Annotated in this window: 37 protein-coding genes (1 of these 37 cut by a window edge); 21 read left to right on the plus strand and 16 right to left on the minus strand. The window is 42.0% G+C overall.

Going from position 1 to position 43,001, the window contains the following annotated elements; translation table 11 throughout:
* Window positions 1-104 carry the 3' portion of a polysaccharide pyruvyl transferase family protein gene (locus tag CSV70_RS01555; RefSeq protein WP_099629134.1) on the plus strand. The gene continues 1,045 nt to the left of window position 1, outside the view, so only the last 104 of its 1,149 coding nucleotides appear in the window; its start codon lies beyond the left edge, outside the window; the stop codon is at window positions 102-104.
* Between the two features lie 81 nt (window positions 105-185).
* Here the strand turns inward: CSV70_RS01555 and CSV70_RS01560 are convergent, their stop codons facing one another.
* Window positions 186-860: a LytR/AlgR family response regulator transcription factor gene (locus tag CSV70_RS01560; RefSeq protein ID WP_233191736.1), complete on the minus strand. Its 675-nt coding sequence runs from the start codon at window positions 858-860 to the stop codon at window positions 186-188.
* Window positions 861-1,061: 201 nt separating this feature from the next.
* Between CSV70_RS01560 and aceA the strand changes: the two genes are divergently transcribed.
* Both aceA and CSV70_RS01570 read left to right on the plus strand, forming a co-directional pair.
* Window positions 1,062-2,342 (plus strand): isocitrate lyase, encoded by a 1,281-nt coding sequence (aceA, locus tag CSV70_RS01565; protein ID WP_085132936.1) that lies wholly within the window; start codon window positions 1,062-1,064, stop codon window positions 2,340-2,342.
* Between the two features lie 225 nt (window positions 2,343-2,567).
* Window positions 2,568-3,737, plus strand: coding sequence for a pyridoxal-phosphate-dependent aminotransferase family protein (locus CSV70_RS01570; protein WP_099629133.1), 1,170 nt, complete (start codon window positions 2,568-2,570; stop codon window positions 3,735-3,737).
* A gap of 1,340 nt (window positions 3,738-5,077) precedes the next feature.
* On the opposite strand, the gene CSV70_RS01575 is transcribed toward CSV70_RS01570, so the two are convergent.
* The gene (locus CSV70_RS01575) at window positions 5,078-6,748 is read right to left on the minus strand and encodes an N-acetylmuramoyl-L-alanine amidase (RefSeq protein ID WP_099629132.1); all 1,671 of its coding nucleotides are present in this window, start codon (window positions 6,746-6,748) and stop codon (window positions 5,078-5,080) included.
* Between the two features lie 216 nt (window positions 6,749-6,964).
* Complete coding sequence (locus CSV70_RS01580; protein WP_099629131.1) at window positions 6,965-7,876, minus strand: C40 family peptidase; 912 nt, start codon at window positions 7,874-7,876, stop codon at window positions 6,965-6,967.
* Between the two features lie 292 nt (window positions 7,877-8,168).
* Here CSV70_RS01580 and CSV70_RS01585 point away from each other — a divergent pair, with 292 nt between their 5' ends.
* On the plus strand, window positions 8,169-9,266 hold the full coding sequence (locus CSV70_RS01585) for a glycosyltransferase (RefSeq protein ID WP_099629130.1): 1,098 nt from the start codon (window positions 8,169-8,171) through the stop codon (window positions 9,264-9,266).
* A complete protein-coding gene (gene murJ, locus CSV70_RS01590; protein WP_085132942.1) occupies window positions 9,263-10,546 on the plus strand; it encodes a murein biosynthesis integral membrane protein MurJ in 1,284 nt (427 codons plus the stop codon). The genes CSV70_RS01585 and murJ overlap by 4 nt, the downstream gene beginning before the upstream one ends.
* A 469-nt stretch (window positions 10,547-11,015) precedes the next feature.
* Here murJ and CSV70_RS01595 read toward each other — a convergent pair whose 3' ends face one another.
* Complete coding sequence (locus tag CSV70_RS01595; RefSeq protein WP_099629129.1) at window positions 11,016-12,608, minus strand: SulP family inorganic anion transporter; 1,593 nt, start codon at window positions 12,606-12,608, stop codon at window positions 11,016-11,018.
* Between the two features lie 203 nt (window positions 12,609-12,811).
* Here CSV70_RS01595 and CSV70_RS01600 point away from each other — a divergent pair, with 203 nt between their 5' ends.
* Window positions 12,812-13,549 (plus strand): SDR family NAD(P)-dependent oxidoreductase, encoded by a 738-nt coding sequence (locus tag CSV70_RS01600; RefSeq protein WP_085132944.1) that lies wholly within the window; start codon window positions 12,812-12,814, stop codon window positions 13,547-13,549.
* Window positions 13,550-13,617: 68 nt separating this feature from the next.
* Here CSV70_RS01600 and CSV70_RS01605 read toward each other — a convergent pair whose 3' ends face one another.
* From CSV70_RS01605 to CSV70_RS16665, 4 genes are all read right to left on the minus strand, one after another.
* Complete coding sequence (locus CSV70_RS01605; protein ID WP_099629128.1) at window positions 13,618-14,307, minus strand: C40 family peptidase; 690 nt, start codon at window positions 14,305-14,307, stop codon at window positions 13,618-13,620.
* 351 nt (window positions 14,308-14,658) lie between these two features.
* The gene (locus tag CSV70_RS01610) at window positions 14,659-16,311 is read right to left on the minus strand and encodes a b(o/a)3-type cytochrome-c oxidase subunit 1 (protein WP_099629127.1); all 1,653 of its coding nucleotides are present in this window, start codon (window positions 16,309-16,311) and stop codon (window positions 14,659-14,661) included.
* 3 nt (window positions 16,312-16,314) lie between these two features.
* Window positions 16,315-16,815: a cytochrome c oxidase subunit II gene (locus tag CSV70_RS01615; protein ID WP_099629126.1), complete on the minus strand. Its 501-nt coding sequence runs from the start codon at window positions 16,813-16,815 to the stop codon at window positions 16,315-16,317.
* Between the two features lie 26 nt (window positions 16,816-16,841).
* Window positions 16,842-16,979: a cytochrome c oxidase subunit 2A gene (locus tag CSV70_RS16665; RefSeq protein WP_232319161.1), complete on the minus strand. Its 138-nt coding sequence runs from the start codon at window positions 16,977-16,979 to the stop codon at window positions 16,842-16,844.
* Between the two features lie 336 nt (window positions 16,980-17,315).
* Here CSV70_RS16665 and CSV70_RS01625 point away from each other — a divergent pair, with 336 nt between their 5' ends.
* On the plus strand, window positions 17,316-18,020 hold the full coding sequence (locus CSV70_RS01625) for a glucosamine-6-phosphate deaminase (protein WP_099629125.1): 705 nt from the start codon (window positions 17,316-17,318) through the stop codon (window positions 18,018-18,020).
* 1,570 nt (window positions 18,021-19,590) lie between these two features.
* Window positions 19,591-20,049, plus strand: coding sequence for a C40 family peptidase (locus tag CSV70_RS01645; RefSeq protein WP_085132950.1), 459 nt, complete (start codon window positions 19,591-19,593; stop codon window positions 20,047-20,049).
* Window positions 20,050-20,143: 94 nt separating this feature from the next.
* Here CSV70_RS01645 and CSV70_RS01650 read toward each other — a convergent pair whose 3' ends face one another.
* The gene (locus tag CSV70_RS01650) at window positions 20,144-21,052 is read right to left on the minus strand and encodes an accessory Sec system S-layer assembly protein (RefSeq protein ID WP_099629520.1); all 909 of its coding nucleotides are present in this window, start codon (window positions 21,050-21,052) and stop codon (window positions 20,144-20,146) included.
* Entirely contained in the window at window positions 21,049-23,412 is a 2,364-nt protein-coding gene (gene secA2 / locus CSV70_RS01655; RefSeq protein ID WP_099629519.1) for an accessory Sec system translocase SecA2, read from the minus strand. The genes CSV70_RS01650 and secA2 overlap by 4 nt, the downstream gene beginning before the upstream one ends.
* 288 nt (window positions 23,413-23,700) lie before the next feature.
* Between secA2 and CSV70_RS01660 the strand changes: the two genes are divergently transcribed.
* The gene (locus CSV70_RS01660; RefSeq protein WP_085132953.1) at window positions 23,701-24,744 is read left to right on the plus strand and encodes a glycosyltransferase family 4 protein; all 1,044 of its coding nucleotides are present in this window, start codon (window positions 23,701-23,703) and stop codon (window positions 24,742-24,744) included.
* A gap of 470 nt (window positions 24,745-25,214) precedes the next feature.
* Here the strand turns inward: CSV70_RS01660 and CSV70_RS01665 are convergent, their stop codons facing one another.
* Together CSV70_RS01665 and CSV70_RS01670 are read right to left on the minus strand one after the other, a co-directional pair.
* Entirely contained in the window at window positions 25,215-26,246 is a 1,032-nt protein-coding gene (locus CSV70_RS01665) for an LCP family protein (RefSeq protein WP_099629518.1), read from the minus strand.
* A 179-nt stretch (window positions 26,247-26,425) separates the two neighbouring features.
* The gene (locus tag CSV70_RS01670; protein WP_085132955.1) at window positions 26,426-27,058 is read right to left on the minus strand and encodes a YigZ family protein; all 633 of its coding nucleotides are present in this window, start codon (window positions 27,056-27,058) and stop codon (window positions 26,426-26,428) included.
* 150 nt (window positions 27,059-27,208) lie between these two features.
* Here CSV70_RS01670 and CSV70_RS01675 point away from each other — a divergent pair, with 150 nt between their 5' ends.
* The 4 genes from CSV70_RS01675 (at window position 27,209) to CSV70_RS01690 (ending at window position 30,226) form a co-directional block, all read left to right on the plus strand.
* A complete protein-coding gene (locus CSV70_RS01675; RefSeq protein WP_199171583.1) occupies window positions 27,209-28,357 on the plus strand; it encodes a sensor histidine kinase in 1,149 nt (382 codons plus the stop codon).
* A 28-nt stretch (window positions 28,358-28,385) separates the two neighbouring features.
* The gene (locus tag CSV70_RS01680) at window positions 28,386-29,066 is read left to right on the plus strand and encodes a response regulator (RefSeq protein WP_085132956.1); all 681 of its coding nucleotides are present in this window, start codon (window positions 28,386-28,388) and stop codon (window positions 29,064-29,066) included.
* A gap of 60 nt (window positions 29,067-29,126) precedes the next feature.
* On the plus strand, window positions 29,127-29,693 hold the full coding sequence (locus tag CSV70_RS01685; RefSeq protein ID WP_099629517.1) for a nuclear transport factor 2 family protein: 567 nt from the start codon (window positions 29,127-29,129) through the stop codon (window positions 29,691-29,693).
* A gap of 155 nt (window positions 29,694-29,848) precedes the next feature.
* Complete coding sequence (locus CSV70_RS01690; protein WP_085132959.1) at window positions 29,849-30,226, plus strand: YhjD family protein; 378 nt, start codon at window positions 29,849-29,851, stop codon at window positions 30,224-30,226.
* Here CSV70_RS01690 and CSV70_RS01695 read toward each other — a convergent pair.
* The 3 genes from CSV70_RS01695 to CSV70_RS01705 form a co-directional block, all read right to left on the minus strand.
* Entirely contained in the window at window positions 30,189-30,725 is a 537-nt protein-coding gene (locus CSV70_RS01695; protein WP_085132960.1) for a competence protein ComK, read from the minus strand. The two genes, CSV70_RS01690 and CSV70_RS01695, sit on opposite strands and share 38 nt — an antisense overlap.
* Window positions 30,726-30,996: 271 nt before the next feature.
* Window positions 30,997-32,160, minus strand: a complete 1,164-nt coding sequence (locus CSV70_RS01700) for a M20 metallopeptidase family protein (RefSeq protein WP_099629516.1) — start codon at window positions 32,158-32,160, stop codon at window positions 30,997-30,999.
* Window positions 32,161-32,335: 175 nt separating this feature from the next.
* On the minus strand, window positions 32,336-32,845 hold the full coding sequence (locus CSV70_RS01705) for an antibiotic biosynthesis monooxygenase family protein (protein ID WP_099629515.1): 510 nt from the start codon (window positions 32,843-32,845) through the stop codon (window positions 32,336-32,338).
* A gap of 292 nt (window positions 32,846-33,137) precedes the next feature.
* Between CSV70_RS01705 and hemE the strand changes: the two genes are divergently transcribed.
* From hemE to hemY, 3 genes are read left to right on the plus strand one after another with little or no spacing between them, the layout of a single operon-like run.
* Window positions 33,138-34,181, plus strand: a complete 1,044-nt coding sequence (hemE, locus tag CSV70_RS01710) for a uroporphyrinogen decarboxylase (RefSeq protein WP_085132963.1) — start codon at window positions 33,138-33,140, stop codon at window positions 34,179-34,181.
* Window positions 34,182-34,205: 24 nt separating this feature from the next.
* Window positions 34,206-35,141, plus strand: coding sequence for a ferrochelatase (gene hemH, locus CSV70_RS01715; RefSeq protein ID WP_099629514.1), 936 nt, complete (start codon window positions 34,206-34,208; stop codon window positions 35,139-35,141).
* A 28-nt stretch (window positions 35,142-35,169) separates the two neighbouring features.
* A complete protein-coding gene (gene hemY / locus CSV70_RS01720) occupies window positions 35,170-36,585 on the plus strand; it encodes a protoporphyrinogen oxidase (protein ID WP_099661171.1) in 1,416 nt (471 codons plus the stop codon).
* Window positions 36,586-36,759: 174 nt separating this feature from the next.
* Here hemY and yhfH read toward each other — a convergent pair whose 3' ends face one another.
* Window positions 36,760-36,885, minus strand: a complete 126-nt coding sequence (yhfH, locus tag CSV70_RS01725) for a protein YhfH (RefSeq protein WP_083035173.1) — start codon at window positions 36,883-36,885, stop codon at window positions 36,760-36,762.
* 208 nt (window positions 36,886-37,093) lie between these two features.
* On the opposite strand from yhfH, the gene lplA reads away from it, so the two are divergent.
* From lplA to CSV70_RS01750, 5 genes are all read left to right on the plus strand, one after another.
* Window positions 37,094-38,086 carry a lipoate--protein ligase gene (gene lplA, locus CSV70_RS01730; protein WP_085132966.1) on the plus strand — a complete coding sequence of 331 codons (993 nt, stop codon included), beginning with the start codon at window positions 37,094-37,096 and terminating at the stop codon, window positions 38,084-38,086.
* A 107-nt stretch (window positions 38,087-38,193) separates the two neighbouring features.
* Window positions 38,194-38,895: a response regulator transcription factor gene (locus CSV70_RS01735; RefSeq protein ID WP_085132967.1), complete on the plus strand. Its 702-nt coding sequence runs from the start codon at window positions 38,194-38,196 to the stop codon at window positions 38,893-38,895.
* Window positions 38,892-39,914: a sensor histidine kinase gene (locus CSV70_RS01740; protein WP_099629512.1), complete on the plus strand. Its 1,023-nt coding sequence runs from the start codon at window positions 38,892-38,894 to the stop codon at window positions 39,912-39,914. The genes CSV70_RS01735 and CSV70_RS01740 overlap by 4 nt, the downstream gene beginning before the upstream one ends.
* Window positions 39,895-40,674 (plus strand): ABC transporter ATP-binding protein, encoded by a 780-nt coding sequence (locus CSV70_RS01745; RefSeq protein WP_085132969.1) that lies wholly within the window; start codon window positions 39,895-39,897, stop codon window positions 40,672-40,674. The genes CSV70_RS01740 and CSV70_RS01745 overlap by 20 nt, the downstream gene beginning before the upstream one ends.
* Window positions 40,646-42,580, plus strand: coding sequence for an FtsX-like permease family protein (locus tag CSV70_RS01750; protein WP_085132970.1), 1,935 nt, complete (start codon window positions 40,646-40,648; stop codon window positions 42,578-42,580). The genes CSV70_RS01745 and CSV70_RS01750 overlap by 29 nt, the downstream gene beginning before the upstream one ends.
* The last annotated feature ends 421 nt before the right edge of the window (window positions 42,581-43,001 follow it).

Here is a 43,001-nt window from a genome sequence, read left to right on the forward strand (position 1 = left end):
GGCAAGGTACATGTGCAAAAACCGCAGAACTTTCCGCTTCATTATATGAAGAAGCGATGAAAGGGACAAAACAATTTACGGCCGCAATTAAAAAGAACAAATAAAAAAAGCATATGAAATGAGTCATATGCTCCGACTGAAGACCAACCGAGAATTACTTGGAATGGTGTTCAGTCTTTTTTATATTAAAAACCTAAAAGCGACCGCACTTCATTCACATACGTTTGACTAACTGGCAATTCCGTACCGTCTTTTAGTTTAATTACAAGATTCGAAGAAAAGTCTCGCGAAATCTTTTCAATACAATTCATATTAATAATGTATGAGCGATGAATACGTAGGAAATACCGCGGCAAACGAAGGTGTAAATCTTTCAGCGTGAAACTAATATTATAATTCTCACTCGCTGTGTAAAACCACGTTTTCTTATGTAAACTTTCTACATAACTGACTTGGTCTAAAGGGATGGGGAACCACTCATCATCTTTCTTCCCGGTTAGGAACTGTAACTGAGCTTTTTTGAGTACGTGGAAGTTAGGCGGAAGGATAATGATTAACGCGCCATTTTCTCCCTGCACGTCAATAGGATAGCCAATACCGAAGTAAGACGTACCATAAAGGGAATTATCCATGACAACTTCCACTTTGCGCTGATCTTTGATCGTAACTTCCGCGATACTGCCCGTCTGGATATGCTGGCCTTCCTTCAAATGAATATCATGCATGCCTGGAACATAATAAATATACTGCTCAGATACTGCGATAGCTATAGACGCGTCTTTTGGAACCCAGTCTTCTAATACAGAAGCGTATTGATTCAGAATTTTCTTTGGAATATCGATATTTTCCATAATCTTCATAAAATCCCCTTTTTATATAATTTTATTCCAATGTATGCCCTTTCATCCATTCTACCATTCTTTCATCCGCTAAAAAAGCCTTTTTGTCGAAATGGACTGACAATTCTGAAGCGCTGTTATATAGTAATACATAACGAAGATAGCTGTTATGAAACAGATTGTAACAGTTAGCCGTTGAAAAATTGGGAAGGTGTGAAGATAATGTCAACTAGACAAGAACAAATTGCACAACTGGAGAAAAGCTGGGCCGAGGATAGCCGTTGGAAAGGAATCAAACGTAACTACACTGCTGAGGATGTAGTTAAACTAAGAGGTTCACTTCTAATTCAAAATACACTAGCTGAAAAGGGTGCTGCTCGCCTTTGGGAATCTCTTCATGAAGAGGATTTCATTAATGCACTAGGTGCACTAACGGGTAACCAAGCAGTTCAACAAGTTAAAGCTGGTCTACAAGCTATTTATCTAAGCGGATGGCAAGTTGCTGCTGATGCAAACCTTGCAGGACAAATGTATCCTGACCAAAGTTTATATCCAGCAAACTCTGTACCTGCAGTTGTTAAGCGCATCAACCAAGCACTTCAACGTGCTGACCAAATCGACCATGCTGAAGGCCGTGAAGACGGATTTAATTGGTTCGCTCCAATCGTAGCTGACATGGAAGCTGGTTTCGGTGGTCCATTGAACGTGTTTGAATTGATGAAAGGCATGATCGAAGCTGGAGCTGCTGGTGTTCACTTGGAAGACCAATTGGCATCAGAAAAGAAATGTGGACACTTGGGTGGTAAAGTACTTCTTCCAACTCAAAACGCAGTTCGTAACCTTACAGCTGCACGTCTAGCTGCTGACGTACTAGGTGTTGATACAGTCATCATCGCTCGTACTGACGCTGACGCTGCGGATATGGTAACTAGCGACATCGATCCAATCGACGCTCCATTCATCACGGGAGAGCGCACGAACGAAGGATTCTTCAAAACTACACCAGGTATCAAACAAGCAATCGCACGTGGACTTGCTTATGCTGAATATGCTGATCTAGTATGGTGTGAAACTTCTCACCCATCACTTGAAGAAGCGCAAGAATTCGCTGATGCAATTCACGCGAAATTCCCTGAAAAAATGCTTGCTTATAACTGTTCACCATCATTCAACTGGAAAGCGAATCTTGATCAAGAAACAATCGCGAAGTACCAAGTGGAGCTTGGTAAGATGGGCTACAAGTTCCAGTTCGTAACACTTGCTGGTTTCCACTCATTAAACCACAGCATGTTCGAATTGGCACACGGTTACAAAACTCGCGGAATGGCTGCTTACTCAGAGCTTCAGCAAGCTGAGTTTGAAAACGAATCAAAAGGATACACTGCTACTCGTCACCAACGTGAAGTTGGAACAGGTTACTTTGACGAAGTTACACAAGTTATCTCTGAAGGTCAATCTTCAACAACTGCTATGTCTGGTTCAACTGAAACAGCACAGTTCTAATAGTATAATTGCTTTACCGAATGTGACCTTTGGGAGAAAGTTTCATTCGTTGCAACAAAGGGGTATTCATATGATAACGGGGTCACACCATCTTCAATTAGATGGTGTGAAGTGTGGAGGGAATTGGATATATACATCCAATCCCTCCTTTTCTTTTGATTGAAAAATTAAAATAGTTTGTATAGTATAGAAGATATGTACTTCATTAAGAGGAGGAATTAAATAATGAGAAATAAAGAAATGCTGTTAATCCCTGGACCCACACCAGTAGTCGATTCTATCTATGATGCAATGGCCAGTGAGACATGGTCACATACTGATCCGCGTTTTGTGAAAATCTATAAACATACTATTGATCAAACGAGAGAGATCTTTAATACAGACGGTGAAGTATTTGTAGTCGCCGGTTCAGGAACAATCGGAATGGAAATGGCGATTGTCAATACAGTTGTAGAAGGAGAAAAACTTCTCGTCGTTAGCCAAGGGTACTTCGGAGACCGTTTCATTAAATTGGGACAAGCATTCGGTATTCAAGTAGACGTATTACAATCCGAATGGGGTCAGCAAGTATCACCTAAGGAAATCGACCAGAAATTGTCTGAAGGGAATTATAAGGCAGTTACTGTGACGCACGCAGATACTTCCACTGGAGTAAGGATTGATTTGGAAGCAGTTGTGCCCGTTATTAAGAAGCATGGTGCTCTTGTTATTGTAGACGGCGTTTGTGCAACTACTGCAATGGATGAGGATATGAGTAAAGAATACGGTGGGGTAGGCAACACGATTGATATCGTCTTGACTGGATCCCAGAAAGCGATTGGAGTTCCACCAGGCATTGCGCTCGTAGCGTTTAATCAGAAAGCTTTGGAAGCTCGTGCCGCCATGGAGCGAGTGCAAGCTTACTATTGTGATATTTATAATTGGATTCCGATCATGCATGATCCTTCAAAATATTTCGCAACGCCTGCTGTCAACTTAGTGTATGCGTTAGAAGAGGGATTACGTATCGTATTGGAAGAAGGGCTAGACGCGAGAATTCAACGTCATCAAGCATTCGGTCGCGCTGTCCGACAGAGTCTAGCGGTCTATGGTATGAATGCGATTGCAACAGAAGAAGTGGCGGCACCAACATTGAGCTGTATTTTGTATCCTGAAGGTATTGATGACGGAAAGTTCCGTGCGGCTATGGCGGAGAAAGGGACAGTCCTATCCGGTTCACTCGCCCATTTAGCAGGCAAGGCGTTCCGTATCGGACATATGGGGAATACTACAGCGGATATGCTGGAGAAGGCAGTTATGCAAATTGGTGAAACGTTGAACGAGATGGGGCATGAAGTAGATATTTCTAAAGCGCAAAGTGTATTTGCGAAAGAAGTTAATCAGCTGATTGTCTAATAAAATGATCCGTTGTGAGAAGCTTGCTTCTTATAACGGTTTTTTAGTTTGGTAAGCGGCTAGTGATTGGATCCACTATCTTGCTGAGTCTACGACGGCAGATGTCATTGTTGGATTGCTATTCTGTTAGGAGCTTGTGGTTTCGCTAGCAATGTAAGTGTAATGCTCATTGTCCCCACTACGGCGCTGGTGGATGGCTTTCGCTAGATAGTGTGGGGCAGTTTGGATAGTTGTTTTAAATGGAAGTAGTGCTGTTGGATTACGTTTCTGTTAGGAGTATGTGGTTTTGCTAGCGATGTAAGTGTAATGCTCATTGTCCCCACTACGGCGCTGGTGGATGGCTTCGTTAGATTGTGTGGGGCAGTTTGGATAGTTGTTTTAAATGGAAGTAGTGCTGTTGGATTACGTTTCTGTTAGGAGTATGTGGTTTTGCTAGCAATGTAAGTGTAATGCTCATTGCCCCCACTGCAGCGCTGGAGGATGGCTTTCGCAAGGAGCCACAGACAGGAAGTGCGCCTGTCTCTGTCTCCTTACTTCGCCTACCACAGCAGGCGCCTTCGTTAGATAGTGTGTAGGACAGTTCATACACTTCACTCGCAAGAAACAAGTGATAGCTATCACCATGTCACTGGTTTTCTTTTTACTAGAAACACAAACTAATTCATTACCCTACAGTAGCGCAGGCACAACTGCGGGGTAGGCCGTGGCCATGAGACAACTGGCAGCTCTATCGCCAGCTGGCTCATGGCTGTAGGCAATCCCCCACGTGCCTGCGCGGGTCGAGAAAGCATACACTCACTAATTTTAGTACCCAACAATAAGTCGAGCGACGTCCCCAACAAAAGTGAGAAAGAAACACTTGAACAGTATCACCATGTTGCTAGTTTTTCTTTGTTAGAAACACAAACTAATTCATTTCCCTACAGTAGCACAGGCACAACTGCGGGGTAGGCCGTGGCCATGAGACAACTGGCAGCTCTATCGCCAGCTGGCTCATGGCTGTAGGCAATCCCCCACATGCCTGCGCGGGTCCAGAAAGTGAACACTCGCTAACTTCAGTATCCAAAAATAAGTCGAGCGACGTACCCAACAAAAAGTGAGCAAGAAATACATGATAGCTATCACAATGCCGCTGGTTTTCTTTTTGTTAGAAACACAAACTAATTCATTTCCCCACGTGCCTGCGTGGATCGAGAAAGCATACACACACTAATTTTAGTATCCAACAATCAATCGAGCGACGCTATTAACCGTGCATTCCACAAAAACACACTATGTTTACACAACTGCGCTCGTACAATAAAAAAACCTCCTAGATACAACCTAGGAGGCGGATGACATTATTGCTTACTGTAATATTGATACAGACCTGTGTAGATCGCATCAGCATAAATATTCAAATACTGTTCACTTGTCAACTTCGCATAGTCCTGTGCATTTGTAATGAAGCCTAACTCCACAAGAACGGCAGCTACGTTATTATTTTTGATTACATAAAAACCTTTATTCTTTACACCACGATCAGACATATTCGCCTTTTGCACAATATTGCGCTGGATGAAAGAAGCTAAATCGCGACTTTCTGTTGCGTTTATGTTGGAAGAAGAGTCATAGAAGACTTCTGCTCCTTTTGCAGCAAAACCTGCTGCGTTCACATGAATGGAAACGAATGTTTCTGCAAAATTCTTCTTGGAGAAATCCGTACGAGCTTGAAGTGTGTAATACGTATCATTGGAACGCGTCATTAACACTTTAGCGCCAGCATTTTTTAACTTCGCTTCGACTTTCTTTGCAACTTTCAGTGTAATGGATTTTTCAGATGTGCCATTCTTACCAGTGCCTGGATCATGTCCGCCATGACCTGCATCGACAACAATAATACGATCTTTCAATGGATTACCCGTTTGATTCAACAACTTCAAATAGGTCTTGTGCACATAACCAGTTGTGCTACCAGCGCGAATCTTTGCCCAATATCCCGAAACGGACAAAATTTCTACTTTTTGGCCTGATTGAAGCTTCCCAACAGTAGGGGCACTCGAATTACCTGCAGAACGCATATTCAAATTATTAACCGTTACTTTACCCATTGTTTTCGCAACAGGCGTCGGTTTTGGTGTAGTGACAGGTGGTTTAGGTGTTGGTGTATCCGGTTTGACATCATTTACATTAGGAGTCGTGAAGTATTCATGGATATAGCCTTCTAAACCATTGATATTGACTTTCAACCAAATGCCTTGCTTGCCTATTACTTCTACCACTGTACCGTTAGGCAACACATGGATAATAGCAGAAGACTCGGAAGGTGCGCTGCGTACGTTCAATGGATCTGAATCATCACCAGTTGCTACGCGCACATACTTCACGCTGGATTGTTGATCTGGAGTTTTAACAGTCAACGCAAACTGCTTGTCCATCGCACGTGCAACGAATAATGCGAATTGTTTACGTGTTAATAAATTATTCGGTAAGAATTTCTTGTTGTCACCTTGTGTAATACCTGCATAATACAAGCCGTTGATCCGATCAACGTATTTGTGATTTTTCACATCATCCATACCTAAAGGTTTTTGGCTCGTTACTTTTTCAGATAAGTTAAATGCTACTGACATCGCGTACGCCATTTCATCCCGTTTAATTTCTTCATTCGGTTTGAAGTTGTTTGCGTCAGTATTAGGGAAGTATCCTTTTTGAAGAGCAATGTTAGCAAACTTGTATTGTTCGCTAGTTGGCTTCAGTCCGTTAATTTCCATGTTTTTCAACGGTGTATCTTGTGTTTCAGTTGCAATAACGAGCATTTTCGCAACATGTGAACGTCGTAAGTTATCTTGAGGATTGAATTTAGGTGTTTGATTAATAATACCTTTTTCCGCTATGTAATGGACTTCTTTGTAATATTCACTGTTGGCGGGGACGTCGGAAAACTTGAAGCTTGCAAATGACTGGAGAGGTGAGATAGCTAAGATGGTTAGCAGCAACAGACCAACTGTTGCCCATTTAATTTGTTTCATGAGATCCTCCTTAATATATAATGTATTACTAGACTCATAGGTTCATTTTACCAGTTATGAAAACTAATTACTAGATATTTTCGTCATGGTTCGTAAATTAGCAATATGACTATAATGATTCTTCATTACTATTTAAAGGATTGTGGTACAGAAGGGGGAGATAGAGCTGAATTCGGAGAAAACCGAATGTTCAAGTTTGAACATTCGGTAGGATAATTATTTATTAATACGATCGATGAATTTATTTAATTGCCCAATTGATACTTTATCTGACAAACCATATCTACCATCTAGGTAACCAGTCGTAATTTCATGGTAGAATAAAATGTTAATATATTCAGTCGCCCAGTGACCAGGAGGAACATCAGAGAATTTCGCAATAGCGGAACCTCTTAGTTCAAATGCTTGTACTAAAACTTTTGCCATTTGAGCACGAGTTAATTCTTTCTTTGGATTGAAGTTACCTGCGTCACCAGAGAAAATATTTGCTTCTGCGACTGCGGATATTGCGTTGTAGTGAGGATTGGATTTATCTACGTCTTTAAAAGTAACATTAGCCGTTGTCATATCCAGATCTAATTTTTCTGCAAGTACTTGTGCTATTTCACCGCGAGTTGCATACACAACTTCTTTAACAGGAGCAGACGCGGCTACCTTATCTTCTTCTTTACTTACATTATCAGTGAATTTCGCTACGCGTCGAGCACCGATATAACGGCTCTTCCAGTAGTATGGATCATCCAATGAGGAGATCATGACGCCTTTGCTCACAGAAGCGTGGATAAAGTTATTAGACCCTACATAGATGCCAACGTGTGATACGCCGCGACCTGATGTATTAAAGAATACTAAATCTCCAACTTCTAGATTGCTTTTAGAAATAGAAGTCCCGGTCGCCATTTGCTGCCCAGTCGTTCTTGGAATAGAAAGACCTTCTTCATTGAACACGTATTGAGTGAATCCTGAACAATCAAAAGCCGTTGGGGTTGCTCCACCTAAACGATAAGGTGTTCCCATATATTTTTTTGCAGTGCTTACTAATGATGTTGGTGAGTTTGCGGAAGCAAATTCTGGTACGAATGAAAAGAATAGTAGACTTGCCATGACCAGAGTTATTAGACGTTTCATGCTGTGCTCAAATTCCCCTTTCGCGCAATCACTGTTGCGCTTTGTAATCTAGGAACATGTTAGCACGAATAAACATGGGAATTATTACAATTATATTACAAGAAAATTACACGCTGACATATGATTGAAATGTTTATATAAATAACTACCGATATTTCTACTATATAGAAGAAATAAAATAGTGAGTTAATTGCTGTTGCGCCTTTATATGCGCGTAGTATGTGGTATAATCATTCAACGTAGAAAAGAGTGTATTAGTTTATGTCAGTAAGTAATAAAGGATGAGTTATAAGTGTCTAAAGTAGTAGTATTTAGTAATATGTATCCTTCCGCTGAGCATCCTACCTATGGAATCTTTGTCAAGAACCAAGTGGAGCAATTAAAAAAAGATGGCGTAGATATTAAAGTCATCGCCATACAGGATCCGGGTAAAGGAAAGATCGGAAAAATAGTCAAATATCTATCATGGGGAATAGAGTCCCTTCTATATGTTTTACAGCATAAAAAGAATATTAGTATTACACATGCGCATTACGCGTTTCCAACTGGACTGGTGTCATTGCTAGCGAAGAAATTATGGAAGATACCGTACGTAGTGACAATACATGGTGGAGATTTAGATAAAATGGCTAAGAAAAGTCCACGTATTGCGAAACTCACTCATCGTATTTTACAAGAGGCCTCAGAGGTTATCACGGTCGGTGAAAAGTTGCGAAATGATGTCATCCATGATTATGATATAGCTCCTAGCAAAGTAGAAGTCATGAGTATGGGTGTAGATACGCGTATCTTTAAGCCAATGGCTCAGGAGGAAGTTCGACTTTTATTGGACGTGCCTTTAAATGAACGTGTAGTACTCTTTGTGGGGAATGTGATCGAAGCAAAAGGCATTATGGAATTGATTGACGCATTTGAACAATTACAAGTGACGCATGAAGATCTTCTTCTATATATAGTAGGTTCACAAAAGGACCAGCGTTTTACGCAGGAAGTGAAGGACAAAGTCGGCAACAATTCGGGCATTCGCTTTAAAGGGCCTGTCAGCCAGACTGAACTCGCGAAATGGATGTCGGCAGCAGATCTTCTCGCGCTACCTTCTTATCATGAAGGTTTTGGCTTAGTAGCACTCGAAGCCCTTGCCTCAGGAGCCAAAGTCGTAGCGACGAATGTCGGAGGATTACCGTATTTATTGAAAGACGATGTCGGAACATTAGTTGAGCCACGGAATGCGCAAGCCTTGGCTATGGGACTCGAGGAAGCACTTTCGAATGAAGTGACCAGAGAGCAACATGAAGTGACGCAACAAGTGATTCAGCAACATTCTTCAACAGAGATCGTCAAAAGGTTGAACGATATCTATGAACAGAATGGAAAGGGATCTTCCAAATGAGTAAATTATTCAAGATCATTGGCACTGTCGCCATCATTAATATTGTCGCCAGATTGTTTGGCTTCGGGCGCGAAGTCGTAATTGGCATACAATATGGTACTTCGACAGTGGCGGATGCCATCGCGACAGCGTATACGATTCCGAACTTCATTTATCTAGTGCTTGGTGGAGCGTTGACGACTGCCTTTATATCGATCTACCATTCGTCGAGTATGGATCGGCCATTATTTGTACGCAAAGCATTCACGACAGTCGTCATGACCGCCACACTTGTTACATTAGTAATTATCGTCTTGACGAATCCGATTCTGAATCTATTCTTTAAAGAGTTAAGTGATGAAGACTACACAGTAGTAAGAAATCTCTTCCTTTGGATGATGCCTTCTTCTATCGTATTGGTCATGTCGACATGGATGAGTGGATTATTGAATATCAACGACCGTTTTCAGTTATCAAGTCTTGCCATCTTACTGTATAACGTAGCGTTTGTTGGAGTGGGCTTTGCGCTAACAAAATGGCTTGGACCTGAATCGTATGGTGTTGGTGCCATGGTCAGTGCCATCCTAATGGGGCTATTCCTGTATTGGGGTATCAAACGTGCAGATCTTTCCTCGCTGAAACCTTCATTTGGTATGCCTACGGATATTAAGAGAATGTGGTGGCTCGCCTTGCCGATTTTATTCGGTGGCGCTTCATTACAGTTCTACTTCATTATTCACCGTATTGCAGCGGGTGGGTTAGGGGAAGGTGCGATTTCTTCTATTAACTACGCATCGAAACTAACGGGCTTTCCACAAGCGATTCTAATGACAGCCGTAACGACGGTGATCTATCCAATGCTCGCGAAGAAAGAAGGCGAAGGGGATACGGGTACGGTCAAGGCGCTTTACAAGAAAGGAATGCTCTACATGGTCGCGTTACTATTGCCAGCGACGGTGTTCTGCTATTTCCTAGCTGAGCCGCTCATCCGTTTAGTATTTGGTTATGGGAATTTCGATGAGAAGTCCATTATGTTGACCGTGCCGGTGTTCAAAGTATTCGCTCTGTCGATGTTTTTCTTAGCGGCTAATACTTATATCACTCGATTCTATTATGCAAAAGGTAATTCGATCACACCTATTATCTTTAGTTTAATCAGCGTATTTGGAATTAATATCGGTATTATTTTTGCGTTTGTTGATCAGATTGGTGCGCAAGCCATTGCGTACGGTACTGTCGTCAGTGCGGCAGTGAACTTCCTTTTACTCGCCGGGTATGCTCGGTTTAAATGGAAGTTGTAATGATATGAAAAAAGCTTTCACTCAGTAAGTTGAGTGGAAGCTTTTTTGTGGTTTTTTGGATTGTGTTTCCGTGAAATTTGCGCAAAAATCGGCATAGGATTGTGGTTCTTGCACGTACTCTTACTCTTACTGTTTCGTGTTTGATCACAGGATTGTCGTTTAGCTGGCAATGTAAGTGGCGAGATCATTGCATCCACTACGGCGCTGGTGGATGGCTTTCGCAATGAGCCACAGACAGGAAGTTCGCCTGTCTCAGATCTTCTTATTAGAACCACAAATTGAATAAATATTACTCAGTAGCACAGGCACAACTGCGGGGTAGGCCGTGGCCATGAGACATCTGGCAGCCCTACCGCCAGCTGGCTCATGGCTGGAGGCAATCCCCCACGTGCCTGTGCGAGTCCAGAAAGCAGATACGCACTATTTTCGATGCCAAACCTGACTCGAGCGACGATCCCAATGAAATGATTTACAGCATAAAGAAATTTTCTTCACCGATTTTGTCATATAAACCACTACGTTTGAACAAGCTCACTTTCTCAGGAGGGACTCGTTTAAAGATGAGTCGCTTGTTTTGGCGATCTGCTTCGTCGAGCATGGCGGAAAGAGCTGCTTCACCCGTTGCATCGATAGCTGTTAAATTTTTCATGTCTAAAATGATTGTGGTTTGTTCAAGATTCAATAATTCAGGGTATCGATCCTCGAAGTATTTCGCGGTACCGAAGAACAGTGGACCGGAGATTTTGAATTTGATCAGCTCAGATTCATTTCCCATAGACAACTTGAATGTTTCAACGTCAGACAGTTTACTCTTTTTAATATCCAATGAGCCACTCATTTTGCGTAAGAACGACAGGGCGGCGAGCAAGATTCCGACTTCGACTGCGATTGTCAAATTCACGAATATGGTCAAAAGGAAAGTTGTCAGTAACACAAGTGAATCACTTGAGCGTAACGAAGCGATTTGGGCAAAGGCTTTTCGTGAGCTCATATTCCAAGCGACAAACATCAGAATGGGTGCCATTGCGGCCAACGGTATATAGGAAGCATAAGGTGCGAATAGTAATAAAAAAGCCAATACAAATAAACTTTGTATGATGCCAGAAATGGGACTGACCGCGCCTGAACCGATATTTGTGGCGGTACGTGCGATGGCGCCTGTGGCGGGGATTCCCCCGAATAATGGTGTAATGATATTAGCGATACCTTGACCAAATAATTCTTTCTTGGAATTATGCTTACGTACATTACTTTTCATTCCGTCAGCCACAACTGCGGAAAGCAGAGATTCGATCGCACCAAGTGCAGCAATGATTAAAGCGGGCTGCCATAGATTCACCAGTTTGGCGAGCGTGATTTCTGGAAAATGAAAACTAGGTAAATGTTGTGGAATGCCACCATATGCTGTGCCGATTGTTTCCACTTTACCTGGGAAGAACAAAATCGAGCAGATAGTAGGAACTAACAGTGCAATAAGTAGTAATGGAACCTTTGGAGAGATTTTGGGTAAAAGAAAGATGACACCAAGACCGATTGTGGCAGTTAGGATACTAAATGTATTGACAGTATGAAAATGACGAGCGATTTCTACCATGCTTTCATGGAAGAACTCTTTTTTCTCCACTCCCGTCAAGCCAAAGAAGTTTTGGAACTGTCCAGTAAAGATAATGACTGCAATCCCCGCAGTGAATCCGATTGTCACCGATCGCGGGACGAAGTGAATGAGATTACTGACACCGAGAAAACTCATAATGACAAGAAGAATACCCGCGAGAAATCCGGCAAGTAGAAGATCTTCGTAACCGTATTGCAGTACGATAGCCAGTAATATGGGAATGAAAGCGCCAGTAGGGCCGGCGATCTGGTAACGTGAACCACCAAGCAAGGCGACTAAAAGACCTGCGATGATCGTAGTATACAGCCCGTATTCCGGTTTGACGCCAGAAGCAATGGCAAAAGCCATCCCAAGTGGAATGGCCACAATTCCAACAGTAATCCCTGCTATCAAATCCTGCCGGAAGCCCGCTGCATTATAATTAAGATAACGTGGATCTTTGAACATATTTGTTCACTTCTTCCATTTTTAGTGTATATATACAACACTTATTATACGGTATGCATACGGCCTATACAAGGTGTGTATAAAGGGGGGAGATGTATAAAAGTTCAATAATTGAAGAAGATAGTGTCGAACCGAATAATTGATTCGAATATACTTTAGTGTTAAAGTATATGGCAGTAACAACAATAAAGGAGAGATATTTTATGGGCAGATTACAAGACAAAGTAGCGTTCATTACAGGTGGGGCATCTGGTATGGGTGAAATGATGGTAAAGCAATTCACAGCAGAAGGCGCGAAAGTAATTGCAGCTGACATTAATACAGCAGCACTTGAAGAAAAGTGGGGCGGTCAGGATAATATCTTCACTATCAAATTGAATGTAATGGAAGATGCAGAGTGGGAAGAGGCTATGAAAAAAGCTGTCGATCACTTCGGGAAAATGGATATTCTTGTGAATAATGCTGGTATCTCAACTGAAAAAACTGTAGATCAAATCACGATTGAAGATTGGCGCAGACTTTCAGATATCAATAGCTTTGGTACATTTCTAGGTATGAAACATGCTTCAAAATATATGAAGGAAGCGAAAAAAGGTGCAATCGTCAATATTTCTTCTTATACTGCTTTGATTGGTATGGGCTTGAATCCGTATTCTGCATCTAAAGGTGCAGTACGTGCTATTTCTAAAGCGGCAGCAGCGGAATATGGACAAGCGGGTATCCGTGTAAACACCGTATTCCCAGGAGTTATTGAAACGCCGATGGTGGCAAATCTTGAAGAGTCTAAGGCTCAACTGGATATGTTGATTAAAATGACTCCGCTACAACGTTTGGGTCAGCCGGAAGATGTAGGGAATGCCGTACTCTTCTTGGCATCAGATGAAGCGGCTTATATTACAGGCGCAGAGCTTGTAATTGATGGCGGTTATTCTGCACGATAATAAAATATAAACAAAACGGGTTGTCCTACAAGTCATGATGACTTACAGGACAACCCGTTTTTCATTGATTATTTTACATCTACAAAGCGTTTGAAGCCCATGAAACGTGAGTTCCAATATGAAGAGTCTAGAGAAGCGATTTCAATTGCTTTCGTCCCCGCGTGAATGAACTTATTGTCTCCGAGATAAATACCGATATGCGAGATGCCGGGACGATATGTATTTTGGAAGAATAATAAATCTCCTACTACTGGATCTTTTATAAATAATGAACGGTTGAAGAAACCGATTGTATCTAATCGAGGAACTTTAACATCAGCTTGGTTGAATGCATAATAAATGAAACCGCTACAATCAAATCCTGATGGAGTAGAACCTGCCCATACATAAGGAGTTCCTAGTAATGGCTGTGTAATGTCCACTAATTTTTGACCTAGCGCCTGGCTAGTGGTCGTAACATTTGGCTTCGTCACAGGTTTGTTTGATGATAACGAGCCCAATGAATTAGTAGAAGAGACAGTTTGTGAAGAGTTCACTTTATTTTCTACTATAAGTTTCTGTTTAACTTTGATATTATTAGAAGTAAGAGAATTCAGACGCTTTAGTTCAGTTACCGTAATCTTGTACTGATTGGAAATCTTGTAAAGAGTATCTCCTGCTTGCACGATATGCGTTTTTGATGCAGCGGCAACACTACCAACTGAGATGCTTGTTGCAAGCAAAAGAGAGGCGATCGCGGCTAGGGCAATTTTCTTCATTTCGACGTATCTCCTTTAAGTATACTAGATTTGGTACTTTGTACTGCAGAGTGTTAACTAGTTATTAAACCTATAAACCTATCATACAATACAGTAATGGATATTAAACGTATCTTAAGACTTATTTTTAAACAATAGTTTACTAGTTGTTTAGGTTTAACATATGAGTAAATACTATAAAAGGGTATTTTTAAAAAATGAAAGTGGTTCTTGGGACTCAGCTTTTGTGTAACCAGTATGTATGTTATGGGTAAACATAAAGTCGTGTTTTATCGTACTACTTCAAACTATAGTAAAAGCCCGTGAACAATCCGAAGTAATGCTACGGATTGTTCAGGGCTTTTCTGCTGTTTAAGAACGTCCGATAGGCCAGTCAAATGGAATCGATCCAGGAGGCGAGTGCTTAATGATATCGATCATTGGTATCGTATACGCGAATAGAATCAATGCGATGGTAATACCAATCCATATATACCAGTTCTCCAAAATTTTCGGTGATTTCTCAGCATCTACTTCTTCTTCAGCGATTGGATATTCTTCATAACCGCGTGGAGCGAAGAATGCCAATTGAATGAAAATGTAGAACATCAATAGAATACCAACGAATAAGATGATTCCGCCGACAGCTTGCCACATTTGGTAGCTGATCCAAGAAGAAACTTGATCTCCACCTGCGTACTCAGAGAATGCTGAACGACGTGGTCCACCGATGAGTCCTTGAATATGCATGGAAGTTGACATGATTGTCATGCCAATTGCCCAAATGAACGTCTGAATGATGCCTAGTTTATTCAATGAAGGGGTCAAACGACGGCCAGTCAAGTGTGGAATCAACCAATACGCAATACCGAAAAACGTTAAAATGACTGTTGTTGCAACTGTTAAATGAAAGTGACCTGTTATCCAAATCGTGTTGTGAATAAGAGAGTTTACTTGGTGAGAAGCGTTAATGATCCCGCCTGCTCCACCTGGGATAAATGCTACCATACCAACGAATGGTGCCAAGAATCGAACATCTTTCCAAGGAAGTTTTTTGAACCAGCCGAATAAAGATTTATAGCCTTTTCTTCTACCTGTAATTTCAAATGTAGCGAATAAAGAGAACGCCGTCATCAATGAAGGGATGACCACCATGAATGTTAAGACGACTTGGATGAACTTCCAAGTGGGATCAATACCTGGCTCAGTCAATTGATGGTGGAATCCAACTGGAATCGAGAACATCAACAACAGAATGAAAGCCAGTCTTGCTAACGGATCACTGAATAGTTTTCCGCCGATAATTTTCGGGATGATTGCGTACCAAGCCATGTAAGCAGGTAACAACCAGAAGTATACAAGCGGGTGACCGAAGTACCAGAATAATGTACGCGTCAATAATACGTTGACTGTTGCGACATAACCAAGTGACCAAGGCAAGATCAATACGATGACCGAGTACGCTACACCAAGTGTGGCGACGAACCACATAATCATATTGATGACTACCATAAATGCTAGTAAAGGAGACTTTTCACCTTTATGCGCTTTCTTCCATACATATAGTTGACGGAAGTTAGTGAAAGCAGCAATCCAGCTTCCTACAATGACTAATGTCAGTCCGATGTAGAAAATAGGATGCGCGCGAAGTGGCGTATAGAATGTATACAATACAGAAGCTTCACCTGTTAAAATCATCCATGCAGATAATACCGTACCGACCAACATGACCCAGAATGAAATCCAACCCCACATTAATTGTTTGTCTGAAATGCCAACGGTTTTCCCCATAAGTGAGAATTGGAAACCGACGATGAAGAACGTAGTCAATACTAAACCGAGTATGACGCCGTGCGTTGTTAAAATCGTATAGTAATCAATATTGAATGGTAATGTGTATTTGCCGGAACGGACTAATGTCTGAAGCAGTCCCATCAAGCCACCGACTAAAAGAGAGATGAACGTGACGTGCATAAAAGCCATATACAATCTGGATTCTTTTTTTGAGAAATTAAATAATTCCATGTGTTAGTACACCTCCACTGTGCCGAACATTAAATGGTGACCGATGCCGCAATATTCGTTGCAGACCACTGTGAATTCTCCATCGTTTTTCATGACGGATTCGAAGCGGCTGATATGTCCAGGTTCGACCATCATGTTGACATTTGTACCTGCCACTTGGAATCCGTGGACGACATCTTTACTTGTTACTTGGAAAAGAACTGTGGAACCTTTTGGTACGCGAATCGTCTTAGTAGCGGTTCCATCTTCTTCTTTACCGAAGTCATAATTAAAAGCGGAAGCGACCATATTGACAACGTATTTCCCGTCAGCAACTTCTGTCAGACCAAGATTGTCAGGTTGGAAAGATTCGTTTGCTTCGACGTTTTGAGGATCGATAGTTTCGATATGACTTTGTGGATGTGTTCCTTTCCAGAATGCCGCAAAGCCAATAATAAGTAAGAATAAAACCAATGATGCTAAACCGAATACAATCCATACTTTTTCATACTTATGCAAATGCATAATGTTTCCTCCTTTAATGCTAGTTATTATCTAGATAAGAATAATCCGTAAGCGCCGAACCACATGACAAGAATGACGATTCCGACGATCATCACCATGATCAGGGTACCTTTTAAATTCGTTTCTTCTTTTGGTTGATTGGGAGAAGATATCTTCTTGCTCAATACGGCCACCTCCTTGTCTAAATGGAATTCGTACTTTTATCATAATCCTAGCGGGGGAATAAAGAATTAGGGAATTCCCTATGAATTGAAGAAAAAACGTAAATTTCACAATATGTTCAATCACTTTACATGCTTTTGTCATACACATTCCGCTGTAATTGTGATTCGAGCTAGGTTGAAGGTGCTAATGGTATAGTTCGTCAGGTGCATAAAAAAATAGGTGTAACAGTGAGTGAAATAGGGAATACAGAGTGAGACAACATGTATTCAATGTTGACCGTATGTTGAATTGAAATTATAATATAATAAGGTAAAACCTAGGAAGCCGGTGTGTAAATGGAAAATGTCAAATGGATTACAGTGAAAAGCCCTGAAGAAGGTGCGAAGGAAGTATTTAATCTGATTTCTGAAGAACTTCAAAATAATAGATTGCATGTACTTGGATTGGCTACAGGCAGCACGATGATTCCGATTTATGATGAATGGACTCATTCGTCGTTAGACTTTTCCAACGTTACAGCATTCAACTTAGATGAATATGTAGGTATTGACGCGGATAACCCAAATAGTTATGCATACTTTATGAAGCAGCATTTATTCAGTAAAAAGCCATTCAAAGAAACGTTTATTCCAAACGGTATGGCTGAAAATTTAGATCAAGAGTGTGAAGAATACGAGAATCAGTTGAACTCTCACCCGTTGGATATTCAACTTCTGGGAGTGGGAGAGAATGGTCATATCGCTTTCAACGAGCCTGGAACACCATTTGATTCTGTAACACATGTTGCGACACTGACAGACTCTACACTAGGAGTTAACAGTCAATATTTCGAAAATGATGATAAGATTCCGAATATCGCCTTGACGATGGGGATCTCTTCCATTGTAAAGTCAAAGAAGTTAATCATGGTTGCATTTGGCGAGAAGAAACGTGCGGCGATGGAGAAATTGAAAGCTGGAGAGATCACAACGGAGTGGCCGATTACAAAGTTATTGCGTCATGAAGATGTAATTGTGATTACGGATTTACAGCTTGATTGAGTAGAATAGATGATTATCAGGGGCTATCCTGGAAGTGTAACTTGACTTCTAGGGTAGCCTTTTTTGTGTGAAGTGAGTATTAGGTTGACTATGAACATGTGCTGTACGTTGGTCCTGCTTCGCCTCCCACAGCAGGTGTCTTCTTTAGATTGTGTGTGGGGCAGTTTGGATCGTTGTTTTAAATGGAAGTAGTGCTGTTGGATTACATTTCTGTTAAAAGTATGTGGTTTTGCTAGCAATGTAAGTGTAAAGCTCATTGGCTCCACTTCGGCGCTGGTGGATGGCTTTCGCAAGGAGCCACAGACAGGAAGTGCGCCTGTCTCTGTCTCCTTACTTCGCCTACCACAGCAGGCGCCTTCGTTAGATAGTGTGTAGGACACTTCACCCGCAAGAAACAAGTGATAGCTATCACAATGTCATTGTTTTTCTCTTTGCTAGAACCACAAACTAATTCATTTCCCCACAGTAGCACAGGCACAACTGCGGGGTAGGCCGTGGCAATGAGACAACTGGCAGCCCCATCGCCAGCTGGCTCATGGCTGTAGGCAATCCTCCACGTGCCTGCGCGGGTCCAGAAAGTGAACACTTGCTAACTTCAGTCTCCGAAAATAAGTCGAGCGACGTACCCAACAAAAGTGAGCAAGAAATGCATGATAGCTATCATAATGCCGCTGTTTTTCTCTTTGCTAGAAACACAAACTAATTCATTTCCCCAAAGTAGCACAGGCACAACTGCGGGGTAGGCCGTGGCCCTGAGACAACTGGCAGCCCCATCGCCAGCTGGCTCATGGCTGGAGGCAATCCCCCACGTGCCTGCGCGGGTCGAGAAAGTGAACACTTGCTAACTTCAGTCTCCAAAAATAAGTCGAGCGACGTACCCAACAAAAGTGAGCAAGAAACACTTGATCGTTATCACCATGTCGCTGGTTTTCTCTTTGCTAGAAACACAAACTAATTCATTTCCCCACAGTAGCGCAGGCACAACTGCGGGGTAGGCCGTGGCCATGAGACAACTGGCAGCCCCATCGCCAGCTGGCTCATGGCTGTAGGCAATCCCCCACGTGCCTGCGCGGGTCCAGAAAGTGAACACTTGCTAACTTCAGTACCCAAAAATAAGTCGAGCGACGTACCCAACAAAAAGTGAGCAAAAAATGCATGATAGCTATCACAATGTCACTGTTTTTCTCTTTGCTAGAAACACGAACTAATTCATTACCCCACAGTAGCACAGGCACAACTGCGGGGTAGGCCGTGGCCCTGAGACAACTGGCGGCAGCCCTACCGCCAGCTGGCTCATGGCTGTAGGCAATCCCCCACGTGCCTGCGCGGGTCCAGAAAGTGAACACTTGCTAACTTCAGAATCCAAAAATAAGTCGAGCGACGTCCTCAACAAAATGGGTACTTACTTTTGTCAATTTTAGACACAAATATTTCAAGTGTAATATACCATTCGACTTTGAAACACCCTTGTTACATTACTGTAATAAATCATGAGTTTGTACAATGCTAAGATGAGATACATAAACAGACAAGCAAACTACTAAAAATACATACTGTTGCGGAGGAACTTATGAATCTATTACAAAAGGCTATCTCAGTCCTAGCACTTACTACACTTTTGATCGTCTCACCATTTGCTGGACAAGCAGATGCAGCCGGTAAAACAACGAATATCACAAAAACAGCAACTAGCTTAACGGGTATCAAATATCGCTATGGTGGTACAACAAGAGCAGGATTTGATTGCTCAGGTTATGTTGGTTATGTATTCAAGCAAAATGGTTTAAAAGTAGCGAGAACTTCTAGTGCAATGTATGCATCAGGGCGTGCTGTGAAGAAATCGAGTCTACGCAATGGTGATCTAGTATTCTTTAACACAACAGGACGCGGTGTTTCACACGTGGGAATCTATGTTGGAAATGGCAAGTTCGCACATGCTTCTACATCAAAAGGTGTGCGTGTGGATAGAGTAAATGATACGTACTGGGGCAAGCGCTATATAGGTGCGAAGCGTGTTGCAGGTATTTAATAGAAGAAACATCGATCTTCCTATGTGGAAGATCGATTTTTTTACGAAAAAATACCGGATAGGAGAGGGGATTCCCAATCTTATCCGGCAAGTATTAATTAGTTGCGTCTTGTGGAACGCGGATTGTCCAACGAGAGAAATCCGGTTCATCTTTCTTCACTAATTCCTTAGGGTAGATGAATGTCCAAGGAGTTGTGCTGTTTGCTTTCACGGAAAGTGGAGGATTGAGGTCGAATGTTCCTCGTGCTACCAATTCTCCTGTTGCATCAATTAATTCAAGCGGTAACTTTTCAATATTGATTTGTTTGGAGTGACCGTTACGAACGAAAACGGAAGCTGCAATCGTACCTTCATCTTGTGATTGGATTTGGAAACCTGCGATATTCACTTCGCGCGGCTTCAATTTTGGAAGATCGCTTACAATTTTAGATAACGCTTCTTTTTGCTCAGCAGGGAGTTGTTCTTCCCATGTTGGTGCAAGTTCCAATTGGTGTGGCATCATCGAATGAACGTTGAATGCAAGCTTCCAGTTCGTTGCAGGGATTTCTTCTACCAATTGATCTTTCTTTTCGAAAACGAATACCCATGGTCGTGCACTGCGCGCTGGAATTTCACCTAACTCGTTCAAATCGAACTCTGCAGATGCTGCTGTATTGCCTTCTTCATCAAGTAATAATAACTCGATTTCGCCTACAGTGATCGCTTGATCCAGTGAAGAACGGAAAAATGCTTTAACTAACCAGCTACCGTTTGCTGGCTCCAAATCGATATCGATACCTGACAAGGAGATTTGATTTGGTTTTAAAGGCTCTTGCTCATTTGCAAGAAAACGGAAAACATATTCTTGCTCCTGTGTTAGGCTCCATTGCTCATGAAGAGATAGTTCTGTTTCGATATCTTCGTCGCCTGAACCTGCTTGGCCATTTTCTAAAATTTCCTCGGATTCGACTGTACTGTCCAATCCGGTTTTTTCGGTTTTTTTGAATAAATTGAAGAGTTTCATTGGGAAACCTCCTGTTTTGTATTGAGTTGCTTCATGAATGCGATAATTTCGGACGCAATATCCCGGCGCAGGCGTTGATAGTGCTTGGCAAATAACTGCAAGCCTTCACGCTGGTAAATACGCATAGGATCTTCTTGTCCGTATGAACGCAATCCAATTCCTTCTTTGAGGCGAGTCATCACTTCCAAATGCTTAACCCACATCGTGTCAATATAGCTCAACATCACTTGTGGCAACAGTTGACTCACTTGTTCATTATCAGTGAACGTGTCGATAAATGCAAACAACTCTGCCATTTCTTCATCGTACTCTTTCATTATATCTGCGGTTTTATCTAATGAATTAGGAAGCTTGACCGGCGTCAGTAAAAGTGCGTTCATCGTCCGTTCGATACGATCGAAATCCCAGTTATCGGCAATTTCATTATCTGGGCAACTATCTAGAACGACGAACTCAACCGTTTCCGACAACATCGTCTTGAGTTTATCGAAAATGTCATTGCCTTCGAGTACGCGATTGCGTAAGGAATAGATAACTTCACGTTGATCATTGATCACATCATCTAATTTTAGATTATATTCACGCATAGAGAAGTGCGCGCCTTCCACGATCCGTTGTGTGCGTTCCGTCAGTTCATCTACTTCAGGGTTTAATACTTTACCATTCTCATCCGTGCGAACTTTCGTCAAGAATTTCTCGAGTTCTTCAGGAGAGAAGCGGATGTACATTTCATCTTCTAAAGAGAGATAGAATTGACTTTCACCATGGTCTCCTTGACGACCTGAACGGCCGCGTAACTGATTATCGACACGGCGACTTTCATGTTTTTCTGTACCTAATACAAATAGTCCACCGTTTTCTTCCACGCCTTCACCAAGTACAATATCCGTTCCGCGACCTGCCATATTCGTAGCGACGGTAATATTGCCCGCTTGACCAGACTCGGAAATCAATGAAACTTCCTGCTCGACACTTTTCGCGTTCAATAGATGGAACTTCAATCCTTCATCACGTAAATACTTGGCAACTGCTTCGGACTGAAGAATGGAAGTAGTACCGACTAATACGGGTTGGCCCTTCGCATGACGAGCGGCTACTTCTTTTGCTACTGCTTTATACTTTTCTTCTGTCGTTCTGAAAACGAAATCTGGAGCATCGATTCGCGCACGTGGGCGGTTCGTCGGGATTTGGATTACTTCCATATTATAGACTTCACGGAATTCCTTCTCCTGAGTTTTCGCAGTACCCGTCATTCCACAAAGTTTTGGATACATACGGAAGTAGTTCTGAATGGTAATTTGAGCTTGTGCTTTATTTTCGTCTGTAATATCGACGCCTTCTTTAGCTTCAATTGCTTGGTGAAGACCATCAGATAGAGTTCTACCTTCCATAATGCGGCCGGTGAACATATCGACCAATTCAATTTTTCCGTCTCGTACGATGTAATCGACATCCCGCTTGAAGATGACGAATGCACGGACAGCCTGGATGACATAATGATAAAGAGTTTGGTGATCTAGATCATACAAGTTTCCGATACCGAATGCTTTTTCGACTTTTTCAATACCTTGTTCGGTAAGAGAAGTTGCCTTTGTTGCCTCGTCAAAATCAAAGTCTTCTTCCACTTTAAAGCGTTTGGCTAGGCGAGCTGCGATATGGTGAAGGTCTGCATCGGCTTGCGTTTTGCCTGCCACAATCAATGGTGTTTTTGCTTCGTCGATCAAGACACTGTCGACTTCATCGATAATAGCGAAATGATAAGGTCGCTGCACTTTTTGAGACGTGTGCTGCACCATGTTATCTCGTAAATAGTCGAAGCCGAATTCTGTACCTACACCGTACGTAATATCTGCTTCGTAAGCGGCTTGCTTAGCGGGCCCTTGCATCATCGGAACATTCAAGCCGACAGTCAATCCAAGGAAACGATGAATTTGACCAATTTGATCAAAGTCCCGTTTTGCTAAATAATCATTGACTGTAATGACGTGGACGCCTTTACCTTCAAGCGCGCGTACATAGGAAGGTAGGGAAGCGACAAGTGTTTTACCTTCACCGGTAGGCATTTCAGCAATATTACCTTCCGTCAATACAGCTCCACCGATTAGTTGCACATCAAAATGGCGCATACCGAGAACCCGTTTAGATGCTTCACGTACAACTGCGAATGCATCCGGCATAATGGTCTCGACGGTTGCGCCGTCTTCTAACTGTTGTTTGAATTGATCTGTCATTCCAGAAAGATCATCATCAGACATAGCGATATATTTAGGTTCTAGTGAATTAATCTGCTCCACAATTTTGCGGTATTTACGCAACTGACGTTCACTCGTTCCAGTTCTACGTTTAAAGATTTTTAACATGAATTAGACGCTCCTTTATAAATCTCTATTTAAATGAGAGATTCCTATCTATTTTACCAAAAGGACCGACAAAAGACTATCTATATATAGAAAGAGAAGAACAATAGATTTATGACAATTTACCGCGCATAAAAATGGCTAAATCCTCGTCGTGTCGGTGTTTAATAGTGTTTGCATGTAAGCAAGTAAGGGAATAGATAAGTAATGCGTACTAAAGGATGAAAACTAGCAACAATCATGTTATACTAAAAGGCGATATGTACTTAATGCTAATTGGGGAGGAAAGACATGTTATTCATTGCAATGTCTGTAGCTTTTATCGCTGCAATTATACTAACACCGCTAGTCATCAAATTCGCGTATCGGATCGGTGCGGTTGACCGCCCCAATTATCGGAAAGTTCACGCGAGAATCATGCCTAGAATCGGCGGGCTCGCGATCTTCGGAGCGTTTATTATTGGATATGCTATATTATTGCCGAAAGACGAGCACGCAGTAAGCATCCTAATCGGTGCAGTACTGATCGTCATGATTGGCTTTTTAGACGATATGCTGGAAATCACAGCAAAAGCAAAAATGTTAGGCCAACTAGCAGCTGCGTTGGTCGTTGTTCTATGGGGCGGCTTACAAATTGAATTCATCAACTTGCCGTTTCTTGGGCAACTCGACTTTGGTTATTTAAGTATTCCGATCACGATTATTTGGATCATCGGAATCACGAACGCTGTCAACTTGATTGACGGATTAGATGGTTTAGCAGCAGGTGTTTCCACTATTGCGCTCATTGCCATTACGGTAATGGCTTTATTAATGGGAGATGTCTTCGTTGCTGCAACCGCTTCTATATTGGCAGCTAGTTCGCTTGGATTCTTAGTGTTCAACTTCCATCCGGCGAAAATTTTTATGGGCGATACTGGATCGCTATTCCTCGGATTTATGATTTCGGTTCTGGCATTACTTGGCTTTAAGAATGTTGCAGTGGTATCCCTAATTATTCCAATTATTATGCTAGGTGTTCCTATTTCTGACACATTCTTTGCGATTGTAAGACGTGTTCGCATGAAGCAGTCTATTACAGCGGCAGATAAGTCGCATTTGCATCACTGTTTATTGCGCGTAGGTTTCTCGCATAGACAAGCTGTGCTGACGATTTATGGTATTGCGATTCTATTCGGAGCAGCTGCTGTATTGTTCTCACAAGCAACCGTGTGGGGCGCGTTGCTTCTGATCTTCGTTATGCTGATTGTGATTGAGCTGTTTGTAGAGTTGATTGGTCTGGCAGGGGCGAATTATCGTCCGTTGTTAAATTTAGTACGCATGATTGGTAAATAAGTAAAACGAGTCCTTGTCTGCTAAGAAGCAGATGAGGGCTTTTTTTGACCTTGAATAGTGAGTTTGTAGTAGCGAGCGGAAAGGGGAGGCGTGTTGATCTGCGTTCCAGGCGGACGCATTTCGGGAGGGCCCGCGGTGAGCTGATCCTCCCCGAGTCGCCGCCTTGCACTCCGATCAATTAGATGTTACTTTCTGGATTTAGAGTAAAAACTTAAGCTACAAACAATTGAATTCAATAAGTATCGTGAAAATAATTAAGTCAGTTCACAACTTCAAAGGGGTTGTAAAGTAATCAGCGTCTTAACGTAGTTGTAAAGTGTAAGAAATCCTCCCAGAATAGCGTCCCTTCTGAAGCATAAATCCTGAACCGTATTTCAACTAACTCTTCTAGGTCGCACTATCCTCTACCTTTCATTCTCCACAAGAAAAACGATGAAACCGGTTAAGGCTTCATCGTTTTTTTGATTGTACTATTGATAGTTGCTTTGAGCGGATGCGGAGTATAGGTCCGTGTCTAGCTCGGTTAGGGAAGAGGAGTCTGGAATTATGCCTAGATGGGATTTCAAAATTTGTTTCACTTCTTCTAGTTTCTGTTCGTCTAACTTGTAATAGTAAGTACCTGTCGACATATCGTCATAGCCTGTTAAAGTGATCGTATCCACATCCGGAAGTCCGCTTTTTATATATTGGATAAACGACAACATTTGCTTGGAGGTCATATCGGTTTTCATGTTTTCGCCTAGCGCATTGATCACGTCTCCATATTTTGTAATGGAAGTAATCGATGTCGCTTCTTTGATCATCGCCTGAAGAATCATCTGCTGGCGTTTACCACGCTCGATATCATTATCAAGTTTACGAGTACGTGCTAAGGCTAATGTGTGGCGGCCGTCTAGACGATGAACTCCTGGCATGAGATGAATCGCATTTTTATCGTTTTCATCTTTCTCAATACGCTCGTATGGCACTTCGACTTCGACTCCGCCAAGTGCATCTACCACATCGATGAATGCATTAAAGTTCATTTTGACGTAATAGTTGACCGGAATATCGAATAGTTCTTCGACTGTATCAATAGAGGCTTTTGTTCCACCATAGGCATGGGCATGTGTGATTTTATCTCTATAGTTTACCTGTGGAATATAAACATGGGAATCACGAGGTATGCTGACGAGTTTGATACTTTTGGTTTTAGGGTTCAAAGTGGCGAGCACTAAAGCGTCTGATCTTCCGTGCACTTCTCTATCTTGGCGTGCTTCGCTTTCGTCTACACCAATCAAGAGAATCGACACTTTATCTTTTGCGGGTTCTACATATATTTCTGGCGGATCTTGCTTAGCGATAGGTTCATAAGAGCGATCGAGTACGTTCATTGCTTGGTTATGAAGCTTGAATGCATAAGCGGAAACGGCTAAGGCTGCGATGAAGAATGTAAATAATGCTATTTTTAAGAAGCGTTTTGTTTTGGAACCCTTTTTTTTCTTATACTCTTCTCTTTTCATGTTATACCTCCAGGGGGTACGGCGGAAAAAACCGTCAATGGCGAATCTATGGGAAGTTCATTCTAATGATTAGTGGCCAATCTTCACATAAAAATCCAGGATGATTGAATGAATTCAGACTTACTACTCAATAAGGTTCACCTTCTACCATTATACCCGCTTTTCAATTGGACGTATAGTCAGATGTCGAACTCTAGGAATTTATGTCCGGCTGTGGCGATGATCGCCTGGCCGTTCGTTAGTTCCATCATCCATTCCTGAAAAATCTCCTGCTGTTCTTCAGGAACATATAAAAAGAGTTCAACGTCCTCTTCATAGACGATCTCTTTTAACGGGTAGTCGGATTGCCGTATTTCGTTTTCTACTTTGCCTAGCCATGTATAATCGATAGAAGTTTTAACTAGTGTGTGTAATTTTCTTTCCACAATACCTGTTGCGGCAATGCCTTCAGATGCTGCTTTACCATAAGCGCGGATTAGTCCGCCGCCACCGAGTTTGATGCCGCCATAATAGCGTGTCACGACAATCACGGTATCTTTTAAGTGCTGCTTTTTTAGCACTTCCAAAATGGGGAAGCCGGCTGTGCCTGAAGGCTCACCGTCATCGTTCGCTTTTTGGATCTGGTCATGTTCTCCTATGATATAGGCAGAACAATTATGTGTAGCTGTATGATGGTTCTTTTTAATGTCCTGTATGAAGTCCAGTGCTTCTTGTTCTGTCTCGACTCTTTTGACAAATGACAGAAAACGGGATTTTTGGATGACGAATTCACTCTCTCCGTGCAGTTTTACGGTTTTATAATTAGCTCGCATTTGTCGTTCCCCCTACATTTGTAATATACTTATAATACTTTCTCATCATTAAAATGATATACTATATATGAAGTGTATAAGTATTTAGGCTAAACTGCAATAATGCTCACTTTGCGAAATTTCACATAAACGGATGCGGGAGGGAGTTATTTGAACGATAAGGAAATTGACATTCAACAGATGGAGAAAATCTTTGGCAACATGGTTAATGTAATGGATCGTTCAAAAAGCGACATTTTCTTAATTAGTGAACAAAGCCGCCGAAGTTTTGAAGAGATGCAAAAAGAGTTAGCAGAAGTGAAAGAAAGTATTTCTCATGTGATAACAGAAGGTGACTCTTTAGATGATATGTCACGTCATTCAAGAAAACGTCTTGCTGCTGTATCAAAAGATTTTGAAACGTATAGTGAAGAAGAAGTTAAACACGCTTATAGTGTGGCAAATGACTTGCTTGTACGCGCCTCCATTAATAAAATGGAAGAGAAACAACTTCGTGAAAGACGAGATGAACTTGAACGTCGATTGATGTTACTGCTCTCTACAATTGAAAGAGCGGACCAACTTGTTAACCAAGTAACTACTGTAATCACATATTTAACATCTGATTTGAAAAATGTAAGCACAGCACTGGAAACGGCTCGGCAAAAACAAGATTTTGCGGTTCAGATTATCCAGGCCCAAGAAGAAGAGCGTAAGCGTTTATCACGTGATATTCATGATGGACCTGCGCAAATGCTAGCCAATGTCTTGATGCGTTCTGGCTTAATCGAAAAAACGTTTGTTAAACATGGTCCGGAAGAAGCAATGCAAGAGCTATCTTACCTAAAAGAAATGGTGAGAGGAGCGTTATCTGAAGTACGTCGTATTATTTATAATTTGCGACCAATGGCTTTGGATGACTTAGGGCTTGTTCCCACATTGCGAAAGTATTTATTGACCATAAGTGAATACGAGGCGCCGCTCATCATTCATTTTCAAAGCAATGGAACAGAGAAAAGATTTGCCACCAATTTTGAAGTAGGTATTTTCCGTCTCATCCAAGAATCAGTGAATAACAGTATTAAACATGCGAAAACTGATGAAATATGGGTGAAAATTGAATGGTTACGAGATTCAGTTAATATATTAATCAAAGATCAAGGCCTCGGCTTTGATACAAATGAAGTAAAAGAGAAATCATTTGGTTTAATTGGCATGCAAGAACGTGTGGAATTATTGAAAGGGAAAATGAAGGTCACTTCGAAAGTAGGGGAAGGCACTTCAATTCTTTTTCAAATTCCATTGGACGAAGAACTGTAAGTAAGGTAATTACTGGGAGGAATAGGATATGGAAGCGACAAAAATTTTGATAGTAGATGACCACCAATTATTCCGTGAAGGAGTTAAACGAATTTTGGATTTTGAAGAATCGTTTAACGTAGTAGCAGAAGGCGACGATGGAGTCGAAGTAGTTGAATTGTACAGAGAGTACGAGCCAGACGTCGTGTTGATGGATATTAATATGCCACGCATGAATGGTGTAGACGCGACAGAGCAATTAGTTAAAGAGTTTCCGGATGCGCGCGTTATCATGCTATCCATTCATGACGACGAGTCCTACGTAACACACGCTTTGAAAACAGGTGCTCTCGGCTACATGCTGAAAGAAATGGATGCAGACGCAATTATTCAAGCGATCAAAGTAGTAGCAAATGGTGGTTCATACTTACATCCTAAAATCACGCATAATTTGGTAACAGAATTCCGTCGTTTGAGCGAGAGAGAACATAAAGGATCCTTCCAGCAGAACGACATTCGACGCCCTCTTCATTTATTGACGAAGCGCGAATGTGAAGTTCTACAATTGTTGACAGATGGCCAGAGTAACCGAACAATTGGTGAAACGCTCTTCATCTCAGAAAAAACGGTGAAAAACCACGTTTCCAGCATTTTGCAAAAAATGAGTGTAAATGACCGCACACAAGCGGTTGTTACAGCAATCAAAAATGGTTGGGTAGAAGTAAAATAATAATAGAATGAAAAAGGTCTTTGTACACGGAAGGCCTTTTTCTCTACGTAGGAGGGGCATATGAAGAAAAAGATAGCAGTCGCGTCCATGGCATTAGTGCTTGCACTTGGCGCATGTGGTAACGCAGATGAAACCGAACAGAACAATCCAGAAACTGGCGAAGCTGCACCAGGCAATGGTGCTATCGATCATGGAGTCGACGATAAAAAAGTAGGATTTAGTATGTCGGGTGACCAAGTTGAAGAAGCTACAGATGTACCAAAAGAAGATAAAGAAGAAATTCTAGCTGCTTTTGATAACTACATTGAAACATTGAACAATCAAGACGTAGAAGGTTATCTTGCTACGCTTTCTACCGAAGGCTATGATCTAGAAGAAGAGCGTCAGGCTACGGAAGAAATGCTTGAGAATACTAAGATGAAACGTGAAACAGATAATGAAACGATCGTAAAATATTCAAAGGATAGCGCACAGTTATTTTCTACGTTGAAAACGACATTCACGGATATTGAGACGGGAGTGGAAAATTCACCAGAAGGTCGCCAAGTGACTGTTTTCACTAAAGAAGATGGGGCATGGAAAGTGTTCTCTATCCACTTTATTGGCGATGAACCGGTAAACGAATAAAATCATTTTATATATTAACGTAACGACAAAACTTCCAGTGAGGCTAACTGGAAGTTTTTTATGCAAAAAAAAGCCATACTAAGAGTACTTGCTTTTCTTCGCTAAAGGAATTATAATCAATTAAAGAACATGCGTTCTATAAGGAGGCGATTTCGATGCCTTTGATCCCCGCAGAGGCAATGCCATATTTGGAGAACTACATTTATCTTCCTATGCTATTGACGATTATGGAACGTGACCGTCGATTGTTAGAGAAGGTACCGTTTAAATTGAAAAGTCCGTATCTTAATTTGCTGGACGAAACGATGAATACAGTTTCTGTTGATTTACAAACAACTTCTATGTACTTGCAAGAGCATAAAATGAAAGTGATACGCCATTCAACAGATGAACTATTTACGGAATATATATTTTTGCATGATGGCTATCAAGATATACGTCGTTATTTGAATGTCCGCTTACGTAATCGGTCGGAAGAGTTATTGAATTTGTATATTAGGAAATTGTCGTGTCAGAACTCTTCGGCTCCATGATCATATAATAAGAACTTCGCAATTCTTCCTGAGCATTTTCAAATCGTTGAAACAAAATATGTGATAGCGCCATTTGACGATAAACAGTAGCTATCGAAGTATCTAATTGCATCTGCGTGTCGTTTTTTAAAATAACGGTCACACCCTCTTCGTGTTGCACAGCGTCTTTTACTGCATGATAGGCTACCCATGAGTTTTTATGTAACGTAGGGGACAGTAAAGGAAAAAATAATAATGGTCGGTCATTTGAATGTGTCAACATGATGGGTGGCTTCGGTCGATTTTTCAAATCCATTTTGGAGCTGTTAATGATGGCCTCAAAGTTGGAACGGTAATGTGCACAAGAATCCCTCATGATTTCAAGTGGTGTTTTCTCAACGATAAAAGTCCGGTCGCTTTCCACTACTTTTGTATAGTATGGATTCGCATGTTGCCCATGAAGTAATGCAAAAGTATGAAATGTAACGATGTAAGACGATAGATAATGTGGGTTAGCCATGTCGTTCCCTCCCGTTTAATAGGACCATATACGTATTAATTATAGTATAGAAAAAACTAAAATCAACTATAATATTATAAAAAGAGTAAATATTCTATTAACGTGGTGGATTTTATCGATTAGTGATGGATAGGTGGTGGCACGATGTTGTAGGTGGACGCGTTTGGGAGGAAACCGCGGTGAGCCAATTCACATAGTAGTCATATAATGAATTAAAAAACTGAAGACATGCCTACTTTCGAAGGCGTTATCTTCAGTGTATGACTAAAATTCAGTTCTGATACTCAATAGCCGCTGCACCTAATGTTTTAGCCGCGGCAATCATAGCCTTTTCATCAATGTCAAAACGTGGATGGTGGTGAGGGTATGCATCTATCGGCCGAGCGCCTGTGAAGAAGAAAGTGCCCGGAACTTTTTCAAGATAGTAGGCGAAGTCTTCCCCACCCATTTGAGGTTGCATTTCTTCTACACCTTTTAATTCTGGAATAGATTCAGCAACAGCTTTTAGATAGTTCGTTTCATTTTCATGATTGACCACTGCTGGATATCCGCGGAAGTATTCTACAGTGATCTCACAATCGTGCGCCAAGGCTGTGCCTTCTGCTATACGCTTTATTTCTTGTTCCATTAGGTTGCGTATGTCATTGGTGAACGTGCGAACGGTTCCGCTTAGAACAGCTTGATCCGCGATGACGTTGAAGGCGTTTTCTGCCACGAATGAACCGACTGATAGAACAGCTGACTCGATAGGATCTGCACGTCTTGAGACGACTTGTTGTAAGTTCATCACTAGCTGTGAACCGATGACGATCGCGTCTTTCGTTTGATGTGGAGAAGCGCCGTGTCCGCCAGCTCCTTGAATTGTAATGTGGAATCGGTCCGCTGCAGCCATGATCGGGCCTGAAGCGTAACAGATGACACCTGATTCGAATAGTGACCATAAGTGCGTGCCGAAAATGACATCGACACCTTCTAAACAGCCGTCTTCAATCATCGCGATCGCACCGCCTGGAGCCAATTCTTCCGCATGTTGATGGATAAATACATATTCTCCAGAAAGCTCATCGCGCATTTCATTCATTGCTTTTGCTAATTGAAGGAGCGTAGCGGTATGGCCATCGTGTCCACAAGCATGCATAACGCCAGGAACAGTGGATGCATATGGTGTTTCTTTTTGATCTTGAATAGGTAATGCGTCAAAGTCTGCCCGCAAAGCAACTGTTTTTCCTGGCTTCGCGCCTTTGACTCTTGCGACGACACCATTGCCGCCTACTCCAGTACGTACTTCTATGCCAAGCTGTTTATAAAAGTCAGCGATATAGGCAGCGGTTTTCGTTTCTTTAAACGAAACTTCCGGGTTCATATGTAAATATCGGCGAATCTCTACCATATCGTCATAAGATTGTTCAAGTTTCTGGAATAATTGTTTTCTCATTATAAAACCCCTCTCGAATAGACAAATAAGTCAATCAGCTCATTCAGTATAGCAAGCAGTAAGCCACATCGCAAACTCATGATTTGAAGTGTCAGGTAAATAAACTGAATGATTATAGTATAAAAATGATAAGTTAGATCACTTTCCAATAAAAAAAAGGTCTGACGTCGAAACGTCAAACCTCTTCAGTAGGGGTTTTATAATGAGTAGTGTATGGAGCGCTTGTGAAGATATGTTGTGTAGCACCACCCGCATCCTTGAATACCGTTTTATCGGATAACTGATTACCAGGGGAGTTATACCAAATCTCATACAACCGTCGATCTGTCCATTGCGTCAATAATGTATACGTATCAGAACCGATAGGGCGCAGTAAGCGGAATGCTACGAAACCTGGCATGTTTTGAAGATTTTCGCCTAAGTGCTTGTACTGATGTTCGAAAATAGGTTTCCCTTCATCTGTCACCGCAACGTTATCCATTGCAAAGAATCCAGGCTCTGTCAGGTTACCGTAAGAACCTACTACTTCAAACTTCCTTGGTGTTTGAAATATGCTTTTGCCATTTGTCTCATGAAGCAACAGTGTATTACCGCCACCGTTCATTAAAAGTATTGATTCGTCAGCGTGCTGATCTTTGATTTTTTCCATAAAACCCATCGTTCCAGTTGTCATATAAATATTCATAGAAAATTCCTCCTTTGGCTAGTAACGATCGTCTGTGCTACGTTTTATTGAAAGCACTATTTACAGTGTATGATTCTACATGTAGTAATTCCCTTAAATCACCCGAATCAAACACTTATTGCAAGCAAGTTAGGAATGATTGTCTAAAGCATGGCAGAAATAGGAGTTGTCTTAGCACAAAATTATGACAAAGGCGCAATTCACTATACATTAACTTGTCAACGGTTTATCATGAGAACGTATATGAGTCACGTGGAAGAAATTAAAAATATGGAAAGAGGTATCTCTGAATATGTCAACTTTTAATGATACATTATTACGTGCTGCGAGAGGCGAGGAAATTGAACACACACCAGTTTGGTTCATGCGTCAAGCGGGACGTTCACAGCCCGAATATCTTAAAATCAAAGAGAAATACTCCTTGGAAGAAATTACGCATCAGCCTGAACTATGTGCGTATGTAACAAAACTTCCAGTAGATCAATATGATGTAGATGCAGCCATTTTATATAAAGATATCGTTACACCACTTGTAGGGATCGGAGTAGATGTAAAGATTAAACCAGGCGTAGGCCCTGTTATCTCCAACCCGATTCGTTCTGCACAAGACATCGCTAACTTAGGGGAGTTTTCAGCAGAAGAGCAAGTTCCTTATGTTTTGGATACGATAAAAATGCTGACACAAGAGCAATTGAATGTTCCACTGATCGGTTTTGCAGGCGCACCGTTTACGCTTGCGAGCTATATGATCGAAGGCGGTCCTTCAAAGAGCTATAACCTGACAAAATCCTTCATGGTATCTGAGCCACAAGCTTGGTTCGCATTGATGGATAAATTAGCTGATATGACGATTAGTTATATCCAAGCACAAGTTAACGCTGGCGTGAAAGCGGTGCAAATATTTGATTCGTGGGTAGGCGCATTAAATGTTTCGGATTACCGAATCTTCATTAAACCTACTATGACTCGTATTTTCTCGGAACTACGTAAATTGAATGTTCCATTGATTACATTCGGAGTCGGCGCAAGCCACTTGGCGAATGAATGGCATGACCTACCAGTCGACGTGGTCGGACTGGATTGGCGCTTGTCTATAAAAGAAGCTGGTGAACGCGGTATGACAAAACCAGTGCAAGGAAACTTGGATCCGTCCATGTTACTGGCAGACTGGTCAGTCATCGAAGAACGTGCAAAGCTTATTGTTGAACAAGGTGTAGAGCACGGTAGCCACATCTTCAACTTGGGCCATGGCGTATTCCCTCAAGTACAACCTGCAACATTGAAACGCTTAACAGCTTTCGTACATGAATATAGTAGAGAATTACGTTCGAAATAATAATCCAATTACGAGGTGAATATGATGACGAAAAAGAAAATGGGCTTACTCGTTATGGCGTACGGAACACCCAACTCCTATGACGATCTATTACCATACTACACGCATATCCGTAGAGGCCGTCCGCCGGCTCCGGAACAACTAGAAGATCTTCGCAATCGCTATGAAGCAATCGGAGGCATATCACCACTTGCGCGGATTACGGATGATCAAGCGGACGCACTAGGCGCACGTTTGAATGCTGTACAAGACGAAATGGAGTTTAAAGTATATGTAGGTCTGAAGCATATTGCGCCATTCGTGGAAGATGCCATACAAGAAATGCATGAAGATGGCATTACCGAAGCAGTATCGATTGTATTGGCGCCACATTTCTCTACGTTTTCTGTTAAATCGTACAACGGTCGCGCGAAAGAGGAAGCAGACAAGCACGGGATTACACTTACTTCCGTTGAAAGCTGGTACAAGCAACCGAAATTCATCGAGTACTGGGCGAACCAATTGCGTCAAACGTATGATGCGATGGACGAGACAGAACGTGAGAAATCATGCTTGATCGTGTCAGCTCACTCATTGCCAGAAAAGATTCTGGCTAACGGTGATCCATATGCTGATCAGTTGAAAGAAACAGCAGAAATGATTACAGAAGCAGCAGGCGTTAAAACATACGCACTCGGTTGGCAAAGTGAAGGGCAAACACCTGATCCTTGGTTGGGACCGGACGTACAAGATCTAACACGTGAACTGTTTGAAACAAATGGATATACATCATTCGTTTATACACCAGTTGGTTTCGTATCGGATCACTTAGAAGTTCTATACGATAACGACTACGAGTGTAAAGTAGTATGCGACGAGATCGGCGCAGCGTACCACAGACCTGCCATGCCGAACACCAATCCTTTATTCATTGATGCAATGGCGGATGCGGTAATGGATCAATTACACGCAATAAAATGAACTCAAGTGGATCGGAGTGAAAAAGGACATGAGTGAACGAAAAAAGGTAGTCATAATCGGCGGCGGAATCACGGGTCTCGCTGCAGCGTACTATATGCAAAAAGATGCCCGTGAACAAGGACTTCCCATAGATATCATCATGATTGAAGCATCAACAGAACTAGGTGGAAAAATCCAAACAGTCCGTCGAGACGGCTATGTAATCGAACGCGGTCCCGACTCCTTTTTGATCCGTAAAAAAAGTGTAGACCAATTAGCGACTGACTTGGGGATAGAAAATCAACTTGTTCGAAACGCAACAGGGCAAGCGTATATTTTGTTGCATAATCAGATGCACAAAATCCCGGCAGGTGCTGTCATGGGTGTACCGACTGAAATCAAACCTTTCGTTACATCCGGTTTATTTAGTTTGAGTGGTAAAATACGCGCAGCCGGCGACTTTGTATTACCACGTTCTGAAGTAACTGGAGATCAGTCGCTCGGTAAGTTTTTCCGCCGTCGCTTTGGCACAGAAGTGGTAGAAAATCTCATCGAGCCATTATTGTCAGGCGTCTATGCCGGCGATATTGATCATATGAGCCTCGAGTCGACTTTTCCACAGTTTTATGAAGTGGAAAAAAATCATCGTAGCTTGATTTTGGGAATGAAGAAGACCACTCCTAAACAACTACCGCAAAAGAATAGTCACAGTTCAAAGAAAATGGGCGCTTTCCATACATTTAGAAAAGGTCTAGATTCCTTGGTAGAAGCATTGGAAGAACAGCTGACGGATGTCAATGTTATGAAAGGTACGCGTGTCACCAACATCATGAAACAAGGCGACCGTGCTGTACTGGCATTGAATGATCAACAGCAAATCGTAGCGGATGCAGTGATCTTGTCAACGAGCCACATCGTAGCGAGCCGTTTGTTCGAACCGCATGGTCTGTTGAAAGAACTAGGAACGATTCCGATGACATCTGTCGCAACCGTAGCACTAGGTTACCCAAAAAGTGCGATGAAGAGCGATATTGATGGAACGGGTTTCTTAGTACCACGTAGCAGCAATCATTCCATTACAGCTTGTACGCTTGTCGACCGTAAATGGCCGACGACCACACCTGATGACAAAGTGATGGTGCGTGCATTCGTCGGACGCGTTGGGGAAGAAGCGATTGTCGATTTACCAGATGCTGAAATAGAAAAAATCGTTCGCAAAGACTTGGAAGAAATTCTCGAGCTTACAGGTGAACCGGATTTCTGTATCATCACACGCTGGAAAGAAGACCGACCGCAATACCGCGTTGGCCATAAAGAGAAAGTTATACGTGCGCGAGAGGAAATGCAATCAGCGTTTCCGATGATCGAGCTTGCAGGTGCATCCTATAATGGAGTGGGTTTGCCTGACTGTATCGATCAAGGTGTCGCAGCAAAAGATCAAGTGCTAGCAAAGCTATTTACGTAATAGGATAAAATCCGTACAACAAATGTTGTACGGATTTTTTATGTTGTATAACAAGTAGATTCCAGTGGATGGCGCAGTACGTAAGGGGAATGGCGCAGTTTGGTTAGCATTATGCACAAACTATTTTACGCATAAAAAAAGCGAATATAGGAATATTCGCCGAATGAAAGTTTTTTATTTTACGTTGCAATGATTACATTGATTAGAGTAACACTCGTGCTGCTCTTCAATTTCAGTTCCACATGTCGCACAAACCTTCGCCGGCAAGTTCTTGAAAAATTCTACGATGCTTTCTACCATATATTATCCATCCCCTTTTTGTTTGTTGTATAACTCTTTGGTATATACACATTGTATTATAACAGATGCCGGAAGTCAACATTTCATTTATCTTTCTGTTAAAATGGATTCAGGCCCTTTGTGACGCGCTTTCGAGCTGTTTTGTCGGCTTCAATTGTGAGAATTAACAGAAAATAAATGTGGCAATTTTGTGAGGAGAGAAGAAACTATGAAATTTATCGATAATCAAGGCATCACAGACCCACGTATTAACTTGGCTATTGAAGAATATGTACTCAACACGATGGACGTAGACAAAGATTCGTATGTACTGTTCTACATCAATGAACCTTCTATCATTATCGGGAAAAACCAGAATACAGTAGAAGAAATCAATACGGAGTTTGTCGATCGTCAAGGCATTCACGTTGTACGTAGACTATCAGGTGGCGGTGCGGTCTATCATGATAAAGGAAACTTGAACTTCAGTTTCATCACGAAAGACGATGGGGAGTCGTTCCGTAACTTTAAGAAATTCACAGAGCCAGTTACAGAAGCGCTTGCGAAAATGGGTGTCAAAGCGGAATTGCTTGGACGTAACGATATTTTAATCGATGGACGCAAAATTTCAGGGAACGCTCAATTTGCCACAAAGGACCGCATGTTTAGCCATGGGACGTTATTGTTTGATACAGATATGGAAGGTGTCGTGAATTCACTCAAAGTGAAGAAGGACAAAATTGAGTCAAAAGGGATCAAGTCGATTCGCAGTCGTGTCGCAAATATTTCAGAATTCTTGGAAGAGCCTATTTCAATTGAACAGTTTAGACAGGAAATTTTGAATTCGATGTTCGATGGCGAAGAAAATATTGAGTATCGTGTGTTGACGGATGAAGACTGGAAAAAAATTCATGAATTGTCTGCAGAGCGTTATGGCAACTGGGAGTGGAATTATGGGCGTTCACCGAAGTTCAACTTGCAACAGTCCAAACGTTTTCCTGTTGGCGGAATTGATGTCCGCTTGCAAGTAGAAAAAGGTAGTATAGAAAACGTCAATATCTATGGTGACTTTTTTGGTGTGGGCGAAGTCCAAGAAATCGAAAATCGTTTAATCGGTGTGAAATATGAGCGCAAGGCGATCACAGAAGCGCTTGAATCTATGGACGTGGAGAAAATCCTTGGTGGGATTAAGCTAGAAGAATTTGTAGATGTAATCTATTAAGGAACAGCGCATGTCTTGCGAGGCATGCGCTGTTTGTATATGAAGTTTGATTTATGTGTGCTGTAAAATACGCTATACTGAACATAACGAGAAAGTGAGGGGTTACGGTGAAGCATCGAATATTTATTGTGGAAGATGATTTGAAAATTGCTCAATTGTTAGCGGGAACGCTTGAAAAATATCAATATGAAGTCGCGATTATACAGGACTTTGACCGAGTCGTGGAAGAATGCAACGCGTATAATCCACATCTAGTGCTTTTAGATATCAACTTGCCGATTTATGACGGCTACTATTGGTGTCGTCAGTTACGACAGCATACGATGTGTCCGATTATTTTTATTTCGGCGCGCTCAGGTGATATGGATCAAGTGTTTGCGCTCGAAAATGGGGGCGATGATTTCATAACGAAGCCGTTTCATTATGAAATTGTATTAGCAAAAATTAAAAGTCATTTGCGTCGATCGTTTGGCGAATATTCCCCGAATCAATCGGAGCGCTTGATCGTATCGGGCGATTTGACGTTGTATATAGAACGGATGACGTTACAAAAAGGCAATGAAGAAATTCCACTTCAGAAGAAAGAATGCGTCATTCTGGAATTGTTGATGGGCGAGTCTCCGAAAGTCGTATCACGTGAAAGGTTACTCGAAGAACTGTGGGATGATCAATCATTCGTTGATGAAAATACGCTTAACGTTAATATGGCTCGAGTGCGCAAGAAATTGACCGATTATGACGTGCAATCTTGGATTGAAACAGTGCGCGGTGCGGGGTATCGTTTCATGCCGGAATCGGAAGCCAAATGAAAGCATTCACACTGTTCGTTAAAGAGCATGTACCGTTCATGCTGTTTCAAGTCGGGCTGGTGTCGTTCATTCTACTGTTGTTTTGGCTAGACGGTTTCCGCAATCCGAACACAGCCATCTATTCGGTCGCGATGAGTATTTTACTTACGGCGGGCTATTTGGGAGCGAAATTCATCATGCGGCGTACATATTATGCGAAGATCGTTGAAAAACCAAAGCAAATGGAAGATGCTTTGATACGGCATGTCATGACGGCCGAACATCGAATGACGATGGAATTTACGCGCGAATTGTATCGCTTGTATCAACGTGAAGTACAGACTTTATATGACACGCAAAACCGTCATTTGCATTTCATGAATCAATGGGTGCATCAAATGAAAACACCCATTTCGGTTATTAATTTACTATTGCAAGAAGATACAGTGGACAAGAAAAGTATCGAGCAGGAAGTGGGACGCATCCAAAATGGATTGGATATCGTCCTTGTCAATGCACGGCTTGAAACGTTTGAAGAAGATATGCAAATTGAACGGCTATTGTTGAGACAAGTCTTGCAAGAAGTGCTGAATGAAAATAAACGACTATTCATTACGAACGGTCTGTTTCCTGTGCTGAATGTGGAGGAACACTTAACCGTCGCGACTGATCGAAAGTGGATCAAGTTTATGCTCAATCAATTCATTACGAATGCTGTAAAATATACCTTTGAAAAAGGTAAGAAAATACATGTGAATGCAGTCCAGTTACAAGAAGGTCTGTGTCTTGAAATTGTGGATGAAGGAATCGGCATACCGGCATCGGACTTACACCGGGTAACGAAAGCTTTCTTCACGGGAGAAAACGGCAGATTGTCTGGAGAATCGACGGGCATGGGATTGTACATCGCATCCGAAGTTTGTGAGAAACTGGGTCATCAACTGACGATTTCCTCGAAACAAGGAGAAGGCACGACAATCGCATTATTATTTAAAGACGGAGAGGCGGGTGAACAATCAGATGACGCAACCGGTCGTTAAGATGGAAGATGTCACGAAGATCTATGAAGGAAAAGTAATACATCGTGCATTGAATCAATTGGACTTCGATGTGCAAGAAGGGGAGTTCGTTGCGATCATGGGGCCGTCGGGGAGTGGTAAGACGACATTGTTAAACTTATTGATGGCCACCGATATTCCGACGTATGGCAAGATTGTCATCGGAGGCGTGGAACCTGAAAAGCTCAGTCAAAACGATATTGCTTTATTCCGTAGACGACAAATTGGTTTTGTCTTTCAAGAAATCAATTTACTGCAAATGCTGACGGTGGAAGAAAATCTTGTATTACCGTTAACTCTTGATGGATTGCCCGTTGCAGAGATGAAGAAACGTGTACAAGATATGGCGCAAAAGTTGAATTTGGAAGATATTTTGGAGCGGCGACCAGATGAACTATCGGGTGGACAAGCACAACGAACTGCGATAGGACGAGCGCTCATCCATCAACCGAGCATTGTGTTAGCGGACGAGCCGACAGGAAATCTTGATTCAAAATCCGCGAAAGATGTGCTTGAATTACTTGAACATATTAACCAGCATGAAAAGACGTCGATTATTATGGTGACGCATGACCCGATTGCTGCGAGTTATTGTGACCGCGTTCTGTTCATTAAAGATGGAGAGTTTTTCAATGAAATTTATAAAGATGAACGCCGGCAAACATTTTTCCAGCGTATCTTGAATGTGTTGTCATTACTTGGAGGTAACGTGAATGACTTTTCGACAGTTCGCTTACCGTAATGTCGTTCGTAACCGCCGGGTCTATGCGGCATTCTTCATGGCGAGTGTATTTTCCGTTATGGTATTTTTCCTCTATTCGATGTTGCTGTTCCATCCATCGATTGAAAATACGTTTCTAAAAGAGATTTCAACACTTGGTATGGGAATAGCGGAAATCATTCTATTCATCTTCACGCTGTTTTTCCTATTTTATTCAATGCGTGCATTTTTGCAGGCGCGATCGAAAGAGTTCGGTGTGTTGTTGCTTCTCGGAATGGCAAAACGCCAGTTGCATCGACTCATTTTCATCGAGACGATGTTGCTTGGCTTCGCTTCAATTATAAGCGGAATTTTCCTAGGCTTCATGTTTTCAAAGTTCTTCTTCATGATCGTCAAAGCGATTGTGCAAATACCGGTATTACCGCTTTATTTGTCCTGGAAACCATTCGTGTTGACGATGGGTGCATTCCTTAGTTTGTTCGCTATCATTTCCTATATCGCACCTGTATTCATTCAGCAAGGACAAGTCTCGGATTTATTACATGGGGATATGGCCGTACAATCGGTGTATTCGTACTCGAAAAGCCGTGGGATCTTCGGAGTCGTGTTATTGTTGCTCGCCTACGCTATGGCAGCGTTCGTATCACGTTCGAGCATCCTCAGTTTGTTCTTCTTGCTGCCGCCACTCATCACATTCGGGACGTATTACTTTTTCACCGATACGTTACCGCTCGTATTGCATGCATTGCGACGGCAAAAGAACATCTTCTGGCGTGACTTTTGGTTGATCTCGATTTCGGAAAGCATCGTACGTTTAAAAGAAAATGCGCGGATGTTCTTCATCGTGACGATCGTTTCGACTATCGCGTTCATGTCAGTCGGTATTCTGGCATCGTTAACGTCATTCGCTTCGCAATACCGTGAAGTAAATCCGCTCGGGCTCATCTATAAAAGCTTGCCGCATAATGAATTCGAGTATCCACATATCGCGCAACTGACCAATGAGCTTGATCAAGCAGGCCTTGATTACTGGGCTGTACGATTTCGTGTGCTGGAACAGCAATCTTCTTATACTAAGAATAAAGTCAATATCGTCAAGCTGTCTGATCTGAATGAACTGGCTGTAAGCTTCGGGGAAAAGCCGCTTTCATTACATAGGGGACATGCGTTGTTTTTACCCGCAACAGCCGCCGCGGCCAATCAATTGTCGACGGAATCAGTCAACACTGAACTGGCTGATAGTGGTGTCTCACTCGAGATTGAAGGCGTGTATCCGTATAAATTGTTTCCACCAAACGCGCTTGGACTCAATACGATTGTCGTGAATCATTTGGATTTCGATCGCATTGAAGAACAAGCACATGTCGATGCACTGGCGTTTAATTATTATGCATTTAACGTAGTGGACTGGCAGGAGACGCGGGAAATCGGTCTGACTATCCATGCCCAAGTGTTGGCGGGGCTCATGCTCGAACACCGTGACCCGGTGCGCTATGAGTTTGAGAATCCGGGGTTGAATTATTCGCATATCCGTATGACGTTTTCGTTGCTGTTGTTTATTGGCTTATTACTCGCAGGCGTATTTTTCCTTGCGTCGGGCAGTTTCATTTACTTCCGGTTGTATACGTCGCTTAGTCATGATCGACGGCAGTATGCGGTGTTGCAGCGGATTGGGATGACGGACAGAGAGTTTACGAAGATTGTTAACCGGCAATTAATTCCGCAGTTTTTCTTCCCGTGGGGTGTGTCGTTCATCCATAGTGTGTTTGCGTTTATGTCGTTGCAGGTGATTTGGGATGCGTTGGCTGAGATTTCTATTGTTAAGGAGCTGGCGCTTGTGCTGGCGGGCTTTGCGTTGATGCAAATTTTCTATTTCTATCTGATCCGCTGGCGTTATATTTCACATATTAAGGCACCTACTTCTTAGGGAGGGGTGTCTTTTTTGACTGGTACAAATTCAAGTACAAGTTCAAGTTCAAGTATGAGTGGAAGGAGTGAGTGGGTGGGGATTGAACTTATTTAATTTCAAGTTCAAGAGCAAGTGCTTTGGAGTGGTGAGTGAGTTTGTGAGTGTGAGGGGATGGAAGCTCCAGTTGGGGACGCTTTCCTGAGGGCGTGGCCCGAGCCAAGTGAACAGCGAAGGGTTCGCTTTGCCGTATTTCTGTGTGCTTTGCAGAAATTAAGGCATCTGTCCAGGGTCTCGAACTCACGCTGATCCTCCAGGAGTCGCCCCAACCATAGGCGTCAACTTAATGAATAGTTAATCGGTTGTATGATTTGAAATGAAGTTTTTTTAAAAAAACTTTATTATTTTTAGACTTTCGAGTTTCGCTCCTATTTGTTTCGGG

It is taken from the genome of Sporosarcina sp. P25 (genome assembly GCF_002743235.1).
Classification (GTDB): domain Bacteria; phylum Bacillota; class Bacilli; order Bacillales_A; family Planococcaceae; genus Sporosarcina; species Sporosarcina ureae_B.

Coding starts and splice junctions, on each gene's coding strand:
- CSV70_RS01560 (WP_233191736.1), bottom strand. CDS start 860: ATGAAGATTATGGAAAATATCGATATTCCAAAGAAAATTCTGAATCAA.
- aceA (WP_085132936.1), top strand. CDS start 1,062: ATGTCAACTAGACAAGAACAAATTGCACAACTGGAGAAAAGCTGGGCC.
- CSV70_RS01570 (WP_099629133.1), top strand. CDS start 2,568: ATGAGAAATAAAGAAATGCTGTTAATCCCTGGACCCACACCAGTAGTC.
- CSV70_RS01575 (WP_099629132.1), bottom strand. CDS start 6,748: ATGAAACAAATTAAATGGGCAACAGTTGGTCTGTTGCTGCTAACCATC.
- CSV70_RS01580 (WP_099629131.1), bottom strand. CDS start 7,876: ATGAAACGTCTAATAACTCTGGTCATGGCAAGTCTACTATTCTTTTCA.
- murJ (WP_085132942.1), top strand. CDS start 9,263: ATGAGTAAATTATTCAAGATCATTGGCACTGTCGCCATCATTAATATT.
- CSV70_RS01595 (WP_099629129.1), bottom strand. CDS start 12,608: ATGTTCAAAGATCCACGTTATCTTAATTATAATGCAGCGGGCTTCCGG.
- CSV70_RS01600 (WP_085132944.1), top strand. CDS start 12,812: ATGGGCAGATTACAAGACAAAGTAGCGTTCATTACAGGTGGGGCATCT.
- CSV70_RS01605 (WP_099629128.1), bottom strand. CDS start 14,307: ATGAAGAAAATTGCCCTAGCCGCGATCGCCTCTCTTTTGCTTGCAACA.
- CSV70_RS01610 (WP_099629127.1), bottom strand. CDS start 16,311: ATGGAATTATTTAATTTCTCAAAAAAAGAATCCAGATTGTATATGGCT.
- CSV70_RS01615 (WP_099629126.1), bottom strand. CDS start 16,815: ATGCATTTGCATAAGTATGAAAAAGTATGGATTGTATTCGGTTTAGCA.
- CSV70_RS01625 (WP_099629125.1), top strand. CDS start 17,316: ATGGAAAATGTCAAATGGATTACAGTGAAAAGCCCTGAAGAAGGTGCG.
- CSV70_RS01645 (WP_085132950.1), top strand. CDS start 19,591: ATGAATCTATTACAAAAGGCTATCTCAGTCCTAGCACTTACTACACTT.
- CSV70_RS01650 (WP_099629520.1), bottom strand. CDS start 21,052: ATGAAACTCTTCAATTTATTCAAAAAAACCGAAAAAACCGGATTGGAC.
- secA2 (WP_099629519.1), bottom strand. CDS start 23,412: ATGTTAAAAATCTTTAAACGTAGAACTGGAACGAGTGAACGTCAGTTG.
- CSV70_RS01660 (WP_085132953.1), top strand. CDS start 23,701: ATGTTATTCATTGCAATGTCTGTAGCTTTTATCGCTGCAATTATACTA.
- CSV70_RS01665 (WP_099629518.1), bottom strand. CDS start 26,246: ATGAAAAGAGAAGAGTATAAGAAAAAAAAGGGTTCCAAAACAAAACGC.
- CSV70_RS01670 (WP_085132955.1), bottom strand. CDS start 27,058: ATGCGAGCTAATTATAAAACCGTAAAACTGCACGGAGAGAGTGAATTC.
- CSV70_RS01680 (WP_085132956.1), top strand. CDS start 28,386: ATGGAAGCGACAAAAATTTTGATAGTAGATGACCACCAATTATTCCGT.
- CSV70_RS01685 (WP_099629517.1), top strand. CDS start 29,127: ATGAAGAAAAAGATAGCAGTCGCGTCCATGGCATTAGTGCTTGCACTT.
- CSV70_RS01690 (WP_085132959.1), top strand. CDS start 29,849: ATGCCTTTGATCCCCGCAGAGGCAATGCCATATTTGGAGAACTACATT.
- CSV70_RS01695 (WP_085132960.1), bottom strand. CDS start 30,725: ATGGCTAACCCACATTATCTATCGTCTTACATCGTTACATTTCATACT.
- CSV70_RS01700 (WP_099629516.1), bottom strand. CDS start 32,160: ATGAGAAAACAATTATTCCAGAAACTTGAACAATCTTATGACGATATG.
- CSV70_RS01705 (WP_099629515.1), bottom strand. CDS start 32,845: ATGAATATTTATATGACAACTGGAACGATGGGTTTTATGGAAAAAATC.
- hemE (WP_085132963.1), top strand. CDS start 33,138: ATGTCAACTTTTAATGATACATTATTACGTGCTGCGAGAGGCGAGGAA.
- hemH (WP_099629514.1), top strand. CDS start 34,206: ATGACGAAAAAGAAAATGGGCTTACTCGTTATGGCGTACGGAACACCC.
- hemY (WP_099661171.1), top strand. CDS start 35,170: ATGAGTGAACGAAAAAAGGTAGTCATAATCGGCGGCGGAATCACGGGT.
- yhfH (WP_083035173.1), bottom strand. CDS start 36,885: ATGGTAGAAAGCATCGTAGAATTTTTCAAGAACTTGCCGGCGAAGGTT.
- lplA (WP_085132966.1), top strand. CDS start 37,094: ATGAAATTTATCGATAATCAAGGCATCACAGACCCACGTATTAACTTG.
- CSV70_RS01740 (WP_099629512.1), top strand. CDS start 38,892: ATGAAAGCATTCACACTGTTCGTTAAAGAGCATGTACCGTTCATGCTG.
- CSV70_RS01745 (WP_085132969.1), top strand. CDS start 39,895: ATGACGCAACCGGTCGTTAAGATGGAAGATGTCACGAAGATCTATGAA.
- CSV70_RS01750 (WP_085132970.1), top strand. CDS start 40,646: ATGACTTTTCGACAGTTCGCTTACCGTAATGTCGTTCGTAACCGCCGG.